The organism is Sinimarinibacterium thermocellulolyticum, assembly GCF_040327995.1.
Taxonomy (GTDB): Bacteria; Pseudomonadota; Gammaproteobacteria; order Nevskiales; family Nevskiaceae; genus Solimonas; species Solimonas thermocellulolyticum.
Genome location: NZ_JBEPIJ010000010.1, coordinates 1 through 55,595 on the forward strand (window position 1 = coordinate 1; position 55,595 = coordinate 55,595).

Sequence of the window (55,595 nt, forward strand, 5' to 3'; positions counted from 1 at the left end):
TCATCGTCGCGATCCGGCGTGCGCTGGTAGCGCGCCACCGTCCGCGACAGCCCAGCAGCCGCGCAGGCTCGTCGCTCGCTCAGGCCGTGCTCGGTCTGCAACGTCGCCGCGATTTCACGCCTCGCGGCAGGGCTTACAGCTTTTTTGCGATGACATCCTTGAGCGCGGTGTTCTCCAGCGCCAGGTCTGCATACATCTTCTTGAGCCGGCTGTTCTCTTGCTCGAGATCCTTCAGCCGCCGCACGTCGGACGCATCCATGCCACCGTACTTCTGCTTCCAGACGTAGTACGTCTGTTCCGAAATGCCCAGCTCGCGACATACATCGCGGACTTGTCGTCCGGCTTCGACTGCTTTGAGCGTCCGGACGATCTGGGTTTCAGTGAATTTGCTCCTGCGCATTGAAAGCCTCCTGGGGCGTGTAGTTTGCCCGGAGACCTCCAGTTATCCTTGGACCGAGTTTAGGGAGAGGCGACACTACGCCACGCTGAAGCTGCGCGGCGAACACGTGATGATCCGCAAGGAGAAGGGTCGGCCTGCCGGGCGAGATCACATCAACGGCATCGAGGGCTTCTGGAGCTATGCCAAGAACTGGCTCTACATGTACCGTGGCGTGCCCCGGCAATACTTCCACCTGTACCTGGCCGAAGTTTGCTACCGGTTCAATCACCGGCACGAAAACCTGCAACCCTTGCTGCACAAGCTTCTCAAGCAGATCTCAATCCAGGAGCTACGTCCAATTATGGTCCGGAAAGGTTAGGAATTACCTTCCGGCGTGAGTCCGACAACGCCTGATCGCGCCGTGCACCCGCGCTCAGCGCCCCTTGAAGTTGCCGGGCCTGCGCTCGCTCATCGCGCGCACGCCCTCGGCGAAGTCCTTGGTGTCCTTGAGCTTGAGCTGCTCGGCATGCTCGCGTTCGATTGCCGCGCGCACGGCCTCGACCAGGCCGGCGCGCAGGGTGGCGCGCGTCGCCACGAGCGCCAGTGGCGCGTTGACGGCGATCTCGGCGGCGAATGCCAACGCCGCCTCGGTCAGCCGCTCGGTCTCTACGACGCGGTCGACCAGCCCCCAGGCGACCACTTCGTCGGTGCGGTAGCGTTCGCCGCTGAGGAACATCTGCGATGCGCGCTGCGCGCCGATCAGTCGCGGCAGCGTGTACGTCAGGCCGAAGCCCGGATGAAAGCCGAGCCGCGTGAAGTTGGCCGAAAAGCGCGCCTGCGGCGCCGCCACGCGGAAATCCGCGGCCACGGCAAGACCGAGGCCCGCGCCGATCGCGGCGCCCTGCACCGCAGCGACGATCGGCTTGCGCGTCGCGTACAGGCGCAGCACCTGATCGTAGAACTCGCGCAGCGGATCGTCGGACTGCGCGCCGAAGCCGTTCGGCGAGACCAGATCGGCGCCGGCGCAGAATGCGCGGCCTTCGGCAGCGAGGACGACCGCTCGCACCTTCGGATCGGCATCGAGCGCCTCCAGCGCGTCGGCGATGCCGCGGATCAGCGCGATCGTCGCAAAGTTGTGCGGCGGATTCCCGAACACGAGCTGCGCGACGTGATCGCGCGTCTGAACCCCGAACCGTTCGCTCACCGGCCTGTTCCCATGTCTCATCCGACACCGATGCTACTCCGGATGCGCAAGCGTCTGGCGCGCCGCCCGCGCGTCGCGTAAAAGTGGACCGGGCCGGCCAGGTTCTTAGAGGGGGGACCACATTCATGGCGCGACTATCGCTGATCGATGACGCCTTTCTGCGCCTGGAAAGCCGCAGGCAGCCGCTGCACATCTGCATGCTGATGCTGTTCGAGCTGCCGGCCGATGCGCCGACCGATTTCGTCGCGCGCATCGCCGAGCGGCTGCGCCGGTCGACGCGCACGGCGCCGCCGTACAACCAGCGCCTGGCTCGGCGCCGCGGCCTGCACTACTGGGTCGAGGACGACGACTTCGATCTGGCACACCACTTCGTCCATACGGCGCTGCCGCAGCCCGGCCGTATCCGCGAGCTGCTGGCGCTGATCTCGCGCGTCCACTCCGGGCATCTGGATCGCGCCTATCCGCTGTGGCGCATCTATCTGATCGAAGGCGTCGAAGGCGGCCGCATGGCGCTCTACCTGAAGGTCCATCACGCCGTCGTCGACGGCGTCGCCGGCATGCGGCTGTTGATGCAGTCCATGTCCACCGATGCGGCCGAGTCCGCGAAGATGCCGGCGATCTGGGAAATTCCGACGCACAAGTCGACGAAGCATCCGCTGCCGGTGCCGGCGCCGGCCACGGGCGGGCTGCTGGCGCTGCGCGAAGTCGCGCGAAGGTATCCGCTCCACCTTGCCGGTGCTCCAGCGTGCGCGCGAGACCTTCGACGATCTGCGCCTGCGCGATCCCGATCTCGCCCTCGTCGGCCAGGCGCCGCCCTGCATGCTCAACAGCACGATCAGTGCCACCCGCCGCTTCGCCGCCCAGCAGTATTCGACGCCGCGTATGCGCGCCGTCGCCGGGGCCTGCGAGGCGACGCTCAACGATGTGGTGCTGGCGATGTGCGGCGGCGCGCTGCGCCGCTATCTGCAGGCGCTGGACGTCCTGCCGGAGAAGCCGCTGATCGCCGGGGTGCCGGTGTCGGTGCGCCGCGAGAACACTGGCCTGGGCAACGAGGTCGCCTTCACCATCACGCACCTGGCGACCCATCTCGACAGCCCGCTGCAACGCCTGCGCGCGATCAAGCGCTGCATGGACAAGAACAAGCAACGCATCCGCGACCTCAGCCCCGCGCAGGTACAGAGCTATGCGGCGCTGATGCTGATGCCGGGCGCGATCGCGGCGCTGCTGAGCCGCTTCAAGGATCGCACACTGGGCAACGTCGTCGTCTCGCATGTGCCCGGTCCGCGCGAGGACATGTACTGGCAGGGTGCGCGCCTTTGTGGGCTCTACCCGGCCTCGCTGCTGCTCGATGGTCTTGCCCTCAACATCACCGTGATCAGCCGCCACGACTTCGTCGACTTCGGCCTGATCGCCTGCCGCAGGACCGTACCGCACGTGCAGCGCTTGCTCGAATATCTGGAGGACGAACTGGTCGCGCTCGAACAGGCCACCGGCGTCGTGGCGCCCGCGCGATAACGAGCCGCGGCAGCCGCCGGCAGCGGCGAGAAAAAGGCTGCGACGCGCCGATCGCGTCGCTGACCGGGGATCAGTAGCCGCGCGCGAACAGCGCGTGCGCGGCGCGTTCCAGGTCCTCGCGGAAGTCCGGATGAGCGATCGCGATCATGCGGCGTGCACGCTCGGCCAGGGTCTGACCCTTGAGCTCGGCGGCACCGAACTCGGTGACGATCACGTCGACCTCGGTGCGCGCCGTCGTCACCGGCCCCGACAGCGTCGGCACGATCTTGCTGATGCTGCCGCCCTTGGCCGTCGCCGACAGCGCGATGATCGAGCGCCCGCCGGGGCTGCGCGCGCCGGCCCGCACGAAATCGACCTGGCCGCCGGTGCCGCCCAGATAGGCGCTGCCGCTCTGCTCGGCATTGACCTGGCCGGTGAGATCGACTTCGAGCGCCGAGTTGATCGTGACCAATTGATCGAGCTGCGCGAGCACCGCCGCATCGTGCGTGTATGAGGTGGCGCACATGCGCATGGCCTTGTTGCGGTGCGCCCAGCGGTAGAGCCGGTTCGTGCCGATCAGCGCACCGTTGATGCACACCCCGGTGTCGATGCGCTTGCGCGCATTGGTGACGACGCCGGCTTCGATCAAATCGACGAGCCCGTCGCCGAGCATGCCGGAGTGCACGCCCAGATCCTTGCGGTCGCCGAGCAGGCGCAGAATTGCATCGGGCACCGCGCCCACGCCGGTCTGGATCACGGCACCGTCCTCGATGTAGGCGGCACAGTGCTTGGCGATCGCCTGATCGGTGGCGCTGATCTTGGCCGCAGGGACCTCGACCAGCGGCCGCGACACCTCTAGCGCGACGTCGATCGCGTCCGCCGGCAGGCATTCGCCGAAGGTGAAAGGCACCTGGTCGTTGATCTCGGCGATGACCACACGCGCCTTCTTCACCGCCGCCTGAACGTAATCGCTGATCAAGCCGAAGCTGTGATTGCCTTTCTCGTCGGCCGGACTGAGCTGCACGAAGGCGACGTCGCAGCCGATCAGGCCCTGCTCGATGTAAGGCCCCACCTGGCTGACGTGGCACGGAATCACGTCGAGCTTGCCCGCTGCGGTGAGGGTGCGCAGCGTGCCGATCGCACCCATGCTCGACAGGCGGATCTTGCTCGCCGCCTCCACCGTGAGCAGACCGGAAAAACTCGTCGCCGCGAACGCGGACAGCTCGCCGATGTCGTCGGCCTGTTCGATCAGCGTCTCGATCAGCGTGGTCGGCTCGCCGCAGGCCTGGCCCCAAACGATGCGATCGCCGCGACGCAGGTAGCGGCCGAGATCGAGCTCGGCCGCGTTGGTGATCACGCTCACGTCTTGCCCGCCAGCTTGAGCAACTGCTGCGCCCGCGCCAGATACGGCCGGTCGAGCATGCCGCCCTTGTAGCCGATGGCGCCAACGCCGGGGTTCGCCGCGAACAACTCGACGATCTCCTGCGCCTGCGCGATCTCCTCGGCAGTCGGCAGGAAGGCCTCGTTGATGATGTCGACCTGCGCCGGGTGGATCGCCAGCATGCCGCGAAACCCGGCGCGCCGGCATTGGGTCGCGCGCTTGCGCAGACCGTCGAGGTCCTTGTAGTCGCCATGGATGGTGTCGATGGCGGGCACGCGCGCGGCGGCGGCGCCGACCAGACACAAGCTGCGCGCCAACTCGTAGGTGAAGCCGTAGCTGCCATCGGGGTTCTTGTTCTCGCTGGCGCCGAGTTCGTCGGCGAGATCCTCCGCACCCCAGGTCATCGCGACGAGCCGCGGCGCACCGACGTAGGAGCCCGTGTTGAGCATGCCCTCGGCGGTCTCCGTCACCAGCGGAAACACTTTGGTCGATCCGGGTTCGATCCCGTTCGCGACTTCCAGCGCGCACAGGTAGTGATCCAGCACCACGAGGTCGTGGCCGCCGCGCGTCTTCGGCACCATGATGCCGCCCGGCCTGCCCGGCATCACCGCGGCGAGATCGGCCAGCGCATGCGGCCCCTGCAGCGGATTGATGCGCACCCAAAGGCGCGCGCGCTGCGCAGGCTGCGCTTTTTGCAGCATCGCGCGGACCAACTCGCGCGCCCTGGCTTTCTCGCCTTCGGCGACCGCGTCCTCCAGGTCGAACAGCGCGATGTCCGCCGCACTGGCGGCGGCCTTTTCCATCTTCTTCTCGCTGTCGCCCGGCGCGAACAGCCAGGAACGGGCACTGAACGGCTCTTGTGCGTGGCTCATATCGGCACTCAATAGGATTTCGGCAATTCCAACACTTTTTCGGCGAGGAAGTTGAGGATCATGTGCGGGCTGACCGGTGCCGTGCGCGGAATCAGCACCTCGCGCAACAGGCGCTCGACGTGGTACTCCTGCGCGTAGCCCATGCCGCCGAGCGTCAGCATCGCCGTATGGCAGGCCTCGAAGGCGAACTCGGCGGCGAGATACTTGCCGGCATTGGCTTCGACGCCGCAGTCCTCATTCTTGTCGAACTTGGTCGCCGCCTTCATCACCATCAGGTTCGCGGCTTCGAGCTGCGCCCAGCACTTGGCGAGCGGATGCGCGATGCCCTGGTTCTGGCCGATCGGCCGGCCGAAGACGACGCGCTCGCGCGCATAGCGCGCCGCCCGCTGGATCGCCGCACGCCCGATGCCCACCGCTTCGGCGCCGAGTAGCACGCGCTCTGGATTCAACCCGTGCAGGATGATCTTGAAGCCCTGCCCTTCTTCGCCGATGCGGTGCTCGTCCGGAATGAACAGGTCGGTGATGAACAGCATGTTCGAGTCGACCGCGTGGCGACCCATCTTGTGGATCAACCGCACCTCGATCTTGCTGCGGTCGAGGTCGGTATAGAACAGCGTGAGACCGTCGGTCTTGCGCTTGACCTGATCCAGCGGCGTGGTGCGCGCCAGCAGTAGCATCTTGTTGGCGACCTGCGCGGTGGAGATCCAGATCTTCTCGCCGTTGACCCGGTAACCGCCCGGCACCTTCTCCGCACGCGTCTTCAGCTCGGTGGTGTTGAGCCCGGCGTTGGGCTCGGTCACGGCGAAACACACGCGGTCCTTGCCGGAGACCACGTTCGGAATGAATTGGCGCTTTTGTTCCTCGGTGCCGAACAGCACCACGGGCTGCATGCCGAACACCGGCAGATGGATGCTCGATGCCCCGGTCATGCCGGCGCCCGACTCCGCGACCGCCTGCATCATCACCGCCGCCTCGGTGATGCCCAGGCCCGATCCGCCGAACTCGCTGGGCATGGCGATGCCGATCCAGCCGGCATCCGCCATCGAGTCGAAGAAGTCCTGCGGAAAGCTGGCTTGCCGATCACGCTCCAGCCAGTACTCGGCGGAGAACTGCGCGCAGTGCCTGAGCACAGCGTCGCGGATGCGCTGCTGGTCGTCGGTCAGGCTGAAATCCATGGGCGGGCACCATTGTCGATGAAAGCCGATTGTTCTGATATTAGCTCATTGTGCTGGAATCCGTACGATTTCCGTGAAACAATCGAGCCCATCGAGACCAACTGGCAGGAGCAGCGGCATGGGCAGCCCGACGAAGCGCAACGGACCTCTGGCCGGCGTGCGCGTGATCGACCTGACGACGATGGTCATGGGGCCATACTGCACGCAGATCATTGCCGACATGGGCGCCGACGTGATCAAGATCGAACCGCCCGACGGCGATGGCACACGCTACATCTCGATCGGACCATCACCGACCATGGGCGGCGTGTTCGCCAACGTCAATCGCGGCAAGCGCAGCGTTGTGCTCGACCTACAGACCGATACCGGCCGCGAGGCGCTGCGCAGGCTGATCGAAGGCGCCGACGTGTTCATCCACACGATGCGCGCCAAGGCCATCGCCAAGCTCGGCTTTGCCTATGCCGACGTCGCCGCGATCAAGCCCGACATCGTCTACACCAATGCCTATGGCTACAGCCGCCGCGGCCCGGATCGCGACCTGCCCGCCTATGACGACACCATCCAGGCCGAGTGCGGCCTCACCGCCGTGCAGCAGATGCTGACCGGTGAGGCCAGCTACGTCGGCTCGATCATCGCCGACAAGGTCGCCGGACTGACCGCGCTGTATGCCACCGTCATGGCGCTGTTCCATCGAGAGCGCACCGGCGAAGGCCAGGAGGTGGAGGTCGGCATGTTCGAGACCATGGCCTCGTTCATGCTCGTCGAGCACGCCAACGGCGCGATGTTCAGCCCGCCACTGTCCAAGGCGCACTACCCGCGCGCAGTCGCGCGCAACCGCAGGCCGTATCGCACCAAGGACGGCCACATCTCGGCGTTGATCTACAACGACAAGATGTGGGCCAAGTTCGTCGACGCGGTCAAGCCATCCTGGGCCGGTCCGGAACTGGCGACGCTCCAGCAGCGCGCCAGGCAAATCGACCGCGTGTATGGCCTGCTGGCCGAGACCTTCCTCGAACGCACCACCGCCGAATGGCTGGAGCTGCTGCGGTCGCTCGGCATCCCCGCCGCGCCGCTGCGCACGCCGGATGAGTTGTTCGACAACGCCCATCTGAACGCGGTCGGCTTCTTCGAAACCGTGGATTCGGAGTACGGCCCGGTACGCTTCCCCGGCGTGCCGACCTGGTTCTCGCGCACGCCCGGCCGCGTCGCCGGCCCGGCGCCGGAACTCGGCATACACACGCGGCAGATACTCGATGAGGCGGGCATGGGCATGGGCGCAGCCGCTGCCGCACGCTGATCGCGAGGATCAGGCCGTCGCGGCGCTCTTGCGCAGCAGAGCGATGGCAATCGCGGTGTATACGAGTTCGAAGCCCAGACCACCGATCGTGTAGGACGAAAAGTCGCCGGCGAGCAACGCGCCGATCAACCGCGCGGCGAACAGGCCGCCGGTGACGAAGGCAAGCGCCAGCACCGCCGAACGTTGCCACGCAGGTCGGAACAGCGCCGCTGCCGCGAACAGGCCCAGCGCCGTCTGCACGCCGCCGTACATCGCGCGCAGCTCGATTGTGCCGGTCGGCGTCGTCGAGGTCACACCGGCGAGTTCGGCGAGCATCGTCGGGTCGATCAGGCAGTAAAGGCCATAGCCGGCCCAGGCCAGCGCCGAAATCAGTAGAAAGATTCGCATCGCATTCCCCCGTTGCTTGAGACGGTATGCTATTCGCCGACCGCCCGATAACCGAGTGTTGCGGACACCGCCGCAGCCTCCTCGCGCACCAGGCGCGCGAGCTCGTCGCGGGTCGACTGCAGTCGCGAGGTCGGCGCTGCCACGATCAGTGCGCCAAGCGCAGTGCCGCTCGCATCACGAACGACTGCGGCCGTGCCGCTGGCGCCGTCGGCGGCCTGGTCGATGGTCTGCGCGACACCGACGGCGCGCACCTGCTCGATGATCCGGGCGAGTAGGCGCTTGTCGGTTTCGGTGGACCGGGTCAGCGAGCGCGGACGCAGCCTGCGCAGATAGGCGCGCACCTGTGCCGGCGGCGCCGCGGCCAGCAGCGCGCGACCGCCGGCGGTGCAGTACAGCGGCCGGCGATCGCCCACCGACACCGCGAAGCGCACCGCGTTGCGGCTCTCGATCACGTCGACATAGGTCAGTTCGTCGGCGTCGATGTCGGCGACGGCGAACAGCACCGTCTCGCCGCTGCGATCGGCGAGCCGGCGCATGCCGGCGCGGATCAGATCCGAAGACTGCAGGCGTCGACGCGCTTGCAGCAGCGCGCTGCCGAGCCCGAACGCGCGCGGACCGAGCCGCCACGCGCCGTCGGTATGCGCGACGAAGTCCGCCTGCGCAAGACCGCGCAACAGTGCGGCGAGGCTGCTCTTGGGCGCCTTGAGGCTGCGGCTGAGCTGGGCGAGGCTCACCGGCTCGTTGCTCGCACACAGCGTTTCGAGAATGTGGATCACCCGCGTGACGGACTGCGGCGAATTCATCGCGGCTGGCTCCCCTGCTTGACCGAGTATGGACGGGCCTGCCGATTATGAAGGCATCAGGACCTTGCAAAGGCCTCGTCGAACAACTGCCGCATCGCCGACCACGAACGCGCATCGGCCCTCGCGTCATAGCGAAACCGCGGATCCTTGCGAGCATCGGCCCGCCGGTCGGTGAAGCTGTGCGCGGCGTTGCCGTAGCGCACCATCTGCCAGTCGACGCGATCGCGACGCAGCTCGTCGAACACCGTGTTCATCGTATCGGCATTCAGCAGCGGATCCTCATCGCCGTGACAGATCAGCACCCGGCAGCGGATGCGCCCGGCATCCTCGGCCAGCGCCGGCAGCAGGCCGGCGTGAAACGCCGTGATCGCCGAAAGCGGCGCGCCGCTACGCGCCAGCTCCAGCGCCGTGCTACCGCCGAAGCAGAAGCCGATCGCCCCGAGCCGTTCGCGGTCGACGTCGTCCTGCGCCCGAAGCACGTCGAGCGCTGCCTGCGCGCGCGAGCGCCACTCGGCGCGGTCGGCATACAGCGCCTTGATCGTGGGCGTAACCCCGGGCAAATCGTCGAACACGCGGCCGTCACCGAGCAGATCGGCGGCGAAGGCGACGTAACCGAGCTGCGCCAGGCATTCGGCACGCTCACGGGCATGCGCATTCAGACCGAAGGCTTCCGGAAACACCACCACACCCGGACGTGTACCGTTCCCACTCGAACCGCGATACAACTGGCCGACCAGGCGCGTCCGACCGTTCGTGTACTCGATGGTCTGCGCGTTCACGTCGCGCTCAGCGCGGCTGCATGCGGATCGCGCCGTCGAGGCGCACGGTCTCGCCGTTGAAGTATCCGTTGCGGATGATTTCCAGCGCGAGGCTCGCATACTCTTCGGCGCAGCCGAGCCGCGGCGGAAACGGCACCATGGCGCCGAGCGCGTCCTTCATCTGCTGCGGTGCGCGTGCCATCGCCGGCGTGTCGAAGATGCCGGGCTGGATGGTGTTCACGCGGATGCCCTCGCGCGCCAGATCGCGCGCGATGGTCAGCGTCATGCCGACGATCGCGGCCTTGGCCGCGGAGTACGCCGCCTGACCGATCTGCCCCTCGGTCGCTGCCGCCGAAGCCGTGTTGATCAGCACGCCGCGTTCGCCGTCGAGCGGATCGAGCGTCATCATGCCGGCGGCCGCGCGGGTGATGCAGCGGAAGGTGCCGACGGTGTTGAGCTTGAGCACCCACTCGAACTTGTCGGTCGGAAAGATGCTGATCTCGCCGGTGGTCTTGTCGCGCCGCACCGTTGGAATCGCGTTGCCCCCGCCAGCGCAACACACCAGCACGCGCTCTTGACCGTTGGCCGCGCGCGCCTTGGCGAAGGCCTGATCGACGCTGTCGTCGGACAGCACATCGCATGGGCAGAACACGCTGCCGGTTTCGCCGGCGGCCTTCTCGCCAGTCTCCGGATTGAGGTCGAAGATCGCGACCTTGACGCCTGCCGCGCGCAACGCCCGGACCGTGGCCAGACCGAGCCCGGATGCGCCGCCGGTAACCACGGCCGCGATGGAGGAATCGATGCGCATGCTGTCCTGCCTTGTCTGTGAGGGATGACGAAGATTGCTGCCGATGCCGCAGCGCCCATGCTTTGTAGCGCACCCTCCAACAGTATGCAACAATGTTGTTGATTATTCTGAGAGGAGAATGTGCGCATGACCCAGGTGATGAAGGGCGTCAGGGTGCTGGAGGTGGCGCAATTCACCTTCGTGCCGGCCGCCGGCGCGATCCTTGCCGACTGGGGCGCGGACGTGATCAAGATCGAGCATCCGCAGCGCGGCGACACCCAGCGCGGTTTCGTCAATCTCGGCGGCATCAAGGTCAACCCGAACCGCAGCCCGTTCATGGAACACCCGAACCGCGGCAAGCGCAGCGTCGGCGTCGACATCTCCAAACCCGAGGGCATGGCGGTGATCTACGAGTTGGCCAAGACCGCCGACGTGTTCCTGACCAACTATCTGCCGCACCAGCGGCAGAAGATGAAGTTCGACGTCGAGCACATCCGCGCGGTCAATCCGAAGATCATCTACGCGCGCGGCAGCGCCTACGGTGACAAAGGGCCCGAGCGCGATGTCGGCGGCTTCGACGGCACCGCGTTCTGGAACCGCAGCGGCATCGCCTGGGCGATGTCGCCGCCCGAACTCGGCGGACCGATCGCGCAGGGCATCCCGGCCTTCGGCGACTCGATCGGTGGCATGAACATCGCCGGCGGCATCGCGGCGGCGTTGTTCCACCGCGAGCGTACCGGCGAGGCGCTGGAAGTGGACGTCTCACTGCTGAGCACGGCGTGGTGGGCGGCCGGCACCTCGATCGACATGGGCATCGACACCGGCCAGATCATGCGCAACCGTATGCCCGGCTCCGGCGGCAATCCGGGCAATCCGCTGATGGGCAACTACACCACGTCCGACGGCGAGACCATCAACATGTGCACGCTCACGCCGGGGCCGCACATCAAGAGCTTCTTCGAGCACATCGGCAGGCCGGAATGCGCGAGCGACGAACGCTTCGCCACGGCCGAAGCCCTGATGAAGAACTGGCAGGCGGCGAGCGACATCATCCGTGAGGCTTTCGCCCAGCACGACTTCAAGTACTGGCGGCAGAGGCTGGCGAGCTACTCTGGCCAATGGGCGCCGGTGCAGAGCCTGCTCGACATCGCCCGCGACGAACAAGCACTGGCCAACGACATGCTGTTCGAGGTCGAGGCCAGCGATGGCGGTGCGCCGATCAAGCTGGTACGCGGCCCGGTGCAGTTCAATCACCAGCCGGTGAAGACCACGCGTGCGCCACAGGCCTCGGAGCACACCGAGATCGTACTGATGGAGATGGGCATGGACTGGGATCGCATCGAGCAGCTCAAGGCGAGTGGCGCGATCGCCTAGGGTCTTTGAGGTCTGCTGACGGCACTCCGGACCGGGGCGCGCTCCGACACCGATCCGAATCCATTGGACGTTCACGGGTTCTCGATGAACATCGCTCTACTCCTGCAGATGGCCGCCGAGGCTGAACCACACCGCATCGGCCTGGTCTGCGACGGCCGGCGCTGGTCCTACGGCGCCTTGTTGAGCGCGGCTCACGGCGCCGCGGCACACGTCGTCGAGACCGGCGCGACGCACCTCGCCCTGCTCGACGAGAGCAGTGAGGCGGCAGCGATCGCGCTGTTCGGTGCGGCGTTCGCCGGCGTGCCCTACGTGCCGCTGAACTACCGGCTCGCCGATGTCGATCTTCGCGCCCTGCTTCAGCGCGTGGCGCCCGCGTACGTCGTCGGCGACGTCGCACGCGTCGCGCGCATCGCGTCGGATCAGGGCCACGTCACGCTCGGCCGTGGCGAGTTTGTCGCCGCCGCCGAGGCCCGCGGCGAAGATGCACCCAAGGAGCCGCGCGAGGGCGAGGGCATCGCCGCGCAGATCTTCACCAGCGGCACCACCGCGGCGCCGAAGGCCGCATTGCTGCGTCACGCCAACCTACTCTCGTACATCCTCGGCACCGTCGAATTCGCCTCCGCCTCGCCGAACGAAGCCGCGCTGGTCTGTGTGCCGCCGTATCACATCGCCGGCATCGCCGCGCTGATGAGTTCGATCTACGCGATGCGCCGCATCGTGCTGCTGCCGGCCTTCGACCCGGACGCCTGGCTGGAGCTTGCGGCGAGCGAGCGCGTGACCAATGCCTTCGTCGTGCCGACCATGCTCGCTCGCATCATCGCGCGCATCGACGCCGGCCACCGTCCCGACCTGTCGGCGCTGCAGGCCATCGCCTACGGCGGCGGCCGCATGCCGTTGGAGCTGATCGAGCGCGCGCTCGAACTGTTCCCGCACACCGGCTTCACCAACGCCTATGGCCTCACCGAGACCAGCTCGACCATCGCACTGCTCGGCCCGGAGGATCATCGCGCGGCGCTGGCCTCGGGCGATCCGGCCGTGCGTGCACGTCTGGGCTCGGTCGGCAAACCGCTGCCGACGGTCGAGATCCAGATTCGCGACGAGAACGGCCGCGTGCTGCCGCCCGGCGAGCGCGGCGAGATCTATGTGCGTGGCGAACAGGTGTCCGGCGAGTACCGCGAGCGCAAGGCGCTCGACGCCGACGGCTGGTTCCCCACGCGCGACGCCGGCTGGCTCGATGCCGACGGCTATCTGTTCCTCGCCGGCCGCGCCGACGACGTCATCGTCCGCGGCGGCGAGAACATCTCGCCGGGCGAGATCGAGGACGTGCTGCTGGGCCATCCGGCGATCGCCGATGCCGCTGCGGTGGCGGTGCCTTCGCTCGAATGGGGCGAGGCGGTCGGCGTCGCCATCGTGCCGCGCACCCCGCAAGCGCCGCCGTCGGAAGATGAGCTGCGCACCTTGATCCGCAAGCGCCTGCGCTCATCGCGCGTGCCGGAGCGCATCCTTGTGGTCGAGGCGCTGCCGTACAACGAGATGGGCAAGCTGCTGCGGCGTGAGGTGAAGAAGTTGTTCTGATTCCCCGTTCGACAACGGATGCCTGCCGCATGCGCGAGTCCGCCACCGCCACACCCGCCGACGACATCATTCACGAGTCGAAGATCACGCCGATGCAATGGCTGATCATGGCGATCTGCTTCGTCGCCTACGTGCTCGACGGCTTCGACGTCGCCGTGATCTCGTTCGCGGCGCCGGCGATCAGCGCCGAGTGGAGCATTGCCGCCGATCAGCTCGGCATGGTGTTCAGCTCCGGCGTGCTGGGCATGACCCTGGGCGCGATGTTCCTGGCCTCGCTCGCGGATCTGTACGGCCGCCGCCTGATCGTCTGCCTGATGTTGCTGATGGCCGGCGCGGCGACACTCGGCGTCGCCTATGCGCAGACCGTACCGCAGCTGATCGTGCTGCGCTTCGTCGGCGGGCTCGGCCTGGGTGCACTGATGGCGGCCCTGGCGCCACTGGTCGGCGAGTACAGCCCGCGCCGCCATCGCACGCTGATCCTGGCGGCGATCTTCTCCGCCGGCCCGCTCGGCCCGGTGATCGGCGGTCTGATCGCCGCGCCGATGATCACCGAGCATGGCTGGCAGAGCATCTTCGTCTACGCCGGCGCTCTGACCATGGCGGTCGGCGTGCTGCAATACGCCGTCGTGCCCGAGTCGATGGCGTTCATCATCAAGCGCCGCCCCGAAGGCGCGCTCGAGCACATCAACCGCATCCTGCGCTACATCGGCCAGAGCCCGATCGAACGCCTGCCGCAGACGAGCACAGACGAGCGTCGTGAATCGGCTTCGGTGGTTTCGCTGCTGACCGCGACGCGCCGCGCGAAGACGCTACTGGTCTGGCTGACGTTTTTCCTCGCCTTCGCGACCGTCTACTTCTTCACGAGCTGGCTGCCGCAAATCCTGGTCAACGCCGGCTGGCCGCAGGACCAGGCGATCCGCGGCGCGGTGACGATGGCCTTCGGCTCCGTGGTCGGCACGACGCTGATCGGCGGGCTCGCCAAATACAAGCCGCTCAATCGCATCATCAGCGTGTCCTTCGTCATCGGCGGCGCCACCGCCGCGGCGCTGGGCACGATGCTGCTCGCGGCCGACGCCGTGCCGCCGGTGATCGTCTGGATCTCGCTGCTGCTGATCGGCATCACCGTGATGGGCGGCTTCACCAATCTGTACACGGTGGCGCTGACGATCTATCCGGCCCAGGTCCGCAGCACCGGTCTGGGCTGGGCCGCCGGTCTCGGGCGCGGCGGCGCGGTGCTCAGCCCGGCGGTCGCCGGGCTGCTGATCGCCGCGGGCGTGTCGATGCCGGCGCTGTCGCTGTACTTCGCATTGCCGATCTTCGTGGCCGCCGCCTGCGCGCTGTGGGTGTCGATGCGGGAGATGGCGTAGCGACGCCTGCCGTCCGGCGCTACTTCGCGGTACCGGCTCGCCGCGGGCGGTCGCCGCGCGTCGCGCGCAGATGCGCGTCGAGCTCCGGAAACTTCTCCGGGCGCATCGTGCCCTGCAGGCTCAAGCGCAGCATCTCGTTGGAGAAGCGCTCGACGAGCTGGCGCCGCTGCTTCGCGGTCCGACTGTCGGCGCGCACGAAGATCGGCCACAGCAGCGTGCCGATCAGCACGATGACCGCGTGCACGTCGACGTCGATGCCCGGTTGTGCCTGATCAGATGCGGCGAATCGTTCGAGCGAGGTCTTGAACTGGTTCCAGAATGGATCGCTCGCCGGCCGGCTGGACGCCAACAGCTCGAACAGCCAAACGCGGCCGAGAGCGGGATTCTCCATCGCAAACTCGGCCATGCGCTGCGCCACTCCCTGCGCGTCGCCGAGCGTGGCCACCGCGTTGCTCAACGGCGCGTCGCCGAACACCGCACGGCGCAGCTTTTCGCTGACCCACGCGGTCGTTGCCTCGAGCAACTGCTCGCGTGTCTGGAAGTGCTGGTAGGCGGTGCCGCGATTGACCTTGGCGAGCTGTGCGACCTGTGAGACGCTCAGCCCCTCCGGCCCATCCTTAGCGAGCAGGGTGCATGCCGCTTCGAGGATCGCAACGCGCGTGCGCTCCGGATCCTGACGCCGGCGCGTACGCCGCATCGTAAGGACTGCTGTTCCATCAGGCATCACGTGGCTCCAGTCACGGATCGCCGATACCTCACTTCATCGTCGGCATCGAGAACTCCGCCCTGGCGTCGGCGTCCTTGGGCCAGCGCTGGGTGATAGCCTTGAGGCGCGTGTAGAAGCGCACACCTTCGCGGCCGTAGATGTGGTGGTCGCCGAACAGGGAGCTGCGCCAGCCGCCGAAGCTATGAAAGGCCACCGGCACCGGCAGCGGCACGTTGACGCCGACCATGCCGACCTCGATCTGCGCGGTGAAGGTGCGCGCCGCCGCGCCGCTGCGCGTGAAGATCGCAGTGCCGTTCGCGTACGGATGCGCGTTGATCAACCGGATCGCCGTGTCCAGATCCGGCACCCGCAAGATGGACAGCACCGGGCCAAAGATCTCTTCCTGATAGATCTTCATCTGCGGCGTCACGCCGTCGAACAGCGAGCCGCCGAGGAAGAAGCCCGGCTTGTCGACGTAGCCGGGGCGGCCGTCGATCAGCAGCTTGGCGCCCTCGCCGACACCGTGCCGGATGTAGTCGCAGACCTTGTCGCGGTGTGCACGGGTGATCAGCGGCCCCATTTCGGTCGCGGCCTCGGTCGGCAGGCCGACCTTGAGCCCACGCACCTTGGGCGCGAGCTTGTCGATCAGCGCGTCGGCACAGGCGTCGCCGACCGCGACCGCGACCGAAATCGCCATGCAGCGCTCGCCGGCCGAGCCATAAGCGGCGCCAAGCAGGGCTTCGACGGCATCGTCGAGATCGGCATCCGGCATGATCACCATGTGATTCTTCGCGCCGCCGAGTGCCTGCACACGCTTGCCGCTTAGCGTGCCCTGCTGATACACGTGACGCGCGACCGGTGTCGAGCCGACGAAGCTGATCGCGGCGATGTCCGGGTGCGCGAGCAGGCCGTCGACGGCGACCTTGTCGCCGTGCAGCACATTGAACACGCCGTCGGGAAGCCCGGCCTGCTTGAGCAGCTTCGCCAGCAGCATCGAGGCGGAAGGATCGCGCTCCGACGGCTTGAGCACGAAGCTGTTGCCGCAGGCCAGCGCCACCGGGAACATCCACAGCGGCACCATCGCCGGGAAGTTAAACGGGGTGATGCCGGCGACGACGCCGAGCGGCTGGCGGACGCTCCAGGCATCGACGCCGGTGCCGACGTTTTCGTTGTACTCGCCTTTGATCAGGTCGGGAATGCCGCAGGCGAACTCGACGACTTCGAGCCCGCGCACGATCTCGCCGCGCGCATCGGCGAGGGTCTTGCCGTGTTCGCGCGAGATGGTCTGTGCCAGCTCCTCGCTGGCCGCTTCGAGCAACTGGCGATAGCGGAACAGCACGCGCGCGCGGCGCAGCGGCGGCGTGGCCGCCCAAGCCGGTGCCGCCGCCTTGGCCGAGGCCACGCAGCGATCGAGTTCCTCGACCGAGGCGAATGGCACCCGGGCCGTCACTTCGCCGGTGCTGGGGTTGAACACCTCGCCCCAACGGCCGGAGGTTCCAGCCACGGCGGCGCCACCGATCCAATGTGACAGGGTCTCGGCTGCGGCTTGTTTGTGGACGGTCACGGTCATGTCGCTTCCTTCATGCCGCCTTCGAGTGGTGCGCGAACATGCGCATCAGATCGCCCGACGTGACCACGCGCGGCTTCTCGCCGGGCGCGAGCGGCGCCGCGCCGCCGGAGGACTTCGGCGTCACGTCCACGCCCGCAGCCTTGGCCTTTGCGCGCAAGGCGCCGACGGTCAGCTCCTCGCGCTTGTAATGCTTGAACATGTCGTGATTGAAGAAGCGCAGCGCATTGGCGTGCGTGATCTTGTCGATCTGCGCGTCGGTCAGATGCTTGATGGTCTCGTACAGACGCTCCGGTACTTCCGGCCACAGGCTGTCGGAATGCGGGTAGTCGCACTCGTAGGCAACCAGGTCTTCGTTGAGCCAGTGCAGGTTCTGTAGACCGAAGGCATCGTCGATGAAGCAGCACATGAAGTGACGCTTGAACACCTCGCTGGGCTTGAGATCGCCGAAGTTGAAACGCGAGTGCGTCCAGAACTGATGCCGGCTGTGACTGAAGTCGGCACGCTCGAGAAAGTACGGAATCCAGCCAATGCCGCCTTCCGACAGTGCGATCTTGAGCGTCGGGTACCGGTGCAGCGCGGCGAGATTGAGCCAGTCGGCAGCGCCGGTCGAGATCGACATCGGCATCGTCGTGATCCAGGCCTCGATCGGCGTCTCCATCGACGCGTGCGGCGCCGGATTGCCGGCGCCGATGTGCAGACAGATGGTGATGTCCAGATCGGTCACCGTCTTCCACAGCGGTTCCCAGTAGGCGTTGTGGATGCTCGGCAAGCCCTGTACCGTCGGGTTCTCGTTGATCGAGACGGTATTGCAGCCGAGCTTCTTGATGCGCTTGAGCTCGGCCACCGTGGCGTCCATGTCCCAGGTCGGCAGCAGCGCGCAGGGAATGAAGCGGCCAGGATACGCCCCACACCATTCGAGGATGTGCCAGTCGTTGTAGGCACGCAGATGCACCAGCGACTTGGCCTTGTCCGGCGCCTTGTGGAAGCGCCCGCCGTCGAAGCCGGGGAAGCTGCCGAAGTTCAGCGACGCGGCGATGCCATTGACGTCCATGTCACCGATACGGGCGTGCACGTCGTAGGTGCCGGGGCGCAGCTGATCCAGCGAGGTCGGCTCCATGCCGTATTCCTCGAGTGGACGGCCGACCACGGCGTTGAGCCCGACCGAGGGCATCTTCATGCCTTGGTATTCCCAGTAGCTGGTGCCGTTTTCGAGCACCTTGAACGTCGGTGCGGTCGCGAGGTCGTCTCCGGAGAGATGTTTCTTGAACATGTCCGGCGGTTCGCTGATGTGATCGTCGACGCTGACGATCACCATGTCGTCCATCTTCATGTCGTGCTCCTCATGCAAGGCGCCGCACGGTCACCTGACCGTCACGGCTGCTGTTGATATCGAAAGGCCGGTCGAACAACTGCGCCCCACCGCGGCTGAAGTCGCGGACCTCGCCGACGCGGCGCGCGACATGCGCCCGCTCCGGCTGGAAGCTGTAACAGTTCGGCGGCATGCGCCGCGCGTCCGACTGCCGCTCCATGGGGATGCTGCGCCCGTGCGCGATGATCGCGCCCCAACGCAGCAGGCGCGCCGCCTCCTGCCGTACCGGATCGAGTCCATCGATCCATGCCTGCAGTTCGTCCAGGCGGCGTCCGGCGAGCTCGGCTGGCTCGACGATGCGATGCTCGCGATCGATCCAGCCGAGGAGCCGCACGCCGTCGCGGCGCAGCTCGGCCGTGCGCCGGCCGTCGATGGGATCGGAGACCAGGATGTCGTAGACCGGTGGCGCGGTGTCGAAGGCGTGCGCAGCGGCGAGCAGCGCGAGGTCGTACAGATGCGTGCAGTTCGAACGCTTGTCGCCGCGCCCCGCGAAATCCGAAAGGGCCGCGCCGGTGAACGTCAGGCGCAGCCGTTCGACCGCACCAGGGCAGGTGGTCCACGGCGCGCGCCGCATCAGCGGCTCCACCGCAGTGACGAGGCCTTGATCATGGCGCAGTGTCACCGCCATGCAGTGGAAGTCGTCCTCGAGTGCGCTTCGCACCCAATCGGCGCCGCGCTCGACGAGCAAGCGTCGTCGAAAGCCGGGAAGTCGGTCGACTGCGTCCATCGCTTCAGTCCCTGGCCAGCAGAAGGGCAGTCGCCAGCGGCCCGCCGCCCGAGGTCGCGATCGCGACCTTGGGATTGCCGGGGATCTGTCGCGCACCGCCCAGGCCGCGCAGCTGCACGACCGCCTCGTGCGCGAAGCCGAAGCCGTGCAGACGCCCGGCGCCGATCTGGCCACCGAAGGTGTTCATCGGCAGTTCGCCATTCAGGCCGATGCGGGTGCCGCCCTCGATGAAGCGCCCGCCCTCACCGATGCCGCAGAAGCCGAGCGCTTCGAGCCAGGCGATCGGATAGAACGCGAAACCGTCGTAGAGCTGCACGGTGTCGACGTCCGCCGGCGTGTAGTCGGTGTGCTTCCACAGCTCGGCTCCGGTCGGATAGCAGGCCATCCACTCGGCCTGATCCCAGCTATGGCGCTCGACGCTGCCGGCCATCGCGGCGATGCGCACCGGCGCGCAGCACACCTCGTCGAGCGCATCGCCGGCGGAGACGATCAGCACGGTCGACGCATCGGTATAGCGATCGCAGTCGTAAAGGCACAGCGGCGTCGAGATCATGCGCGCGGACAGGTACTGCTCCATCGTCAGTGGCTCGCGCACCAGCGCGCGCGGATTGAGCAGCGCATGCGTCCGATCGGTCAGCGCGACCTGTGCGAGCTGTTCGCGCGTCAGGCCGTACTTCTTGACGTGACGCATCGCGTACTGCGCGGTCCAGTTCGCCGCCGAGAGCGCCCCGAACGGCGCGGTCCACTGCGAAGCGCCGTCGACACGATCGCGGCGCAGCGGTGGATACTCGCCCGGCCGCGCCATCGCTGCGGCCTCGTAGACCGTACGGAAGCAGATCACGTGGCGCGCAAGCCCGGCCCGTACCGCGGTCGCCGCGGCGACGACGGCACCGAGCTGCGAGCTGATCTCGCCGCCACCGGCATACCAGCGCGCATGGATGCCGAGCGCATCGATCAGCTCATCGGCGCCCACGGGCGAGAAGCCGAGATACGCCGGCATGCGGCCCGGATAGGTCGAGACGCCGTCGATCTGGCCGACGGTGAGTCCGGCCTCGGCGAGCGCCTCGCGCACGGCGTCCAGCGTCAGCAACAGTGGATGCCGCGTCTGCCGGACCGCAACCTCCGACATGCCGATGCCGGTGATGTAAGCCTGCCCCTTCATCCCTGGATCTTCTCGAACAGCGGCAGCCAGACATCCTCGTGCTGCTCGAACTTCACCTGCACGCGATCGCCGATGTCGACGCTGTCGACCGGACAGCCGATGACATTGCTGGTCAGGATCACGCCCGGGGCGCCGTCGATGGCGATGCGGGCGATCACGTACGGCACCTCGAACGCCGGATGGAACTTCTGATGGTTGACCGTGTACGTGTCGACGACACCGGTACCCGCGACCACCTTCGCTTCCAGGCGCTCGGACAGGCAGTTGCGGCACACAGGACGTGGCGGATGCACGAAGGCGTGACAGTCCTGGCATTGCAGGAACCGCAAGCGGCCATCGGCACCGCTGGTCCAGAAGAAGCGGTTGTCCGCATCCAGGCGGGGCAACGGACGGCTCACGGCGACTCAGACATCCCAGATCAGGTGCAAGACGTCAACACCGACCACGTGGCCGCCATGGAACTTCGGTGGCCGCGCGGGGTCGAGCCGAAACGTCGGCAGGCGCGCCAGCATCTCCTCGTACAGAACCTGCAACTCGACACGCGCCAGATGCGAGCCGAGACAGCGGTGGGGCCCGGCGTTGAAGGCTATATGGACCTTGTTCTCGCGATTCAGATCGAACCGCTCCGGATCGGCAAACTCGCGGGCGTCGAGATCGGCAGCCGGCAGATACAGCATCGCCTTGTCACCCTTCTTCATCGGCGCCCCCATGAACTCCACGTCCTTGGCCAGGATGCGTGGCGGCACGGTGAAGGTGTAGCGCCGCAGCAGCTCCTCGGTGGCCTCGCCGACCAGCTCGGGATTCGCACGCAACTGTGCCTGCAGCTCGGGATTGCGCGCGAGATGGCGCACTCCGTGCCCCATGCCGTTCATGACGGTGTCGAGGCCGGCGATGAACAACAGCACGCCGTAGTTCTCCATGTCCTCGATGGTGGTCGGTTTGCCGTCGACTTCCACCTTCCACAGCATGGAGAGAATGTCATCCTGCGGGTTGTCACGACGCTCGAGCATGGTCGGCCGCATGCTCGCGGCGATCTTCATCATGCTTTGCATCATGCGGCGTGGATCGAGATTCGACGCCGCGAGGTGCTCGCGTACCAGCTCCCGGTACTCCTCCCAGCGCGAAAGCGGAAGACCGAGCATCTTCAGAAAGACTTGCACCGGCAAAGGTTCGGCGATCGCGGTCATGAACTCGCAGCGGCCGTCGGCCTTGACCTTGTCGATCAATTCACCCGCGAGCTGGCGGATGCTGTCCTTGAGCGCCGCAATGGCCTTGGGCGAGAAGACCCGGTTGAGCGGCATCCGGTACTTGGTGTGTTCCGGCGGGTCGAGGTTGATCGGCACCGCGATCGGGATGTGCGGCGAACCGGGCGGCAACATCGTCTTGAGCATCGCCAGCTTTTCGGGCGGGATGAACTCGCTGGAGAACGTTTCGGTATCGCGCGAGGCAGTGAAGTTGGCCTCGTGACTCATGAGCACCCAGTGACCGCCATTGCGCGGCGTCCAGAACACCGCGGGGGCAGTCCTGAGCAACTCCAGGATCCGCTCGTGAGGATCGGCAAGCAGGCCCGGATCGTTGAACATGTCGAAGTCACAGACCAGCGCATCGGGGATGTGGGCGGGCTTGGGCACTGCCGGGGTCAACGTCGCTTGGCTCATGTCGCTCCTCGCTCTGCGGTAAGGATCAGGCGTTGGCCATCAGGCTGCGCGGGTCGATCTGGCCGGTCGCGATACCGCCCATGAAGCCACCGTCGACGGGCAGCGCCACGCCGTTGACGTAACTCGCCGCCACACTGTTGAGGAACAGCAATGGACCGGCCTGTTCGTCGGGCGTCGAGCGGCGATTGATGGGTTGCATCGCCGCTTCGAGCACTGAGGCCTTGGTCGCGCGCTCGAAGTGACTCATCATCGGAGTCTGTGTCGGCCCGGGCATCGTGCAGTTGATGCGGATGCCTTTCTTGATCAACTGATTCGACATCAGCATCGTCCAGACGATGATGCATTCCTTGGAGAACGCGTAGCCCTCACGCACGGTGTCGGCGTTGTCTTCGCACCACTTCACCTGCGCCGCATAGTCGGACACCTGCAGCAACTGCATGATCGTCGGTATGCGGCGCGAGAACCCCATGCCACCGTTCGAGGAGATGCTGACGATCGCGCCGCCCTCGCCCATCAGCTTGACCACCTGCTCGGTGACGCGGCGCGTGCCGCAGTAGTTGACCTTCATCACGTCTAGCGGCGGCGCCGTCTGCGGCAATCCGGCACAGTTGAACAGCGCATCCACGTGTCCGCCGATCTTTGCCACCGCAGCGTCGATCGCCGCCGGCTCGCGCAGATCGACCTGGGTGAACGACGCCAGCTTCAAATTCGTTGGCTTGTAGTCGAGTCCGTGCACCTCGGCACCCTGTGCCAGCAATTGGCGTGCGGTGGCCTCGCCCATCCCGGAGAAGCAGCCGCTGACGATGACACGCTTGTTCTTGTATCCCAGAAAATCCATTCCGCACTCTCCTGCTGTTCCTGTCCGCTCAGCGGTCCGGCGCCGTGGCGGTTCCGTCCGCGGAGTCCTCCTCCACCACGATGATCCGCTCGGGACAAGCCCGAGCACCGCGCCGGGCAAGCTGCTCCTGACCGGGCGGCACCTCGATCTCGCTGACCGCGATGTAGCCATCGTCGTCGAGCGGAAACAGCTGTGGCGCCACCGCTGCGCAACGGGCATTGCCGACGCAGGACGCCTTGTCGATGCGGATTTTCATGGTCACTCCAGATACCGACGCAGCCACGGAAGGACCTCACCGCGGCGTCGCCGTCTTTATCGCACAATCGCCGTTAACATACAACACTGCTGTTTATTTGAAGTCGGCAGCGTCGCGCTTGACCGCCTCCTGTCACCACTCAACAATGCTGTTCATTACTGAACGTCGCCGGACTCCGCGCGACGACTCCCCTGCAACCAGGAGGCAGAACCGGATGGATGCGAACCGCTCGGCAAACCATGCTTTCGATTTCATCGTCATCGGTAGCGGCGCGGGCTCGCTGTGCGCGGCACTGGTGATGCGCACGGCCGGGAAGCGTGTCGTGATCCTGGAGAAGACCGGCCTGATCGGCGGCACCACCGCGCTGTCCGGAGGCGTGATGTGGATTCCGGCGAATCGCTTCATGCGCGAGCAAGGCATCGACGACAGTGCGGACCAGGCGATGCGCTATCTCGACGCCGTCGTCGGCGAGCAGCAGAACGCGCCGGCCGCGAGTCGCGCGCGCCGCCGGGCTTACGTCGAACAATCGCCGAAGATGCTGGACTTCCTCGTCGAGCAAGGCCTGCGCCTACGCCGTATCCCATCATGGCCGGACTATTACGATGCACCGGGCGCATCGATTCCCGGCCGCGCGGTGGTGTCGGATCTGTTCGACGTCAAACGACTCGGCGAGTGGCGTACGAAGCTGCGGCCGGGCTTCATCCCGCTGCCGGCCCGTCTGGAGGAGGCAATGCAGCTGCCGCTGATCAAGCGCAGCGGCGCGGCGAAGAAGATTCTGCTGCGCATCCTCGGCCGCGCGATCGCGGACAAGCTGACTGGTCGCGCGCGCCGCACTGCCGGCGAGGCGCTCCAGGGGCAATTGCTGCTCGCGGCGCTCAAGGCCGGCGTCGATATCCGTCTGGATGCCGCTGTCGTCGAGCTGCTCGTCGACAACGGACGCGTCAGCGGCGTGATCGCGCGGATCGACGGCACGCCGCAACGCATCGACGCCAGGCTCGGCGTGCTGATCAACGCAGGCGGTTTCGCCCGCAACCAGCGCATGCTCGACCGTTACATCCCCGGCACATCGGCGAGCTGGTCCAGCACCATCGAAGCCGACACCGGCGAGATGATCGAGGCCGGTGAGCGCATCGGCGCCGCGACGGCGCAGATGTCGGCGCGCATCGGCATGCAGATCGCGTGGCCACCGGGCAGCGAGCGGATGCAGGTCAAAGCCGCGATGCAGAACGACATCTGCAAACCGCACGCGATCGTCGTCGATCGCACCGGCGTACGCTTTGCGCGCGAATCGAGCTCGCACCCGGAGTTCAGCGAACGCATGCTTGCGCGCAAGGACACCGCGGTGCCGAGCTGGATGATCTGCGACAGCCAGTATCTGGAGACGTACATGCTGGCCGGCTCGATGCCGGGCAAAAAGAAGCCGCAAGCCTGGATGGATGCGAAGTTCCTGCGCCGCGGCGACACCATCGAGGCGCTGGCCGATGCCTGCGGGATCGACGGCGCACGCCTGCGCGCGACCATCGAGCGCTACAACCGCTTCGTCGACCAGGGTCGCGACGACGATTTCGGCCGCGGGGACTTTGCCTACGATCGCTGGGTAGGCGATCCGCTGCGCGCATCGCCAGACCGGCCGTCGAACACGCTCGGCAAGATCGAACGGGCGCCCTTCTACGCAGTCGCGCTCTACCCCGGAGACGTCGGCACCTATGGCGGCCTACTCACCGACGAGTACGCGCGCGTCCTACGCGCGGACGGCTCGGTGATCCCGGGACTCTACGCGACGGGAACCTCGTCCGCCTCGGTCATGGGCTACACCGAACCCGGCCCCGGCGGCAGCATCGGCCCTGCACTGACCTGGGCATATATTGCGGCGCACCATGCGCTCGCGCGGGAGTAACAAACATCACTGTTGATTATTTCTCGCAGAAGCGCGATATTCTTGACCAGAGGAGCAATGGCACTGACGCTCGCCTCGGTGCCCGCACCGTCCCAGGAATCGACACCCCATGAACGGGGCTGCAGACCATGCAAAGGACGCCAGCGATGAGCGATGGATATTTCTTCAGCCTGGATGGTCCGCTCGACACCATGCCGGTCGAGCGCCAGGTCCGTGCCGGCAATCTGACCGGCTTCGGCGACCTGGTCCGCAATCTTGGCGGCGACCCGCGACGCCTGCTCGAACGTCACGACATCGATCCGCGCGCGATGCGTGACCCCGACTGCTTCGTCGACAGCAGAGCCGTCGTCGAGTTGTTCGAGGACTGCAGCCATGTGTTCAAGGATTCGTTGTTCGGCCTGCGGCTGGCGCAGTTCCAGGATCCCGACGTGTTCGGCTCGGTGGCCACGCTGTGCCGCTCCGCATCCAGCCTACGCGAAGCGCTGCAGTGCTTCGTGACCTATATTCCCGTCGCCCACTGCCCGCTGGTGACGCTCCAATTGGAGGAAGGCCGCGAGATCGCGGAGCTGCGCTGGCAAGTGCATACCGACCTGGGCCAGACCGACCAGGCGCAGTACAAGGGCGCACTGATGAACCTCAAGCTGTTGCGCCAGCTGGGTGGGCCGGCCTTCCGACCGAGCTACGTCAACCTGACCGTCGACGTGCGCCAGAAGGACCTCGCCGAGGTCGAAAACCGGTTTGGCTGCCGTTTCCGCGGTCGCGCGCCCAGCAACGTCATCGCCTTCGCATCGGCGTCGCTGGATCACCCGCTGACCAGCGCCAACCGCCTGCTGTTTCGCCTGCTCGGTGGCTATCTGGAGCGCGTGCGCGCGGCATCACGGCGCAGTGTCGTCGAGCGTGTCGAAGACTACGTGCGTGGCGCGCTCTCGTCCGGTACCTGCTCGATCGAGCAGTGTGCCAAGAAGCTCGGCAGCTCCGTGCGCACGCTGCAGGCCTCGCTGAGCCAAAAGGGCCTGCGCTTTTCCGACATACTCGAGCGTCACCGCATCGAGCTCGCCAAGGCCTATCTGGAAAGGGGCGACATGTCGCTAGACGACGTCGCCGCGATGCTCGGCTATTCCGAGCAGTCCAGCTTCGGTCGCGCGTTCAAACGCTGGACCGGCCTGACGCCGCAGCGCTACCGACGGCAGATCGACCTGCGCGAAGCTGCGTAGCGGCTCGCGTCGTTTCGCACCGAGTACCGCGCAGGACGCGGTGCTTGGTCTGTCGATGATTGCGCATGTGCCTGCGCCTGCAATGGGCGACGGCGGCCGTTGCGCCGGCCGATTATGATCGCTGCACATTCCTCGAAGTGTGTTGCCCATGACCCGACTCAAGCGAGAGGCCTGCCTGATCGGCGGCGATTGGGTGACCGGTGAACGCTGGATCGAGGTCGACGACCCGGCCACCGGCGCCATCATCGGCCGAGTCCCGCGCCTCGGCCGCGACGAAACGCGGCGCGCCATCGACGCCGCCGCGGCGGCCATGGGCGCCTGGGCGGCACGCACGGCCAAGGAACGCAGCGTGATCCTGCGGCGCTACCACGAGCGCATCCTCGCCCACCAGGAAGAGCTCGCCGCGTTGTTGACACTCGAACAGGGCAAGCCACTGACCGAGGCACGTGCGGAAATCGCTTACGCCGCGAGCTTCATCGAATGGTTCGCCGAGGAAGCCAAGCGCGTCTACGGCGACACCATTCCCTCACACGCCCCGGACAAACGCATCATCGTGCTCAAGCAGCCGATCGGCGTGGTCGCCGCGATCACGCCGTGGAACTTTCCGGCGGCGATGATCACGCGCAAGATCGGCCCGGCGCTGGCCGCCGGATGCGCGGTGGTGGTCAAGCCGGCGTCGCAGACGCCGTTCACGGCACTTGCCCTCGGCCTGCTCGCGCAGGAAGCCGGACTGCCCGATGGCCTGCTCAACGTCGTCACCGGCAGCGCGAGCGAGATCGGCGCGGAACTGACGGCGAGCGACAAGGTGCGCAAGCTCTCGTTCACCGGCTCGACCGAGATCGGCGCCCAGCTCTACGCACAGAGTGCGGCGACAATCAAAAAGCTCAGTCTCGAACTCGGGGGCAATGCGCCGTTCATCGTCTTCGACGATGCCGACCTCGATGCCGCCGTCGCCGGCGCGATGCAATCCAAGTTCCGCAACGCGGGGCAAACCTGCGTTTGCGCCAATCGCATCTACGCGCAGGCGGGCATCCACGATGCTTTCGTCGAGCGCCTGACCGCCGCGACGAAGGCGCTCAAGGTCGGCGCCGGCAGCGAGGCCGGCACCGAGATCGGTCCTTTGATCGACGAACACGCACTGGCCAAGGTCCGCGAGCACATCGACGACGCCACGGCCAAGGGGGCGCGCATCCTCACCGGCGGCAAGGTGCATGCGCGCGGCGGGCGCTTCTTCGAGCCGACGGTGATCGCCGGGGCCAGCGCCGCGATGCGGGTCGCGCACGAGGAGACCTTCGGCCCCGTGGCGCCCGTGTTTCGCTTCGACACCGAAGACGATGTCGTCGCCCAGGCCAACGCGACGCCCTTTGGCCTCGCGGCGTACTTCTACGCCCGCGACATCGGCCGCATCTGGCGCGTCGCCGAGCGCATCGAGGCCGGCATCGTCGGCGTGAACACCGGCCTGATCTCGACCGAGATCGCGCCGTTCGGAGGCGTCAAGGCGTCCGGCCTCGGTCGCGAAGGCTCCAAGTACGGCATCGACGACTATCTGGAGATCAAGTACCTGTGCCTGGGATTGTGAGACGCACCGGGGGCCGAGGCTGATGGACTTCCAGTGGGATGCCGAGCAGCGCGCCTTCCGCGATACCGTACGCCGTTTCCTCGCCGAAAACCTACCGGCAAACTGGGAATCACTCGCGCACGGCCCCGGTTCCGCATCGCAGAGCGCATTCTCCAAAACTTTCTGCCGTGCCCTGGCCAAGGCCGGCCTGCTGGTGCCGCACTGGCCCAGGCGCTGGGGCGGTCGCGACGCCGACGCCTGGACGTCCTTCATCCTCGCCGAGGAGATGTGGATGGCCGGCGAACCGCGCGGCGGCCAGTACATGAACGTCAACTGGATCGGACCCACGTTGATGCGCTATGGCACAGAGGCGCAGCAGAATCGCTACATCCCGCCGATCGCACGCGGCGAAACGATCTGGTGTCAGGGCTTCTCCGAACCTGAGGCTGGCTCCGATCTCGCCTCACTGCGCACGCGCGCCGAACGCGACGGCAACGGTTATCGCATCAACGGCCAGAAGATCTGGACTTCGTATGCGAGCCACGCCGATACCTGCTTTCTGCTCGCGCGCACCGGCATCGGCAAGGCCGGCATGTCGGTGTTCCTCGTGCCGATGGAAACCCGGGGCATTACCGTGCGCCAGATTCCGAGCGTCATCGGCGAGGGCGACATCCACGAGGTGTTCTTCGACGACGTATTCGTCCCCGCCGATGCCCTGCTCGGCGCCGAAGGACAGGCCTGGGAGATCGCCCGCCACGCATTGTCGCTGGAGCGGGTCGGCATCCCACGCTTCGCGCTGGCCGCGCGCATACTGCGCCGCGCGGTCGCCGCGCTCAAGAGCGCCGGCCGCTACGCTCACGGCGCCATCGAACAATCCGCACGCGCACTCGCCGCCTGCGAGGCGGCGCGCCTCTACAGCTACCAGATCGTCGATCAGCGCCGGCACGGCACCCCCACCGGTCCCGAGGCCAGCGCGGCGCGCTATGCGACGGTGATGGCCGAGCGCCTGGTCGGCGAATTCGTCGTCGAGCACTGTCCCGAGGCGCTGGCCGGCGGCGATCCGCTGCTGCTCGCCCACCATCAGCGCGCCATCGTCGCCGGCATCGCCTCCGGCGCCGCCGAGATCCAGCTCAACCTGATCGCCACCGAGCTACTGCGGTTGCCGCGGGAGCCGCGCTGATGGACTTCACCCTCACCTCCGACCAGTCCGCCCTGCTCGGTGCACTCGACCGCCTGGTTGCGCCTTTCGAATCCAAGCCGATCGACTTTCACGGCTTCGCCCTCGTCGGCAGCGATTTCGAACGCGCGCTGATCGAGGGCGAGTACTTCGACCTTGCGCGTATCCCGGAGCTGGGCGCGCTGACCGCGGCCATGGTGGTCGAGCGCCTGGCCTGGCTGCCGTACACCGCCGAGATCGCGCTGTCGATGCTACTGCGCCCGCATCTACCCGGCGACTGGCCGCGACCGCTGGGGATCGTCGAGAACGGCCGGCCGGGGCGCTTCGTCGCCTCTGCGCGCACGCTGGTCCTGATCGACGGCGACGACATCCGTCTCGCCCGTGTGACCGCGGACGAGGTCGAACCCGTGGACTCGCTGTTCGCCTATCCGATGGGGCGCCTCAAACGGCGGCCGCCGGCGACGATGCTATCGTCGCAAGACGCGGCGAACGCGCGCAAATGGATCCGCATCGCGCTTGCGAACGAAGCCACCGGCCTGATGCAGGCCGCGCTCGCCTCGGCAGTGGAGCACCTGTCGGTGCGCAAGCAATTCGGTCGCCCACTCGGCGCCTTCCAGGCACTGCGCCACCGTATGGCCGAATGCGCGGTACTGGCTGGCGGCGTACGCTGGCTGGCGCTCAAGGCCGCCGCGACGGCCGACGATGGCGATGCCGCCTTGGCCGCGCTGCACGCGCAGGACAGCGCCACGCGCATCGTCTACGACCTGCACCAGATGCTCGGCGCGATGGGCATGACCCTCGAACATCCGCTGCACCTTTGGACCTACCGGCTCAAGGCGCTGCTGTCCGAACTCGGCGGCCGCGGTGGCCAGTCCGTGGCCGTGGCCGAACACGGCTTCGCCGATGTCTGATCCTCGACCCACACCGCCCGACGCAGGAGCGCGCATGTCCAGAATCTTCGTCATCACCGGCGCCGGGATCGGCCTTGGTCGCGCACTCGCACGCCGCTTCGTCAACGACGGCGACCGAGTCGTCCTGCTCGGCCGTACCGCCGCCAAGCTCGAGGCCGTGGCCGCCGAACTCGGCGAGCGTGCCAGCGCCATCGCCTGCGACGTCGCCGTGCCGGACTCGGTGAGGCAGGCCTTCGCTGCCATCCAGAGCCGGCACGCCCACATTGACGTGCTGATCAACAACGCCGCCGTGTTCGAACCGTTCCTCGTCGCCGAGGCCAGCGACGCGCAGATCGTCAACACGATCATGACCAACCTCACCGGAGCCATCCTCTGCGCCCGTGCGGCGATTCCGCTGATGCGCCGCGGCAGCCACATCGTCAACGTCAGTAGCGAGTCGGTCGGCATGCGCTTCCCGCATCTGGTGGTCTACCAGAGCAGCAAGGCCGGGCTGGAACGCTTCTCCGAAGGCCTGCACCACGAACTCGAACCCGCCGGCATCCGCGTCACCTCGGTGCGCGCGGGCCAGATGTACGAAGAAGGCAAGACCTGGGATGTACCCGCGCAAGCGCGCCTGGCCTTCGGCCAGGCCGCGATGGCCGCCGGCATCAACCTGCGCGAGCGGCCGCTGTCACAGTTTGGTTCGGTCGCCGACGCCTTGCGCAGACTGATCGACCTGCCGCCGGATCTGCACGTGCCACACATCCAGCTCGCCGCGCGGCACCCCTGACCTTGACATGCGCCCGGCGATCGGCGTCATGCGCGATCCACGGGAAACGTCAGCACCTGATCGAGGCGGCTCGCACCGAGCTTGAGCATCAGCAGTCGGTCGAGGCCCAGCGCCACCCCGGAGCAGGCGGGCAGCCCCGCGCGCAGCGCATCGATCAGATGCGCATCGAACGGCGGCACCACGCGGCCGCGCGCCGCGCGCCACGCCTGGTCGCCAATGAAGCGCCGCCGCTGCTCGTCGGCGTCGGTCAGTTCGTGAAAGCCGTTGGCCAGCTCGACGCCGCGCCAGAACAGCTCGAAACGCTCGGCGACCGGCGGCTCGCCCGCGCGTACGCGCGCGAGCGCCGCCTGCGACGCCGGAAACTCGTAGATGAACAGCGGCCGATCCGCGCCCAGTGCGGGGCCGACGACGCAAGACATCCACAGATCCAGCCAGAAATCCTCGTCGGCGATCTCGGCATCGCTCAAACCCGATGGCTCGTCGACCCCGCGCTCGCGCAGACGCGCACGCAGCATGGCCGCGTCGGCACGCAGCGGATCGAAGCCAGCGTGCCGCTCGAAGGCCTCGCGATAACTGCAGCGCTCGCACGTGTCCGCGATACCGCAATGCGCGAGCAAGTCCGCGAGCTCGTCCATCAGCGCGTGATGATCGAAACCGGGCCGGTACCACTCGAGCATCGAAAACTCGGGATTGTGATACCGCCCTTGTTCGCCGGCGCGAAACACCTTGGCGATCTGCCAGATCGGACCGCTGCCGGCCGCGAGCAGACGCTTCATCGCGAACTCGGGTGAGGTCTGCAGCCAGCGTCCATCGGTGGTCGCGATACTGTCGATGTGGCGGTCGACGGTCGCATGGCGCGACAGGATCGGCGTGTCGACCTCGAGTACGCCGCGCGCCGAAAAAAATGCGCGGACGCAGCCGTAGAGCTCCGCCCGCGCTTGCAGTGCTTCGATCGAGGCGGACGGACGCCAGTTTGGCGTGTCACGTCTCACCGCTCACGGGACCCTACTTGCCGACGCGATTGAGGTATTCGCCGGTACGCGTGTCGATCTTGATCTTTTCGCCCTCGTTGACAAACAGCGGCACCTTGACCACGGCGCCGGTCTCGAGCTTGGCCGGCTTGGTGCCGCCCGTCGCGGTATCGCCACGTACGCCCGGATCGGTTTCGACGATGGTCAGCTCCACCGAGTTCGGCGCCGCCACGTACAGCGGCACGCCGTTCCACAAGGTGACACGACAGATCTCCTCGCCCTTGATCCACTGTGCCGCATCGGCCATGGGCGCGGCTCCGGCCTGGATCTGTTCGAAGGTCTTGGGGTCCATGAAGGTCCAGAACTCGCCATCGTTGTAGAGATACTGCATCTCCACGTCCTCGACATCGGCGACTTCCAGGGTGTCGCCCGACTTGAGCGTGCGTTCGAGCACGCGCCCGGTCTTGAGGTTGCGGATCTTCAAGGTGTTGGTGGCCTGGCCCTTGCCCGGCTTGCGGTATTCGTTCTCGATGATCGAATACGGTTCGCCATCGATCAGGACCTTGGTCCCGGCCTTCATTTCATTGGTGCTGACGGTTGCCATGTCGACTCTTCAGGGATGAGGGGACGGTCGTCGCGGGGTCGACCCCGCAACGCCCTGGATGACTCTAAAATCATGTGATGATACCGTCGCCACCGGCCACAGGCCAGCATGCGCCGCGCTGGCAGCACGCCCTGCGCGAAGCCTTCACACGCCCTGCCGATCTGCTGGCGTATCTCGAACTCGACCCCTCGCTGCCCGCGCTCGCCCCGGCGCTCGAGCGCGAGTTCCCACTGCGCGTGCCGCGCGGCTATGCCGCACGCATGCGCAAGGCGGATGCGCGCGACCCGCTACTGCTGCAGGTGTGGCCACGGCCGGACGAAGGCATCGAGGTGCCCGGCTTCGCGCTCGATGCCGTCGGCGACCTGCAGCGCCTGCGCGATGGCGGCGTGATCCACAAGTACGAGGGCCGCGTGCTGGTGATGGCGACCGGGGCCTGTGCGGTGCATTGCCGATTCTGCTTCCGCCGTCACTTCCCGTATGGCGAGCACCTGGCCGCGCGCGACCACTGGCGAGCGGCCCTGCGAACCATCGCCGCCGACGCCAGCATCCGCGAGGTCATCCTCTCCGGCGGCGACCCGCTGTCGCTGACGGACGACAAGCTAGCCGAGCTGGCCGATGCGCTCGATGCGATCCCGCATCTGCGCCGCCTGCGCATCCACACGCGCCAGCCGATCGTGCTTCCGGAGCGCATCGACGAGCGTCTGCTCGCCTGGCTCGGCCGCGGCCGCCTGCAGAAAATCGTGGTGCTGCACGCCAACCATCCGAACGAACTCGACGCCGCGGTGGCGAGCGCCATGCTGGCACTGCGCCGGCTCGGCATCACCCTGCTCAACCAGACGGTGCTGCTGCGCAACGTCAACGACGATGCCGACACCCTGGTGCGCTTGAGCGAACGGCTGTCCGAATACGGCATCCTCCCGTACTATCTGCACTTGTTGGATCGGGTGCGAGGCACGGCCCATTTCGAGGTAGCCGAGACGGCGGCGCGCGAGCTCATGCGGGCGATGCACGCCAGACTGCCCGGCTATCTGGTGCCGCGGCTGGTGCGCGAGGAGCCAGGAAGGACATCGAAGACGCCTATCGCATGATAGCCACAGCTCAGACGGTCAAACAGGACGTTGCCGCGAGCAACAACACCCCGCGGGTCATGCTGGTCGTCGCTCAGTTGGAGAGCGTCGGCAAGCGCATCGAAAGCTACTTGCGCAACGCCGGCCATCCGGTGCGCTGCGCCTGGGTCACCGATCTGGAGGACGTCGAGGACGCGCTGCGCAGCGGCGCACCCGACGTGCTGATCTGCACCGACGCACTCAGCGCCGCACCGGTCAAAGACGTGATCGACCTCAAGCACCGGCTGATGCCGGATCTGCCGGTGCTCGTGCTCAGCCCGCAGATCACGGCCGAGGACTCGGTTGCGGCGCTCGCCGCCGGCGCCAGCGACCTGATCTCCACGGAAGACCTCCGCCATATGCGCCACCTCGAACTGGTGGTGCTGCGCGAAATCGCCAAACACAGCCAGCTACGTGAACTGCGCAGCACACGCCAGCGCCTGGCGGATTTCGAATCGCGCCATCAGCAGTTGATTGCAGGAACCAACGACGCGATCGCCCACATCCAGGAAGGCATCATCGCCGGAGTCAATCCGGCGTTCGCAAAACTACTCGGCTACGGATCGGCCGACGAACTCGCCGCGCTGCCGCTGATGGATCTGGTCGCCGAGGACCATCAGCCCAAGGTCAAGGAACACCTCAAGCTGTTGCTGCGCGGCAAGAACGAGGGCCGCACGCTGGACTGTGCACTGCTACACCGTGACGGCCGACGCGTATCGATCAGCGCGCGCCTGACGCTGGGCAAGGTCGACGGCGAGCAACTGATCGAGATGCTGATCCGCGCAGAGCGCGAGGTCCCGGCCGCGGGCGCACAGGCGCAAAACGCACCCGCGGCCGACCGACTGGCGTTCTTCGAGGCACTGTCTGCCGCCATCGCCGCGGCCGGCACCGGCAAGCCCAATGAGCAGCGCGCCGTGCTGCTGTTCGTGATCGACGATTTCGCCGGTACCGAGCAACGTCTGGGCCTGCACGATGCCGCCGAGGCCGTCGAGCAGTGTCAGCGCTGGTTGCGCGAACGCCTGCAGCCCACCGATCAGCTGTTCCGCTTCTCCACGCACGAGATCGCCTGCCTGCTGCAGCGCCACTCCTCGGCCGAGATCGTCGAGCTGGGCGAGGCCCTCGTACGCGATGTGGCGCGGCAGATCTTCAACACCGCAGGCCACGAGGCGCACCTGTCGCTCACCGTCGCCGCCTACCCGTTCGGCAGCAGCGAGCAGGCCGCGACGCTGACCTCAGAGCTGGTGCAGGAAGCGAGAAAGATCTCGGCCAAGGGCGGCAACCAGTTCGTCAACCTCGGCCCCAACGCGAGAAGCTCGCAGCAGGAACGCGAGGACGCGCGTAAAGCGGCCATGGTCAAGCAGGCCCTCGAAGACAACCGTCTGAAGCTGGCCTATCAGTCGATCGCCAGCCTCGAGGGCGACAGCCGCCAGCACTTCGACGTCTTGGTGCGCGTGATCGACGAGAACGGTCGTGAACTGCATGCCTCCGAGTTCATCGGCGCCGCCGAAAAACACCATCTACTCGCCGCGATCGACCGCTGGGTCACCAGCCGCGCCTTGAAGATGCAGGCCAAGCGCGACGGTGCCGAAGATGGATCCAGCCTGTTCGTGAAACTCTCGCAGGACACGCTCAAGGACGCAGAGAACTTCCTCGGCTGGCTCGCCGAGCGACTCAAGAGCCGAGCGCTCAAGCCGGGCGAGATCGTCTTCGAAATGCAGGAGGCGATCGTTCAGAACCACATTCGCAAGGCGCGCCTGCTCACCAAGTCGCTGATCGATCTCGGCGCTCAGATCGCGATCGAGCATTTCGGCATCGGCTCGAACTCCGCGCAGATGATCGAGCACATCCCCATGCAGTTCTTGAAGTTCCACCCGTCGTTCACCACCCACTTCAACGACAAGGAAACGCATCGCAAGATGCTGAATCTGATGGAGCTGGCCAAGCACAGGCAGATCAAGGTGATCGTCTCGCACGTGGAGGACGCCAACGTCATGGCGCGGTTGTGGCAGATGGGTGTCAACTTCATCCAGGGCTACCACGTGCAGGAACCGGAAGTCGTACTGCTATCGGCCGACGTGCGGACTTGAAAGCGCCCGTCGAGCACCGCAACGCGCGCCAGGCGCGCCGATGACCGACGATTGCAAGTCAGACGCGCACGAGCTTCGTGAACGCCAATCGGGATCGCCTCGGCGCGATTCGCGTGCGGCCATCCGCAGCCGGCCGCAGCACTCGAAATACTCGTAAGCGTTCAGCGACGGTACGGGTGAAGTTCGCGCCAGCGCCACGGCGGCAGTGGATCGGGTTCCCTCCACAGACCCCGTCGCGCCCGCCGTGCAGACTCCTGGCGGCTGCGGCAGGCCGCGGCCGAGCGTGCACCGCACCAGGCCCAGCCCTGCGCCACCAACGACAACGAGACCTCGTTGCCATCGATCGAGATATCTCCGATGCGGCGCCCATAACGGTCGGACGCCGTCACCGCCACGGCCAAGGGCCGGCCGTCGATCAACGCCGCGAGCGCAGCCCGTGCCTCGCGTCCGCCCGGCTGGCGGTACTCGGGCGCGTCGATCCCCGCCAGGCGCAGCGTCAACGGCTTGCCGTCGCAGCGTAGCGTCAGCGTATCGCCATCGTGCACGCGCACGACCTCTGCGCGCCGGCACGCCTGCGCCCAGGTGCCCGTGGGCAGCACGCAGCACAGGGCGCCAACGAGCAAAAGCCCCGCGGTGCGGGGCTTGCTGGCGGCGCCGGACACCGCGTCAGGCCGCGGTGCTCTTGGCGCCGCGTTTGGCGTCGGCGTTCTCGTAGACGATGAACGGCTTGGCCTCGCCACGCACGACGGCATCATCGACGACCACCTTGCTGACGTTCTGCATCGACGGCAGTTCATACATCACGTCGAGCAGGATGTTCTCCATGATCGTGCGCAGGCCGCGCGCGCCGGTCTTGCGCTCCTTGGCTTTTCTCGCGATCGCTTGCAGCGCCTCCTCGCGAAACTCGAGCTGCACGCCCTCCATGTTGAATAGCTTGGCGTACTGCTTGACCAGCGCGTTTTTCGGTTCCTTGAGAATCGCCATCAGCGCGGGTTCGTCGAGCTCCTCGAGCACCGCGACCACCGGCAGGCGGCCGATGAACTCCGGAATCATGCCAAAGCGGATCAGATCGTCCGGTTCGACGCGCGATAGCAGTTCCGACGTGCGCCGACCATCCTGTTCCGACTTGACCTCGGCGGAAAACCCGATACCGGTGCGCTCCGTACGTTGCTGGATCACCTTGTCCAGACCCGCAAAGGCGCCGCCGCAGATGAACAGGATGCTGCTGGTGTTGACCTGCAGGAACTCCTGCTGCGGATGCTTACGCCCACCCTGCGGCGGCACACTGGCGATGGTCCCTTCGATGAGCTTGAGCAGCGCCTGCTGCACGCCCTCGCCGGACACGTCGCGGGTGATGCTCGGGTTCTCGGACTTGCGCGAGATTTTGTCGATCTCGTCGATATAGACGATGCCGCGCTGCGCTTTCTCGACGTCGTAGTCGCACTTCTGCAACAGCCGCGCGATGATGTTCTCGACGTCCTCGCCGACGTAGCCGGCCTCGGTCAGGGTGGTCGCATCGGCGATCGCAAACGGCACGTCGAGCAGGCGCGCGAGCGTCTCGGCCAGCAGCGTCTTGCCCGAGCCGGTCGGGCCGATCAGCAGGATGTTGGACTTCGCGATCTCGACCCCATCGGTCGAGCCCTTCAGCGACAGGCGCTTGTAGTGGTTGTAGACCGCGACCGAGAGGATCTTCTTGGCCTGGTCCTGGCCGATCACGTACTCGTCGAGGACCGCGCGGATTTCCTGCGGCTTGGGCAGACCCTTGGCCTGCGGCTTGGCATGAACTTCTTCGCGGATGATGTCGTTGCAAAGATCGACGCATTCGTCGCAGATGTACACGGACGGACCGGCGATCAACTTGCGTACTTCGTGCTCGCTCTTTCCGCAGAAAGAGCAGTACAGCACCCGGCCGTTGTGTGATCCGCTGCGCGTCTCGTTGGTCATCGTTTTACCTTGTTTACCTCAGCCGGACACCGGCATTTGCTGTATATCACAGTGTCATTTGGCGACAAAACCCGCACCCCGGCAATGCTCGGCCGCACCGCTTAGCCGACCTTGCCACCGCGTCGGGTCACGATCTGGTCGATCAGGCCGTAGGCCTTGGCCTGCTCGGCACTCATGAAGAAGTCGCGTTCGACGTCGCGAGCGATGCGTTCGACCGGTTGGCCGGTGTGCTCGGCCATGATCGTGTTGAGCTGCTCGCGCAGGTAGAGGATCTCTCGCGCCTGGATCTCGATGTCGGCGGCCTGTCCCTGCGCACCGCCGGACGGCTGGTGGATCATCATGCGCGCGTTCGGCAGGGCGAAACGCTTGCCCTTGGCGCCGGCGCACAGCAGAAACGCGCCCATGCTCGCCGCCTGGCCGATGCACATGGTGCTGACGTCGGGCTTGATGAAGCGCATCGTGTCGTAGATCGAAAGGCCCGCCGTGATCACCCCGCCGGGCGAGTTGATGTACAGGTGGATGTCCTTGTCCGGGTTCTCGGATTCCAGGAACAGCAACTGCGCGACGACCAGGTTCGCCATGAAGTCGTCGATCGGACCGACGACGAAGATCACGCGCTCCTTGAGCAGTCGCGAATAGATGTCGAAGGCGCGCTCGCCGCGGGCGGTCTGCTCGATCACCATCGGAACCAGGTGCTGGGCGCGCGGTGACTGGACACGATAGGGCTGGTCGTTCATCGTCGGCTCGGTCAGGGCGTGGGGGGCCTCATGCAAGACCCGTGCGCTTTCCGTCACTTAGGACTGCGTGGCGGTCTTGGGGTTCAACAGTTCGTCCAGCGTCATCGGCCGCTCGCGGGGCTGGACGCCGGCGAGCAGCGCGTCCACCACCTGCTCTTCGATCACCATCGCGCTCAGACCCTGCATCAAATCCTGGCGCGAGCGGTAATAGGCCTTGACCTGTTCCGGCTGCTCGTAGTCTGCGGCGATGGCGTCGAGCGCGGCGTCGAGCCGCTTGGGATCGAGCTCGATCTGCTTGGCCTTGATCACCTCACCGATCAACAGCGCTAGACTCACCCGGCGACGCGCGGAAGACTCGAACATGCCGTCCGGCATGAGTTGCTTGAGTTTCTCGTCGTCGCTGGGCGGCAGGTTCATACGCGCGGCAGCTTCTTGACGCAGGCGCGCGACCTCCTGCTGCACCAGCGCATCCGGCACCTCGATGGGGTTGCGCTGCAACAACTGGTCGAAAACCTGCGCCTTGAGACGATTCTGCACGCCCTTGTCGCGCTCTTTTTCGAGCGCCGCCTTGCACTTGGCGCGCAGACCCGCTTCGCCGGCACCGTCCTCGACGTTGTGTGCCTTGAGAAACGCGTCATCGATGGCCGGCAGCGTCGCCGCCTCGACCTTCTTGAGCGTGACCTCGAACTGGGCGGTTTTGCCGCGCAGATTCTCCGCGCGGTAGTCCGCGGGGAAGGTCACGTCGACGCTGAAGGTCTCACCCGCGCGGTGGCCGACGATGCCGTTTTCGAGCTCGGGCAGGAACTGGCTGGCGCCGATCTCGAACTGCACGTCCTTGCCCTCGCCGCCGGCGAAAGGCTCGCCGTCGCACTTACCGAGGAAATCAACGCTGACGCGATCGCCCGCTGCGGCGGCGCGCTCGACCACCTCGAAGGTCCGCCGCGCCTTGCGCAGATTCTCGATCAAGCGGTCGACATCGGCCTCGCTCACCTCGATCACGGGCCGCTCGACCGCGAGCGCATCCAGCCCCTGCAGCGTGATCTCCGGATACACCTCGAAATCGGCGACGTATTCCAGCGGCTCACCGGCTTTCTCGGCAGTGATGTCGATCTTCGGCTGGCCGGCCGGATGGACGCCGGCCTGGTTCAGCGCCTCCGGATAGGTCTGCTGAACGATGTCGGAGATCGCGTCGATGCGTGCCGCGTCACCGAACTGCTGCTCGATGACCTTGCGCGGCGCCTTGCCCGGGCGGAATCCCGGCAGCTTGGCGCGGCTGGCGTAGCGCCTGAGTCGATCGTCGACCGCCTTGGCCACTCGCTCGGCGGGCACACGCACACGCATCTTCCGGCGCAGTCCGCCCGGCGATTCGACATTGACTTCCATATTGCTAGAGAGACTCGTGAGGCTGATGGATGAGGCTGTGGAGCAGCGGCGATCGCGCGCGGACGCTGGTGCGAAAGGAGAGACTCGAACTCTCACGCCGCAAGGCGCTGGAACCTAAATCCAGTGCGTCTACCAATTCCGCCACTTTCGCGCGCGAGCCGCGCAGTATAGCAGCGCCTCCTCTAGTCGCGTCGGTGAGGTCGCCACGGCGCATTCGGGCTTGACTCACAAATGCGAATCATTATTATTACGAAACCCATCCACACCCGGAGTCCTCGCCATGACCGTCGTCGTCCGCCTGCCCGCCCAGACCCCTGCCACGCGCTCGCCGCGCAACCCTGCCGTCCTGCGCATCAACAGCGACGAGCTGCTGCGCGGCAGCCGCGAAATCGTCATCGAGCACCGCGGAGAGCAATACCGTCTGCTGCGCACCCGCAACGATCGCCTGATCCTCAACAAGTAAGCCGCCGCAGCCGGCGCTGCGCGCCGGCACCCAGACGACCGCTCGGTGCGCGATCCCGGCGGTGGTGCCTTCGGCGCCACCGCCGGCTTTTCGTTGGCAGGTCGGTGAGAGGCGCACGCTTTGTTAACCTGCGCGTCCGTCCCCAGCGCCGGCCCGCCGCCCGTGAGCCTCGACGTCCACCTCAATCGCAGCTTCGCCCGCCGCTCCGCCGGCCTGCTGGTCGGCCTGGCACTGGCCTGCGTCGTCGCCCTCGGCCTCGGCGCGGTACCGATCGCGCCCATGAAGCTGCTCGGTCTGGTCGGGCTGGGCGATGGCGCCGTGCTCGCCGAGTACGAGCGCACCGTGCTCTGGCAGATCCGCCTGCCGCGTATCACACTGGCGCTGATCATCGGTGCCGGGCTGGCCGTGTCCGGCGCTGCCATGCAGGGGCTGCTGCGCAATCCTCTGGCCGAACCCGGTCTGGTCGGCGTGTCCTCGGGCGCGGCGCTGGCCGCAGCCGCCTACATGGTCGCCGGCGCCGGCTTGGTGCCGATCGCACTGGGCTTGCCGCTCGCCAGCTTCGCCGGCGCCGCGCTCGCCGCCTGGGCGGTGCTGCGCCTCGCGGCTGTCGGCGGCCGCACCCAGGTGGCGATGATGCTGCTCGCCGGGCTGGCGCTCAATGCCATCGCCGGCGCCGGCATCGGTCTTTTGTCCTATCTCGCCGACGATTTCGCGCTGCGCGCGGTCACGCTGTGGATGTTCGGCTCGCTGGCGCGCGCCGGCGGCGCCGAGCTGGCGATCGGCGCGCCGCTGCTGCTGGCGGCGACGTCGTGGATCACGCTGCGCGCGCGCGCCTTGAACGCGCTGCTGCTGGGCGAAGCCGAGGCACGCCATCTGGGCGTCGATGTCGAGTCGCTCAAGCGCCAGCTCACGCTGGCGATCGTGCTCGCGGCCGGCACAGCCGTGGCGCTCGCCGGCATCATCGGCTTCGTCGGTTTGATCGTTCCGCACCTCGTGCGCCTGTGGGTCGGCCCCGACCATCGGCGGCTGCTGCCCTTGTGTGCGCTGCTCGGCGCGCTGCTGCTGCTGGTCGCCGACACGCTGGCGCGCACACTGTTCGTGCCCGCCGAGCTGCCGATCGGCATTCTCACCGCACTGGTCGGCGGGCCGTTCTTTCTCGCCCTGCTGTTGCGCTACCGCGGTGGCGCGGAGCTGTCCTGATGCTGCGCGCCATCGAGCTGACGCAGCGCATCGGTGACGCGACCGTGCTGCGCGACGTGTCGCTCGCCGTCGCACCCGGCACCGTGCACGCGATTCTCGGCCCAAACGGCGCCGGTAAATCGACCTTGCTCGGCCTGCTCGCTGGCGATCGGCGTCCGCAATCCGGCAGCGTGCAGTTCAACGGCCGCGCACTCGCCGACTGGCCGCTGACCCAGCTCGCCCGGCTGCGCGCGGTGCTGCCACAGCGCCATGAGCTGTCGTTCGCGTTTGCGGTCGAGGACGTCGTCGCCCTCGGACGCCTGCCGGTACGCCGCGGCGGCGGTGCGCACGAGCGCGCGATCGTCGACGCCGTGCTGCGCGCGACCGCGACCGACTACCTGCGTGGCCGTCCGTACACCGCGCTCTCCGGCGGCGAGCGCGCGCGTGTGCAGCTCGCGCGCGTGCTCGCGCAGATCTGGGAACCAACGGCGGAGGGCATGCGCCTGCTGCTGCTCGATGAGCCGACCGCGAATCTCGATCTCGCGCACCAGCACCACTGCCTGCGCGTCGCGCGCGCATTTGCCGCCCAAGGCGCCGCCGTGATCACGGTGCTGCACGATCCGAATCTGGTGCTCGCCTACGCCGACCGCGTCACCCTGCTGTGCTGTGGCGAGGTGGTCGCCGAGGGTGTGCCCGCCGAGGCGCTGACCGCCGCGCGACTGCAGCGCGTCTACGGCGTGCCGGTGGCGCGGCACGACGGCGCCGGCGCGCCGTGGGTGCGCGTCGCCAGCGAGCAGCTCGGCGCGCTGGCAAGCCTCGCTCCACCTGCGGATGTGTGAGTGATTGCAGCGGTGCTCGACATCCCGATCTTTCCGCTGGGCACGGTACTGTTCCCCGGCAGCCTGCTGCCGCTGCGCATCTTCGAGCAGCGTTACGTCGACATGACCAAGGCCTGCCTCGGCAACGACAGTGTGTTCGGCGTCTGCCTGATTCTCGACGGCCGCGAGGCCGGCGAACCGGCGGTGCCGCACGCGGTCGGCTGTACCGCACGCATCGTCGACTGGGACGTACCGGCACCGGGTCTGTTCACGTTGCGCACACGCGGCGAGCGGGTGTTCCGAATCCATGAGCGCGAGGTGCAGCGCGACGGCCTGATCCGCGCGCGGGTGACGCTGCGACCACCGCCGCCTCCGGCGCCGGTGGACGACGCGTACGCCGGTCTGACGCAGTTGTACGAGCGCATCGTCGAGCACTTGGGCGCGCAAGTGTTCCCGCAGCCGGCGCAGCCGCACGACGGCACCTGGCTGTCGTACCGGCTCGCCGACCTGCTCGACCTGCCGCTGGCGGGCAAGCAGCGCCTGCTCGAAACCGAAGACCCGCGCGCCGTCCAGGCGCTGCTGTGGAACCTGCTGCGCGCGCAGGCCACGCCCGGCGGCGCGGCCTGAAACCGCGGCCGCTCAAGCCGGCGCGCGTCCGCGCAGGCGCCTGATGCCGCCGGCGACGAGACCGGCCAGGGCGTTGAGCGCCAGATCGTCGCCGAGCACGCCGGCGGTCTTCTTCGTCGCCAGCTTGGTCATCACCGCGACGTCGCCGAGCATCGTCGCGATGTCGTCGATCAGCGTCAGCAGGCTGCTCGCGGCCATGGACCGAAGACGTCGAGCGGGATCAGCCGAGGATCTCGAAGCGCAGCCCGGCGTGCGCCTGCAGACGATCGATCAGGCGCTCGCCGAAGATCGTCGCCGGGGTCCAGAAGCCGCCGGCTTTTTGCTCGCGCGGCACGTCCAGCGCCAAGCAGGCGGCTGCCTCGCCGAGCATCTTCGCGGTGGAGCCATAGCCCGGATCGCGGTCGCCGGTGACCTTGGCGCGCAGGCTGCGGCCATCGGCGGTCGTACCATGCAGGCGGAGGTCGAAGAAGCCGCGCGCTTGCGCCTCGGCGCTCGGCCCCTCGCCGGGCTTGGGCACGACGTAGCGTTCCAGCAGCCAGCGCGTCGGCGGCACGATGGCGGCGGCGAGGAAACCGCCGAGTCCCAGCGCGATGCCGGTGGCCGCGAGCCGTCCGCGTAGACCGCGCCCGGTCGTGATCGCCTCGTCATAGACGAAGTCGCGGCCATAGGCGTAGCCGGCGAGCTGGTTCGAGCGATGCACGACTCTCGTATTGATCGCCGCCATCACGAACGGCCCGGCCCAGGCATCGAACTCCGCGTCGTAGGCGGCTAGGCGCACCTCGGGCTGACGCGGGCGCCCCGATTCATCGCCGACGCACAGCGCAAACGGATTGCCGAGCTGCTGGCGCAGCGCAGGATCGCGCTTGACCTCGGCGAGCACGTTCATCAGGCTCGCGACGGTGCCGCCGGACACGCCCCCGCGCATCGCCTTGATGCGCATCTTCACCCGCGCGCACGGCGCGCCGAACCGCTGCCGTGCCGCCTGCTGCAGGAAGTACACGCCGAGGTCCGACGGGATCGAATCGAAACCGCAACAGTGGACGATGCGCGCCCCCGTGGCCTTGGCCTGCGCCTCGTGGGTGAGGATCATGCGCCGGATCCACTGCACCTCGCCGGTCAGATCGCAGTAGTCGGTGCCGCTGGCCACGCAGGCTGCGACCAGCGGCGAACCGTACAGGGCATACGGCCCGACCGTCGAGACGACCACGCCGGTCTGCTCGCACATCTGCCGAAGCTGCGCCTCGTCGCCGGCATCCGCGATGAGCACCGGCAGCGTCGTGGCATCGGCGCCCAAGGCCGACTTGAGCGCCTCGAGCTTGGACGCCGAGCGTCCGGCGATGGCCCAACGGACCTCCCCGCCCGCGCCATGACGCGCCAGCAAATAACGCGTGAGAATCTCGCCGACGAAGCTGGTCGCTCCGAAGACGACGATGTGAAACTTGCGATCGGTCATGCGCGGCTCCCTGAACATTGGCGCGGCATCTTGGCAAAAAAGGCGCAACTGAGGAACTCGACGGCCGGCGCCGCGTCCAAGCTCACCCGGTCTGTCCATCCACCGCGAAGCGGCCGTGTAGAATCCCGCGATGACCCTGCCTTGCAAGCTCTCGCCCTGGCGCTTCTGCGTGGCGCCGATGATGGACTGGACCGACCGGCACTGCCGCTTCTTCCTGCGCCAGATCTCACGCCATGCGCGTCTGTACACCGAGATGGTGTGCACGCCGGCACTGATCCACGGGCCGCGCAAGCGCCTGCTCCAGTTCGACGACGCCGAGCATCCGGTGGCCTTGCAGCTCGGCGGCTCCGATCCGGACGAGCTCGCCTTCTGCAGCGAGCTCGGCGAGCGTCAGGGCTACGACGAGATCAACCTCAACTGCGGCTGCCCGTCGGACCGCGTGCAGGAGGGCCGCTTCGGCGCCTGCCTGATGCGCGAGCCGGAGCTGGTCGCCGACTGCGTGCGTGCGATGCGCGGCGCGACCTCGCTGCCGGTGACGGTCAAGCACCGTATTGGTGTCGACGACTCCGAGGACTACCCGTTCATGCGCCGGTTCGTCGAGACCGTCGCCGAGGCCGGCTGCGAGGTGTTCATCGTCCACGCGCGCAAGGCCTGGCTCAAGGGCCTGTCGCCGAAGGAAAACCGCGAGATTCCGCCGCTGACCTATGAGCTGGTGCAGCGCCTCAAGCAGGACTATCCGCAGCTCACCGTCGTCATCAACGGCGGCATCAAGACGCTCGATGCCTGCGAGCAGCACCTCGAAACGGTCGACGGCGTGATGCTCGGCCGCGAGGTCTACGAGCATCCGTATCTGCTCGCCGACGTGGATCAGCGCCTGTTCGGCGATGCGCATCCGGTGCCGACGCGCCATCAGGTGATCGCGCAGTTACGCCCCTACGTGGAGCGTGAACTCGCCGCTGGCACCGCGCTCAAACACATCACCCGCCACATCCTCGGCCTGTATCGCGGGCAGCCCGGCGGCCGCGCCTTCCGCCGCACGCTGTCCGAAGGCATGCATGTCGGGGAAGGCTGGGAACTGATCGAGGACGCGCTCGCGGACGTCGACGCGGCCCTACCCCAAGTCTTCGCTGCATGAGAGACGCCGAGACGATGAAGACCACTTTCGCAAGCCTGCTGGGCTCACTGATCCTAGGAACCACGATGACCGCCATCGCCGCTGAACCCGTCCGTGTGCTCATGGAGACCTCCATGGGCGACATCACGCTCGAACTCGACGCCGAGAAAGCGCCGAAGAGCACCGCCAACTTCGTGCAGTACGTCAAGGATCGGCACTACGACGGCCTGGTGTTCCATCGCGTGATCGAGGGCTTCATGATCCAGGGCGGCGGCTACGACACCCACTACGCGCAGCGCAAGACGCGCGCACCCATCGAGAACGAGGCCGACAACGGCCTGAAGAATCTGCGTGGCACGATCGCGATGGCCCGCACCAGCGACCCGCATTCGGCGAGCGCGCAGTTCTTCATCAATCACCGCGACAACGCCTTCCTCGACTATCCGGGGCAGGACGGCTGGGGCTATGCCGTGTTCGGCAAGGTCGTCGACGGCATGGACGTGGTCGACAAGATCGCCGCGACGCCGACCGGCGCCATCCGACCGTTCGGCCGCGACGTGCCGCTCGAACCGGTCGTGATCGAGAGGGTGACGCTGATCGACGCCGCAGCGCCCGCCAGCGGGAACTAGTCGTCCTGGCGAGGCCGCGCGCATGACCGCGCTGCTGCTGTCCGACCTGCACCTGCCGGCCGAGCCCTCGCCCTTGCGCGAGGGCTTTTTGCGTTTCCTCGCCGGTCCGGCGCGCGCCGCGCAGCAGATCTACATCCTCGGCGATCTGTTCGAGTACTGGATCGGCGACGATGTCGGCGTGCAGGTCTACGCCGAGGAAGTCGCCGCGCTGCGCGCACTCAGCGATACCGGCGTGCACGTCGCCTTCATGCACGGCAATCGCGACTTTCTCGTCGGCGCGGACTTCGCCCGGGCCAGCGGAACGACCTTGCTGGCCGACCCGAGCGTCGTCGTGCTGGGCGGCGAGCGCGTGCTGCTCTCGCACGGCGACCAGTGGTGCGCCGGCGATCTGGCCTACCAGCGCTGGCGCCGCTTCTCGCGCAACCGCCTCGCGCAGTCACTGTTCCTTGGGCTGCCGCCGGCGCTGCGCAGGCGCATCGCCGGCGACCTGCGCCGCCATAGCGGCGACGGCAAACGGCGCAAGCCGGTGCAGATCATGGATGTGGATCCGGCGGCGATCGTCGAAGCGTTCCGTCGCAGCGGCTGCCGCCGCATCATCCACGGCCACACCCATCGCCCGGCGACGCACCGCATGCGCATCGACGGCCTGGATGCCGAGCGCATCGTGCTCGCGGACTGGACGCCGCAGCGCATGGAATGGTTGCAGCTCGACGACGGCAGCCGGCGCCTGCGCCTATGAGGCGCTCAGGCGCTCAGCGCCAGCCGCGGCCGTGCGCTCATGCCAAAGCCGTGGCCGTGTTCGAGCAGGTATTCGAGCCACTTGTTCAGCAACAGGTTGCGCCGCCACTGCTCGGACAGATAAGCGTGTGCCGCCGGATCGGCCTCGTCCTCGGCGCGCCACGGCGGCCGGTGACTGCACCGCAAGGCCTCGGCGACGCCGGCGTCGCGGTACAGGCGCACCCACAGATCGGGCTGCCGGCGCACGCCGGTTTCGTCAGTGAACTCGTAGGTCAGGTGCAGCGTCAGCGTGTAGCGGTCGCGATCGACGATCCAAAGGTGCAGCGGACAGTCGCTCTTGCTGCGTGAGACGGCGTGACCGTAGGCCACGTCGAACTCCGGCAGCAGTTGCTGGATCAAGCGGTAGTTGCGCTCGTAGAGCTCGATCAGGTGCGCGAGACGGCGCGGCTTGCCGCAGCAGGGGCACAGTTCGGTGGTGGCTTGCATGCGCCGCACTATATCAAGCTGAGTCCCTGCGACCCGACGGTCGTCGGCGGCACGGGCCGTTAAGATAGGACCGGGCCCGACAACGACGAGAGGGACGATGGCCACGCGCGAGATCCCCACCAAGCCCTATCTGGACCAAAAACCCGGCACCGCCGGTCTGCGCAAGAAGGTCGAGGTGTTCCAGCAGCCGCACTATCTGGAAAACTTCCTGCAGTCGATCTTCGACTGCGCACCCGAACTCAAGGGGGCGACGTTGGTCATCGGCGGCGACGGCCGCTACCACAATCGCGACGCGATCCGAACCGCGGTCGCGATGGCCGGCGCCAACGGCATCGCGCGCGTGGTCATCGGCCAAGGCGGCCTGCTGTCGACGCCGGCCGCCTCGCACCTGATCCGCAAGCTCGGCGCCGCCGGCGGCCTGCTGTTGACCGCCAGCCACAACCCGGCCGGGCCCGACGGCGACTTCGGCATCAAGTTCAACATCGCCGGCGGCGGCCAGGCCGGCGAAGGGTTGACCGAGCGCATCCACGCGCACAGCAAGCGCATCACCCATTACCGCATCGACGATGCGATCGATTTCGACCTCGACCGCCGCGGCACCACGCAAATCGGCGGCATGCGCATCGACGTGATCGATGGCGTCGACGACTACGCCGAGTTGATGCAGTCGCTGTTCGACTTCGACCGTATGCGCGACTGGATCCGGCAGGGCCATGGCCTGCGCTTCGATGCGATGCACGCGGTCACCGGCCCCTACGCGCGCCGCATCCTCGTCGAGCAGCTCGGCGCGCCGGCGGCGGCGGTACTCAACACCACGCCGCTCGAGGACTTCGGTGGCGGTCACCCCGATCCGAACCTGGTCCACGGCAGGCACCTCGTCGAGCTCGCCTTCGGCGCGAACGCGCCGGAACTCGTCGCCGCGAGCGACGGCGACGGCGATCGCAACATGATTCTCGGGCGCGGCATCTTCGTCTCGCCGGGCGACTCGCTGGCTATGCTCGCCGCGCACCTGCCGCAGCTTCCGGGCTATCGCACGGGGATCGCCGGGATTGCGCGCTCGATGCCGACCTCGCGCGCCGCCGATCAGGTCGCGCGTGCGCTCAAGGTGCCCGCCTTCGAGACGCCGACCGGCTGGAAGTTCTTCTGCAACCTGCTCGACGCCGGCGAGGTGACGATCTGCGGCGAGGAAAGCTTCGGCACCAGCTCCAGCCACGTCCGCGAAAAAGACGGGCTGTGGGCAGTGCTCGCTTGGCTCAACGTGCTCGCGGTCACCGGCAAGCCGGTCGCCGAGATCGCGCGCGCACACTGGCAGCGCCACGGACGCCACTACTTTCAGCGTCACGACTACGAGAACCTCCCCGGCCCCGCCGCCGAGGCGGTGATGCAGGCCTTTGCCGGGGAACTGGCGCACTTGCCCGGCCGCAGCATCGGTGACTGGCCGGTGACGCTCGCCGACGAGTTCAGCTACCAGGACCGGCACGACGGCAGCATCGCCAGCGGCCAGGGCCTGCGCATCGTCTGCGGCGAGCACGCGCGCATCGTGATGCGCCTGTCCGGCACCGGCACCCAGGGCGCGACCTTGCGCCTGTACCTCGAGCGCTACGAGCACGACAGCAGCGCGCTGGCCTGGAATCCGGCCGATGCGCTGGCGCCGCTGGCCGCCGCCGCCGATCGTCTCGGCCGCATCGGCGAACTGACCGGCCGGCGCGCGCCGACGCTGGTGACCTGAAGCAAAACCACAGCGCGGCGCGGGCGCGTTGCCGGCGCCAAGGCGCTTGCGCAAGATGAGCACCTGCCCGCCCCTGCGGATTCCGATGACACGCCCGCGCATGACCGAGAACTGGCTCAACGATCGCGGCCTGCGGGTCAAGGCGATCTTGGTCCTGGGCAGTCTGTTCGGACTGTTCGCGATCACCGCCGCGCTGTTCCTGCTCAACCAGCGCGAAGTCCATGAGGCACGGCGCCTGAGCGAGCATACCGTCGAGGTCTTGCACGCGGCCAACGGACTGATCCTCGCCGCGGTGTCGCAGCAGAGCGCGCTGCGCGGCTATGGCCTGACCAGCGATGCGCGTTTTCTCGCGCCCTACCAGAGCGCACGGACCGACTTCGAGCACCACGCCGGGACGCTCAAGCAGCTCACCGCCGACAATCCCGAGCAGCAGGCGCGGCTGCTCGACATCACCCGGCTGATGGCGGCATGGCAGCTCGAGTTCGCCACACCGCTGCTCGATTACGCCGAAAGCGGCAGGCAGCTGGACCGGGTCGTCGAGCTGATCAAGCTTAGCCGCGGCAGGGAGCTGATGGACACGCTGCGTGCGCGCGGCCTCGAGTTCATCGCCGTCGAAGAAAGCCTGCTGCAGATGCGCAGCGCACGGCTCGCCGATGCGCTCGACAACGTGCGCCGCCTCGCGATCGGCCTTTTGCTCGCGGCGGCCCTTTCGACCGCGATTTTCATGGTCGCGATCCAGCGCACGCTGGTCACGCCGATGAACCGGCTCACCGCACTGATTGGCCGGCTCACCGGCGGCGATCTCGACCTCGAGGTGCCGTACACCGAACGCAAGGACGAGGTCGGCGCGATCGCCGGCGCGCTCGAACGCTTTCGCTGCACCGCACTGCAGATCCAGCAGCGCTAATGGATCAAGACGCACTCGGCCGCAATCGGCAAGAAGCTTGCCAAGGCCACCCGGTTCGAGACCTTCGGTAGCGAATTGCTGGACTACCTCTGCCCGCTGCTCGGCGCCGGCTACGGCGCGCTCTACCGCAGCGGCGGGCAGGACGGCCAGCTCATCGTGATCGGCAGCTACGGGTGCGAAGGCCGGCATGTGGACCAGGCTGCAGCGCCCGGGGCGCTGGTGGCGCAATGCGCGCGCAGCGGCCAGCCCATCGCGCTCGACGCACTGCCCGCGGACTACTACCGCATCGCCTCGGGCCTTGGCGATGCGCCGCCGACCACCGCCCTGCTATGGCCGCTGCCGGGCATCGATGGGGTTGCCGGCGTGCTGGAGCTGGCGTCGTTCCGCCGCCTGAACGAGGTCGAGCAGGAGCTGATGACGCAGGTCACGCAGCTCGTCGGCCTCGCCCTCGACAATCTCGCCAACGCCGCGCGCACGCGCGAGCTGCTCGAAGAGACGCAGGCGCAGGCCGAGGAACTGCAAGCCTCGGAAGAGGCCTTGCGCGTGCAACAAGAGGAGCTGCGCGCCATCAACGAGGCCTTGGAAGCAAAAAACCGGGCGCTCGACGAACAGGGCAACCGTCTGCGCGCGTCCGAAGAGGAGCTGCGCATCCAGGCCGAGGAGCTACGCACGACCAACGAATCGCTGAGCGAGAAGAGCCGCGCGCTCAATGAGTTCAACGAGCGCCTGCTGCAGTTCCAGTCCGAGATCGAAAACAAGAACCGCGAGCTCGAAGCGGCCAGCCGCTACAAGTCCGAATTCCTCGCCAACATGTCACACGAGCTGCGTACGCCGCTCAACAGCCTGCTGATTCTGGCCAAGGATCTGGCCGACAACCGCGAGGCTAACCTCAGCGCCGAGCAGGTCGAGTCGGCGCGCATCATCTTCGAAAGCGGCCACAACCTGCTGCGCCTGATCAACGACATCCTCGACCTGTCGAAGATCGAAGCCGGGCGCATGGACGTGCAGTGGGAGGATGTCGATCTGGCCAACGTCACCGCGGCGATCGAGCGCCAGTTCCGTCCACTGGCACGGGAACGCGGACTGGACCTCTGCGTCGAGATCGAGCCGGCCGCGCCACCCACGCTGTACTCGGACGGCGCCAAGCTACAACAGATCCTCACCAACCTGGTCGGCAACGCGCTCAAGTTCACACACGCCGGCAGCGTGACCCTGCGCGTCGAGCGCGCCGAGGCCGATCTGCTCCCGGCCGCTGCCGAGCCCGCCGACTGGGTCGCCATACACGTCGTCGACACCGGTATCGGCATCGAAGCCGACAAGCTCGCGCGCCTGTTCCAGGCCTTCGAGCAGGGCGACGGCACCACCAGCCGGCGCTATGGCGGCACCGGCCTCGGGCTGTCGATCTCGCGCGGCCTGGCGCGCATCCTGCGCGGCGACATCCGCGTGCGCAGCACGCCGGGGCAAGGTTCGAGCTTCATTCTGGTGCTGCCGCGCGACGCGAGCACCATCGCCATAGATCGAGCCGCAGCGCCGGCAGCCCATGCGACCGCGACCGCCACGGCGGCAGCCGCTCCGCAAACCGAGGCGGTCACGCAGGATCCACACCCCCCCGCCGCGCCCGTGGCCGCGCGCGCACGCGCGGCAATGCCGCCGGACGATCGCGAGCGGCTCGCGCCGGAGGACGTGCGCATCCTCATCATCGAGGACGATCCGGCCTTCGCACGCATCCTCGCCGACATGGTCCGGCGCAAGAACTATCGTGCGCTGATCGCCGGCGACGGCGAGTCCGGGCTCGAACTCGCCGCGCAGTACCGGCCCAACGGCATCCTGCTCGACGTCAATCTGCCGGGCATGGACGGCTGGGCGGTGATGGAGCGGCTCAAGGCCCAGCCGCTCACCGCGCAGATCCCCGTGCACTTCATCACCGCGGCCGACGAGGCCGATCGCGGTCTGGCCTTGGGCGCCGTCGGCTTCGTGACCAAGCCGGCGACGCGCGAGGCGATCGAGGCTGCGCTCGGCCGGGTGCTCAAAGCGGCGGCGCCGCGCCGCCCGCAGCGAATTCTCGTCATCGACGACGACGACGGCGCACGGCTTGCCGTCTGCCGGCTGCTGCGCCAACCCGGCGTCGAGGTCACCGAGGCGCGCTCGGTGGCTGATGCGCTGCAGGCGCTGCGCGAGCAGCCACACGACTGCGTCGTACTCGACCTGATGCTGCCCGACGCCAGCGGCTTCGACTTTCTCGACCGCGCCGCGGAACTGCGTGCGCTGCCGCCGGTCGTGGTCCATTCGGCACGCGAGCTCACGCGCGAGGAAAGCCTGCGCCTGCGCGAGTACACCGACAGCATCGTCATCAAGGGCGCGCAATCACCGTCGCGGCTGCTCGACGAGGTCTCTCTGTTCCTGCATGCGGTGCAAAGACCTGCGGCGATCGCAACGCCAGCAACGCCGCAACCGGCCGATCTCGCGGGTCGCCGCGTGCTCCTGGTCGACGACGACATGCGCAACGTGTTCGCGCTGTCGCGCACGCTCAAGGCACAGGGCATCACCGTGATCGCCGCGCAGGACGGCCGCAAGGCGCTGGCGCAGCTCGAACAGCATCCCGACGTCGACTGGGTGCTGATGGACGTCATGATGCCCGAGATGGACGGCTATGAGGCCACGCGCCTTATTCGCAGCCAGCAGCGCTGGGCGCAGTTGCCGATCATCGCGCTGACCGCCAAGGCGATGAAGGGCGACCGCGAGAAATGCCTCGAAGCCGGCGCCTCGGACTATCTCTCCAAGCCCATCGACGTCGACAAACTGCTGTCGATGATGCGCGCCTGGGCACGGCCGCGCTGAAGACGATGACCATGCCGGCCGCGCCGCGCGATCTGGAGGACATCGAGCTCGACCTGCTGCTCGAAGCGCTGCACCAGCGCTTCGGCTACGACTTCGGCGGCTACGCCCGCGCCTCGCTGCGGCGGCGCGTGCAGAACCTCTTGATCCACACCGGCGTCGCCAACATCAGCCAGCTCACCGAGCGCGTCCTGCACGGCGGCGTGCCGATCACCGAGGTCGTCGACCAGCTCTCGGTGCCGGTCTCGGAGTTCTTCCGCGATCCGCCGAGTTTCGCGACGATGTTGCGTTTGGTGTTTCCGCTGCTCGCCAGCTATCCGCACATCAACGTCTGGCAGGCCGGCTGTGCCCGCGGCGAAGAAGTGTACTCGCTGGCGATCCTGCTCGAAGAAGCCGGCCTGTACGAGCGCACGCGCATCTGGGCGACGGACATCAGCGAAAAGTCGCTGGCGCTTGCGCGTGAAGGCATCTATCCGGCGCGTGAACTGCCCCAGTACGCCGACAGCTACCGGCTGGCCGGAGGCCGGCACAGCTTTTCCGACTACTTCCACGCCCGTTACGGCCACATCAAGCTCGACGATGCCCTCAAACGCAACGTCACCTTCGCACCGCACAATCTCGCCGCCGACGGCGTGTTCTGTGAGACGCAGTTGATCCTGTGCCGCAACGTGCTGATCTACTTCCAGCCGCCGCTGCAACAACGGGCACTGGCCTTGTTCGCCGACAGCCTGGTCCGCGGCGGCTTCCTGTGCTTGGGCGAGAAGGAGTCGATGTCACGCCACGAGATCCGCGAGCGCTTCACGCTGCTGGACCGCCGCGCCGCGCTGTATCGTCGCAACCCGAGCGCGCATGGCTGAGCTGCCGCACGTGATCGCCATCGGCGCGTCCGCGGGCGGCGTCACCGCGCTGCGCCGGCTGCTCGGCGCGCTGCGGCCGCCTTTTGCGGCCGCGGTCGTCGTCGTCCTGCACATCCGCGAGTCGACGGTCGACGCGCTGGTCGGCGTGCTCGCGCGCGACTGCCGGCTACCGGTGGTCGAAGCGCTGGCCGGCGAACGCATCGAGGCCGGCCGCGTCCATCTAGCACCCGGCAACTATCATCTGCTGATCGAGCGCGACGGCTGCTTCGCGCTTTCGGTCGATGACCGGGTGCATCATGCGCGCCCCTCGGTGGACGTGCTGTTCGCCAGCGCCGCCGACGCCTGTGGCGCGCGTCTCACCGGCGTCGTGCTCACCGGCAGCAACGACGACGGCGCGCAGGGCTTGGCGGCGATCCGCGCGCGTGGCGGGACCGCGCTGGTGCAAGCGCCTCACGAGGCCGAGGCGCCGCAGATGCCCGCGGCGGCGCTGCGCATCGCCGGTGCCGACGCGACACTGCCGCTCGACGACATCGCCCTTCGACTCAATCAGGCATTCCACGCATGACCCCGACCGATCCCGTCAGCCTTCCCAAGGTGCTCGTCGTCGACGATACGTCCGCCAACCGGGTCGCGATGCGGCGGCTGCTGGCGCGCATGGACTGCGAGCTGATCGAGGCCAGTTCCGGCAACGAAGCGCTGTCGGCCTGTCTGGATCATGACTTCGCGCTGATCCTGCTCGACGTGCAGATGCCGGAGATGGACGGCTTCGAGGTCGCGACGCTGCTGCAGGACGATGAGCGCACCCAGGCCACGCCGGTGATCTTCGTCACCGCCGCGTACAAGGACGATCTGCACCGCATGCACGGCTATACCGTCGGCGCGGTCGACTACATCGCCAAGCCGATCGACGAATTCATCCTGCTGTCCAAGGTCAAGGTGTTCCTCGAACTGTTCCGCGTGCGTCAGGCGCTCGCCATCGCCGAAGCCAAGGCCCGGCATCTGGCGATGCACGACACGCTCACCGGCCTGCCCAACCGCCTGCTGTTCACCGACCGCCTCGACAGCGCGCTGCAGCGCGCGCAGCGCACCGGAAAGTCGATGGCACTGATCTATCTCGACGTCGACCGCTTCAAGCCAGTCAACGACCGCTACGGACATGCCGCCGGCGACGCGCTGCTGCGGGCGATCGCCGAGCGCCTGCGCGCAGAGATGCGCGCGGTCGACACCGTCGCCCGACTCGGCGGCGACGAGTTCGGCATCGTCGTCGAAAGCGTCACCTCGAACGAGGAGTTCGATGCGCTGTGTCAGCGCATCGCGCGGCAGCTCGAGCGCCCGTTCGCGCTCGACCTCCCCGGCCACGAGGCGCCGGTCGAGGTCCACGTCGGCGCCAGTCTGGGTGTGGCGCGCTATCCGCAGGATGCTGCGAGCATGAACGACTTGTTACGTCAGGCAGACGCGCGCATGTACGCGCGCAAGGGGCCGCGGGCGCGCTGAATGGATTCACAAGCGTTGTCCAGGCCTTCCGCGGCGAAACGGTGCGCCACCTAGAACGCCCTGCCCGGCGTTTACCCAACTCGTCGTGACGTCCAGTCACGACGCGCCGATGCAAACGCTCCTTGGCCAGGCGTTCGCGGCCTCGGCGAATGTCCACTGGACTTTCGCTAGCCCAAGCCCGCGAACCCGGGAGGCAACTGCATCCCCGCCGTGACGGCGCCGAGCTTGGCCTTGGTCGCTTCCTCGACCTTTTGCGCCGCATCGTTGATCGCCGCGGCGATCAGGTCCTCGACGAACTCCTTGTCTTCCTTGAGCGCGTCGGGGTTGATCTCGACCTTGCGGCACTGGTATCTGCCGGTGAGCGTGAGCTTGACCATGCCGGCGCCGGCCTCGCCCGTGACCTCCATGCGCGCGATCTCCTCTTGCACGCGCCGCATGTTGTCCTGCATCTGCTGGGCCTGCCGCATGATCTGGCCGAGTGCACCTTTCATGGCCGTTCTCCGAAGGTCTTGAAGTCGATCAACTGTCGAGCACGCGCACCGATCCGGGCCGGATGCGGGCGCCGAACTGTTCCTGGAAGGCGCGCACGACGGGGTCTGCCTGCATCGTCGTCTCGGCGGCGCGCTGACGCTCGATCTCGCGCTGTTGCGCGAGCTGCGCCGGCGTCGGTAGCGTCTCATCCGTGGCCTGTTCGATCTCGACGCGCAGCGCGCGGCCGGCCTGCTGCGACAGCGCCGCCTCGAGCGCCGCGCGGCGTTCCTCGACCAGC

General features: G+C 67.3%; 54 protein-coding genes, 1 tRNA gene and 3 pseudogenes (1 of these 58 running past the window's edge). 28 read left to right on the forward strand and 30 right to left on the reverse strand.

The genetic code is table 11. From position 1 onward, the window contains the following. Positions 1-400, reverse strand: a pseudogene (locus ABSH63_RS09750) (transposase); the annotation flags it as partial. Here ABSH63_RS09750 and ABSH63_RS09755 point away from each other — a divergent pair. Then, positions 381-758, forward strand: coding sequence for a transposase (locus ABSH63_RS09755; protein WP_352889388.1), 378 nt, complete (start codon positions 381-383; stop codon positions 756-758). The pseudogene ABSH63_RS09750 and the gene ABSH63_RS09755 overlap by 20 nt on opposite strands. A 54-nt stretch (positions 759-812) precedes the next feature. Here the strand turns inward: ABSH63_RS09755 and ABSH63_RS09760 are convergent, their stop codons facing one another. Then, on the reverse strand, positions 813-1,604 hold the full coding sequence (locus ABSH63_RS09760; RefSeq protein ID WP_434223266.1) for an enoyl-CoA hydratase/isomerase family protein: 792 nt from the start codon (positions 1,602-1,604) through the stop codon (positions 813-815). A gap of 104 nt (positions 1,605-1,708) precedes the next feature. Between ABSH63_RS09760 and ABSH63_RS09765 the strand changes: the two are divergent. Both ABSH63_RS09765 and ABSH63_RS09770 read left to right on the forward strand, forming a co-directional pair. Continuing rightward, positions 1,709-2,453: pseudogene (locus ABSH63_RS09765) on the forward strand (wax ester/triacylglycerol synthase domain-containing protein); the annotation flags it as partial. Positions 2,454-2,519: 66 nt separating this feature from the next. Next, positions 2,520-3,098, forward strand: a complete 579-nt coding sequence (locus ABSH63_RS09770) for a WS/DGAT domain-containing protein (protein ID WP_352889559.1) — start codon at positions 2,520-2,522, stop codon at positions 3,096-3,098. 70 nt (positions 3,099-3,168) lie between these two features. On the opposite strand, the gene ABSH63_RS09775 is transcribed toward ABSH63_RS09770, so the two are convergent. From ABSH63_RS09775 to ABSH63_RS09785, 3 genes are read right to left on the reverse strand one after another with little or no spacing between them, the layout of a single operon-like run. Next, positions 3,169-4,440 carry an acetyl-CoA hydrolase/transferase family protein gene (locus ABSH63_RS09775; protein ID WP_352889392.1) on the reverse strand — a complete coding sequence of 424 codons (1,272 nt, stop codon included), beginning with the start codon at positions 4,438-4,440 and terminating at the stop codon, positions 3,169-3,171. Further along, on the reverse strand, positions 4,437-5,330 hold the full coding sequence (locus ABSH63_RS09780; protein WP_352889394.1) for an HpcH/HpaI aldolase/citrate lyase family protein: 894 nt from the start codon (positions 5,328-5,330) through the stop codon (positions 4,437-4,439). The genes ABSH63_RS09775 and ABSH63_RS09780 overlap by 4 nt, the downstream gene beginning before the upstream one ends. A gap of 8 nt (positions 5,331-5,338) precedes the next feature. Beyond that, entirely contained in the window at positions 5,339-6,505 is a 1,167-nt protein-coding gene (locus ABSH63_RS09785) for an acyl-CoA dehydrogenase family protein (RefSeq protein ID WP_352889396.1), read from the reverse strand. Between the two features lie 118 nt (positions 6,506-6,623). On the opposite strand from ABSH63_RS09785, the gene ABSH63_RS09790 reads away from it, so the two are divergent. Beyond that, positions 6,624-7,802 carry a CaiB/BaiF CoA transferase family protein gene (locus tag ABSH63_RS09790; RefSeq protein ID WP_352889398.1) on the forward strand — a complete coding sequence of 393 codons (1,179 nt, stop codon included), beginning with the start codon at positions 6,624-6,626 and terminating at the stop codon, positions 7,800-7,802. 9 nt (positions 7,803-7,811) lie between these two features. Here ABSH63_RS09790 and ABSH63_RS09795 read toward each other — a convergent pair whose 3' ends face one another. From ABSH63_RS09795 to ABSH63_RS09810, 4 genes are read right to left on the reverse strand one after another with little or no spacing between them, the layout of a single operon-like run. Further along, positions 7,812-8,189 (reverse strand): DUF4345 family protein, encoded by a 378-nt coding sequence (locus ABSH63_RS09795; RefSeq protein ID WP_352889400.1) that lies wholly within the window; start codon positions 8,187-8,189, stop codon positions 7,812-7,814. Positions 8,190-8,218: 29 nt separating this feature from the next. Further along, entirely contained in the window at positions 8,219-8,992 is a 774-nt protein-coding gene (locus tag ABSH63_RS09800) for an IclR family transcriptional regulator (RefSeq protein WP_352889402.1), read from the reverse strand. 56 nt (positions 8,993-9,048) lie between these two features. Then, positions 9,049-9,771 carry a dienelactone hydrolase family protein gene (locus ABSH63_RS09805; protein ID WP_352889404.1) on the reverse strand — a complete coding sequence of 241 codons (723 nt, stop codon included), beginning with the start codon at positions 9,769-9,771 and terminating at the stop codon, positions 9,049-9,051. 7 nt (positions 9,772-9,778) lie between these two features. After that, positions 9,779-10,558 carry an SDR family NAD(P)-dependent oxidoreductase gene (locus ABSH63_RS09810; RefSeq protein WP_352889406.1) on the reverse strand — a complete coding sequence of 260 codons (780 nt, stop codon included), beginning with the start codon at positions 10,556-10,558 and terminating at the stop codon, positions 9,779-9,781. A gap of 126 nt (positions 10,559-10,684) precedes the next feature. Here ABSH63_RS09810 and ABSH63_RS09815 point away from each other — a divergent pair, with 126 nt between their 5' ends. The 3 genes from ABSH63_RS09815 to ABSH63_RS09825 all read left to right on the forward strand — a co-directional run bounded on the left by ABSH63_RS09815 (position 10,685) and on the right by ABSH63_RS09825 (position 14,853). Then, entirely contained in the window at positions 10,685-11,911 is a 1,227-nt protein-coding gene (locus ABSH63_RS09815; protein WP_352889408.1) for a CaiB/BaiF CoA transferase family protein, read from the forward strand. A gap of 84 nt (positions 11,912-11,995) precedes the next feature. Further along, the gene (locus tag ABSH63_RS09820) at positions 11,996-13,486 is read left to right on the forward strand and encodes a class I adenylate-forming enzyme family protein (RefSeq protein WP_352889410.1); all 1,491 of its coding nucleotides are present in this window, start codon (positions 11,996-11,998) and stop codon (positions 13,484-13,486) included. A 29-nt stretch (positions 13,487-13,515) separates the two neighbouring features. Beyond that, positions 13,516-14,853 (forward strand): MFS transporter, encoded by a 1,338-nt coding sequence (locus ABSH63_RS09825; RefSeq protein ID WP_352889412.1) that lies wholly within the window; start codon positions 13,516-13,518, stop codon positions 14,851-14,853. Between the two features lie 19 nt (positions 14,854-14,872). Here ABSH63_RS09825 and ABSH63_RS09830 read toward each other — a convergent pair whose 3' ends face one another. From ABSH63_RS09830 to ABSH63_RS09870, 9 genes are read right to left on the reverse strand one after another with little or no spacing between them, the layout of a single operon-like run. Beyond that, positions 14,873-15,550: a TetR/AcrR family transcriptional regulator gene (locus ABSH63_RS09830; RefSeq protein WP_352889414.1), complete on the reverse strand. Its 678-nt coding sequence runs from the start codon at positions 15,548-15,550 to the stop codon at positions 14,873-14,875. A 58-nt stretch (positions 15,551-15,608) separates the two neighbouring features. Then, positions 15,609-17,129: a CoA-acylating methylmalonate-semialdehyde dehydrogenase gene (locus ABSH63_RS09835; protein ID WP_352889416.1), complete on the reverse strand. Its 1,521-nt coding sequence runs from the start codon at positions 17,127-17,129 to the stop codon at positions 15,609-15,611. 10 nt (positions 17,130-17,139) lie between these two features. Continuing rightward, positions 17,140-18,459, reverse strand: a complete 1,320-nt coding sequence (locus tag ABSH63_RS09840) for an amidohydrolase family protein (RefSeq protein WP_352889418.1) — start codon at positions 18,457-18,459, stop codon at positions 17,140-17,142. A gap of 10 nt (positions 18,460-18,469) precedes the next feature. Next, positions 18,470-19,225 (reverse strand): hypothetical protein, encoded by a 756-nt coding sequence (locus ABSH63_RS09845; protein ID WP_352889420.1) that lies wholly within the window; start codon positions 19,223-19,225, stop codon positions 18,470-18,472. A 4-nt stretch (positions 19,226-19,229) separates the two neighbouring features. Then, entirely contained in the window at positions 19,230-20,387 is a 1,158-nt protein-coding gene (locus ABSH63_RS09850; protein ID WP_352889421.1) for a thiolase family protein, read from the reverse strand. After that, positions 20,384-20,785, reverse strand: coding sequence for a Zn-ribbon domain-containing OB-fold protein (locus ABSH63_RS09855; protein ID WP_352889423.1), 402 nt, complete (start codon positions 20,783-20,785; stop codon positions 20,384-20,386). The genes ABSH63_RS09850 and ABSH63_RS09855 overlap by 4 nt, the downstream gene beginning before the upstream one ends. Positions 20,786-20,791: 6 nt before the next feature. Next, positions 20,792-22,045, reverse strand: a complete 1,254-nt coding sequence (locus ABSH63_RS09860) for a cytochrome P450 (protein WP_352889425.1) — start codon at positions 22,043-22,045, stop codon at positions 20,792-20,794. A gap of 25 nt (positions 22,046-22,070) precedes the next feature. Continuing rightward, positions 22,071-22,883, reverse strand: a complete 813-nt coding sequence (locus ABSH63_RS09865) for a coniferyl-alcohol dehydrogenase (protein WP_352889427.1) — start codon at positions 22,881-22,883, stop codon at positions 22,071-22,073. Positions 22,884-22,911: 28 nt separating this feature from the next. Next, positions 22,912-23,139: a ferredoxin gene (locus tag ABSH63_RS09870; protein WP_352889429.1), complete on the reverse strand. Its 228-nt coding sequence runs from the start codon at positions 23,137-23,139 to the stop codon at positions 22,912-22,914. A gap of 214 nt (positions 23,140-23,353) precedes the next feature. On the opposite strand from ABSH63_RS09870, the gene ABSH63_RS09875 reads away from it, so the two are divergent. The 6 genes from ABSH63_RS09875 (at position 23,354) to ABSH63_RS09900 (ending at position 30,665) form a co-directional block, all read left to right on the forward strand. Then, positions 23,354-25,036: an FAD-binding protein gene (locus ABSH63_RS09875; RefSeq protein ID WP_352889431.1), complete on the forward strand. Its 1,683-nt coding sequence runs from the start codon at positions 23,354-23,356 to the stop codon at positions 25,034-25,036. 146 nt (positions 25,037-25,182) lie between these two features. Further along, positions 25,183-26,250 (forward strand): AraC family transcriptional regulator, encoded by a 1,068-nt coding sequence (locus ABSH63_RS09880; protein ID WP_352889432.1) that lies wholly within the window; start codon positions 25,183-25,185, stop codon positions 26,248-26,250. A 148-nt stretch (positions 26,251-26,398) separates the two neighbouring features. Beyond that, positions 26,399-27,829, forward strand: coding sequence for an NAD-dependent succinate-semialdehyde dehydrogenase (locus ABSH63_RS09885; RefSeq protein ID WP_352889433.1), 1,431 nt, complete (start codon positions 26,399-26,401; stop codon positions 27,827-27,829). 22 nt (positions 27,830-27,851) lie between these two features. Beyond that, positions 27,852-28,988: an acyl-CoA dehydrogenase family protein gene (locus ABSH63_RS09890; protein ID WP_352889434.1), complete on the forward strand. Its 1,137-nt coding sequence runs from the start codon at positions 27,852-27,854 to the stop codon at positions 28,986-28,988. Then, positions 28,988-29,896 (forward strand): acyl-CoA dehydrogenase family protein, encoded by a 909-nt coding sequence (locus ABSH63_RS09895; protein WP_352889436.1) that lies wholly within the window; start codon positions 28,988-28,990, stop codon positions 29,894-29,896. The genes ABSH63_RS09890 and ABSH63_RS09895 overlap by 1 nt, the downstream gene beginning before the upstream one ends. A 34-nt stretch (positions 29,897-29,930) precedes the next feature. Further along, positions 29,931-30,665, forward strand: a complete 735-nt coding sequence (locus ABSH63_RS09900) for an SDR family oxidoreductase (RefSeq protein ID WP_352889437.1) — start codon at positions 29,931-29,933, stop codon at positions 30,663-30,665. Between the two features lie 26 nt (positions 30,666-30,691). Here the strand turns inward: ABSH63_RS09900 and epmA are convergent, their stop codons facing one another. Both epmA and efp read right to left on the reverse strand, forming a co-directional pair. Continuing rightward, positions 30,692-31,657: an EF-P lysine aminoacylase EpmA gene (gene epmA, locus ABSH63_RS09905; RefSeq protein WP_352889438.1), complete on the reverse strand. Its 966-nt coding sequence runs from the start codon at positions 31,655-31,657 to the stop codon at positions 30,692-30,694. 13 nt (positions 31,658-31,670) lie between these two features. Continuing rightward, on the reverse strand, positions 31,671-32,240 hold the full coding sequence (efp, locus tag ABSH63_RS09910) for an elongation factor P (protein WP_352889440.1): 570 nt from the start codon (positions 32,238-32,240) through the stop codon (positions 31,671-31,673). Positions 32,241-32,317: 77 nt separating this feature from the next. Between efp and epmB the strand changes: the two genes are divergently transcribed. Both epmB and ABSH63_RS09920 read left to right on the forward strand, forming a co-directional pair. After that, on the forward strand, positions 32,318-33,328 hold the full coding sequence (gene epmB / locus ABSH63_RS09915; protein ID WP_352889442.1) for an EF-P beta-lysylation protein EpmB: 1,011 nt from the start codon (positions 32,318-32,320) through the stop codon (positions 33,326-33,328). Beyond that, positions 33,325-35,433 carry an EAL domain-containing response regulator gene (locus tag ABSH63_RS09920; protein ID WP_352889444.1) on the forward strand — a complete coding sequence of 703 codons (2,109 nt, stop codon included), beginning with the start codon at positions 33,325-33,327 and terminating at the stop codon, positions 35,431-35,433. Before epmB ends, ABSH63_RS09920 begins: the two co-directional genes overlap by 4 nt. A gap of 161 nt (positions 35,434-35,594) precedes the next feature. Here ABSH63_RS09920 and ABSH63_RS09925 read toward each other — a convergent pair whose 3' ends face one another. The 5 genes from ABSH63_RS09925 to ABSH63_RS09945 all read right to left on the reverse strand — a co-directional run bounded on the left by ABSH63_RS09925 (position 35,595) and on the right by ABSH63_RS09945 (position 39,648). Then, positions 35,595-36,095 (reverse strand): thermonuclease family protein, encoded by a 501-nt coding sequence (locus ABSH63_RS09925; RefSeq protein ID WP_352889445.1) that lies wholly within the window; start codon positions 36,093-36,095, stop codon positions 35,595-35,597. Positions 36,096-36,099: 4 nt separating this feature from the next. After that, positions 36,100-37,377, reverse strand: a complete 1,278-nt coding sequence (gene clpX / locus ABSH63_RS09930) for an ATP-dependent Clp protease ATP-binding subunit ClpX (RefSeq protein WP_352889446.1) — start codon at positions 37,375-37,377, stop codon at positions 36,100-36,102. Positions 37,378-37,478: 101 nt separating this feature from the next. Continuing rightward, complete coding sequence (clpP, locus tag ABSH63_RS09935; RefSeq protein ID WP_352889448.1) at positions 37,479-38,114, reverse strand: ATP-dependent Clp endopeptidase proteolytic subunit ClpP; 636 nt, start codon at positions 38,112-38,114, stop codon at positions 37,479-37,481. A 57-nt stretch (positions 38,115-38,171) separates the two neighbouring features. Further along, entirely contained in the window at positions 38,172-39,497 is a 1,326-nt protein-coding gene (gene tig / locus ABSH63_RS09940; protein WP_352889449.1) for a trigger factor, read from the reverse strand. Between the two features lie 66 nt (positions 39,498-39,563). Beyond that, positions 39,564-39,648 (reverse strand) — tRNA-Leu (locus tag ABSH63_RS09945). A gap of 129 nt (positions 39,649-39,777) precedes the next feature. Here ABSH63_RS09945 and hemP point away from each other — a divergent pair. The 4 genes from hemP (at position 39,778) to ABSH63_RS09965 (ending at position 42,584) form a co-directional block, all read left to right on the forward strand. Then, entirely contained in the window at positions 39,778-39,960 is a 183-nt protein-coding gene (hemP, locus tag ABSH63_RS09950) for a hemin uptake protein HemP (protein WP_352889450.1), read from the forward strand. 162 nt (positions 39,961-40,122) lie between these two features. After that, positions 40,123-41,160, forward strand: coding sequence for a FecCD family ABC transporter permease (locus tag ABSH63_RS09955; RefSeq protein WP_352889451.1), 1,038 nt, complete (start codon positions 40,123-40,125; stop codon positions 41,158-41,160). Then, the gene (locus ABSH63_RS09960) at positions 41,160-41,978 is read left to right on the forward strand and encodes a heme ABC transporter ATP-binding protein (protein ID WP_352889452.1); all 819 of its coding nucleotides are present in this window, start codon (positions 41,160-41,162) and stop codon (positions 41,976-41,978) included. Before ABSH63_RS09955 ends, ABSH63_RS09960 begins: the two co-directional genes overlap by 1 nt. After that, complete coding sequence (locus ABSH63_RS09965; protein WP_352889454.1) at positions 41,979-42,584, forward strand: LON peptidase substrate-binding domain-containing protein; 606 nt, start codon at positions 41,979-41,981, stop codon at positions 42,582-42,584. It abuts the gene before it with no gap. A 69-nt stretch (positions 42,585-42,653) separates the two neighbouring features. Here ABSH63_RS09965 and ABSH63_RS09970 read toward each other — a convergent pair. Then, positions 42,654-42,782, reverse strand: a pseudogene (locus tag ABSH63_RS09970) (DUF808 family protein); the annotation flags it as partial. Positions 42,783-42,804: 22 nt separating this feature from the next. Then, entirely contained in the window at positions 42,805-44,037 is a 1,233-nt protein-coding gene (locus tag ABSH63_RS09975) for a saccharopine dehydrogenase family protein (RefSeq protein WP_352889456.1), read from the reverse strand. A gap of 130 nt (positions 44,038-44,167) precedes the next feature. Between ABSH63_RS09975 and dusA the strand changes: the two genes are divergently transcribed. The 3 genes from dusA to ABSH63_RS09990 all read left to right on the forward strand — a co-directional run bounded on the left by dusA (position 44,168) and on the right by ABSH63_RS09990 (position 46,519). Continuing rightward, positions 44,168-45,172 carry a tRNA dihydrouridine(20/20a) synthase DusA gene (gene dusA / locus ABSH63_RS09980; RefSeq protein WP_352889458.1) on the forward strand — a complete coding sequence of 335 codons (1,005 nt, stop codon included), beginning with the start codon at positions 44,168-44,170 and terminating at the stop codon, positions 45,170-45,172. 65 nt (positions 45,173-45,237) lie between these two features. Beyond that, positions 45,238-45,780 (forward strand): peptidylprolyl isomerase, encoded by a 543-nt coding sequence (locus ABSH63_RS09985; protein ID WP_352889459.1) that lies wholly within the window; start codon positions 45,238-45,240, stop codon positions 45,778-45,780. 22 nt (positions 45,781-45,802) lie between these two features. Beyond that, complete coding sequence (locus ABSH63_RS09990; RefSeq protein ID WP_352889460.1) at positions 45,803-46,519, forward strand: UDP-2,3-diacylglucosamine diphosphatase; 717 nt, start codon at positions 45,803-45,805, stop codon at positions 46,517-46,519. Positions 46,520-46,524: 5 nt separating this feature from the next. Here the strand turns inward: ABSH63_RS09990 and ABSH63_RS09995 are convergent, their stop codons facing one another. Continuing rightward, positions 46,525-47,004 (reverse strand): DUF1249 domain-containing protein, encoded by a 480-nt coding sequence (locus ABSH63_RS09995; RefSeq protein ID WP_352889461.1) that lies wholly within the window; start codon positions 47,002-47,004, stop codon positions 46,525-46,527. Between the two features lie 97 nt (positions 47,005-47,101). Between ABSH63_RS09995 and ABSH63_RS10000 the strand changes: the two genes are divergently transcribed. The 6 genes from ABSH63_RS10000 (at position 47,102) to ABSH63_RS10025 (ending at position 54,826) form a co-directional block, all read left to right on the forward strand. Beyond that, positions 47,102-48,733, forward strand: coding sequence for an alpha-D-glucose phosphate-specific phosphoglucomutase (locus tag ABSH63_RS10000; RefSeq protein WP_352889462.1), 1,632 nt, complete (start codon positions 47,102-47,104; stop codon positions 48,731-48,733). 100 nt (positions 48,734-48,833) lie between these two features. Then, complete coding sequence (locus ABSH63_RS10005) at positions 48,834-49,640, forward strand: CHASE3 domain-containing protein (protein ID WP_352889463.1); 807 nt, start codon at positions 48,834-48,836, stop codon at positions 49,638-49,640. Between the two features lie 24 nt (positions 49,641-49,664). Further along, the gene (locus ABSH63_RS10010; RefSeq protein ID WP_352889561.1) at positions 49,665-52,478 is read left to right on the forward strand and encodes a response regulator; all 2,814 of its coding nucleotides are present in this window, start codon (positions 49,665-49,667) and stop codon (positions 52,476-52,478) included. A 5-nt stretch (positions 52,479-52,483) separates the two neighbouring features. Further along, on the forward strand, positions 52,484-53,332 hold the full coding sequence (locus ABSH63_RS10015; protein WP_352889464.1) for a CheR family methyltransferase: 849 nt from the start codon (positions 52,484-52,486) through the stop codon (positions 53,330-53,332). Next, the gene (locus ABSH63_RS10020; RefSeq protein WP_352889466.1) at positions 53,325-53,897 is read left to right on the forward strand and encodes a chemotaxis protein CheB; all 573 of its coding nucleotides are present in this window, start codon (positions 53,325-53,327) and stop codon (positions 53,895-53,897) included. Before ABSH63_RS10015 ends, ABSH63_RS10020 begins: the two co-directional genes overlap by 8 nt. Beyond that, positions 53,894-54,826 (forward strand): diguanylate cyclase domain-containing protein, encoded by a 933-nt coding sequence (locus ABSH63_RS10025; protein ID WP_352889468.1) that lies wholly within the window; start codon positions 53,894-53,896, stop codon positions 54,824-54,826. The genes ABSH63_RS10020 and ABSH63_RS10025 overlap by 4 nt, the downstream gene beginning before the upstream one ends. A 167-nt stretch (positions 54,827-54,993) precedes the next feature. On the opposite strand, the gene ABSH63_RS10030 is transcribed toward ABSH63_RS10025, so the two are convergent. Next, positions 54,994-55,317, reverse strand: a complete 324-nt coding sequence (locus tag ABSH63_RS10030) for a YbaB/EbfC family nucleoid-associated protein (RefSeq protein ID WP_352889469.1) — start codon at positions 55,315-55,317, stop codon at positions 54,994-54,996. 28 nt (positions 55,318-55,345) lie between these two features. After that, positions 55,346-55,595: the final stretch of a DNA polymerase III subunit gamma/tau gene (gene dnaX, locus ABSH63_RS10035; RefSeq protein ID WP_352889470.1), read on the reverse strand. Its footprint extends 1,319 nt past the window's final position; the window shows 250 of its 1,569 coding nt (coding positions 1,320-1,569); its start codon lies beyond the right edge, outside the window; its stop codon occupies positions 55,346-55,348.

Coding starts and splice junctions, on each gene's coding strand:
- ABSH63_RS10025 (WP_352889468.1), top strand. CDS start 53,894: ATGACCCCGACCGATCCCGTCAGCCTTCCCAAGGTGCTCGTCGTCGAC.
- ABSH63_RS09825 (WP_352889412.1), top strand. CDS start 13,516: ATGCGCGAGTCCGCCACCGCCACACCCGCCGACGACATCATTCACGAG.
- ABSH63_RS09795 (WP_352889400.1), bottom strand. CDS start 8,189: ATGCGAATCTTTCTACTGATTTCGGCGCTGGCCTGGGCCGGCTATGGC.
- ABSH63_RS09885 (WP_352889433.1), top strand. CDS start 26,399: ATGACCCGACTCAAGCGAGAGGCCTGCCTGATCGGCGGCGATTGGGTG.
- ABSH63_RS09790 (WP_352889398.1), top strand. CDS start 6,624: ATGGGCAGCCCGACGAAGCGCAACGGACCTCTGGCCGGCGTGCGCGTG.
- ABSH63_RS09760 (WP_434223266.1), bottom strand. CDS start 1,604: ATGAGACATGGGAACAGGCCGGTGAGCGAACGGTTCGGGGTTCAGACG.
- ABSH63_RS09785 (WP_352889396.1), bottom strand. CDS start 6,505: ATGGATTTCAGCCTGACCGACGACCAGCAGCGCATCCGCGACGCTGTG.
- ABSH63_RS09770 (WP_352889559.1), top strand. CDS start 2,520: ATGTGCGGCGGCGCGCTGCGCCGCTATCTGCAGGCGCTGGACGTCCTG.
- clpX (WP_352889446.1), bottom strand. CDS start 37,377: ATGACCAACGAGACGCGCAGCGGATCACACAACGGCCGGGTGCTGTAC.
- epmB (WP_352889442.1), top strand. CDS start 32,318: ATGATACCGTCGCCACCGGCCACAGGCCAGCATGCGCCGCGCTGGCAG.
- ABSH63_RS10015 (WP_352889464.1), top strand. CDS start 52,484: ATGACCATGCCGGCCGCGCCGCGCGATCTGGAGGACATCGAGCTCGAC.
- ABSH63_RS09975 (WP_352889456.1), bottom strand. CDS start 44,037: ATGACCGATCGCAAGTTTCACATCGTCGTCTTCGGAGCGACCAGCTTC.
- ABSH63_RS09810 (WP_352889406.1), bottom strand. CDS start 10,558: ATGCGCATCGATTCCTCCATCGCGGCCGTGGTTACCGGCGGCGCATCC.
- ABSH63_RS09895 (WP_352889436.1), top strand. CDS start 28,988: ATGGACTTCACCCTCACCTCCGACCAGTCCGCCCTGCTCGGTGCACTC.
- ABSH63_RS09900 (WP_352889437.1), top strand. CDS start 29,931: ATGTCCAGAATCTTCGTCATCACCGGCGCCGGGATCGGCCTTGGTCGC.
- ABSH63_RS09845 (WP_352889420.1), bottom strand. CDS start 19,225: ATGGACGCAGTCGACCGACTTCCCGGCTTTCGACGACGCTTGCTCGTC.
- ABSH63_RS10030 (WP_352889469.1), bottom strand. CDS start 55,317: ATGAAAGGTGCACTCGGCCAGATCATGCGGCAGGCCCAGCAGATGCAG.
- ABSH63_RS09920 (WP_352889444.1), top strand. CDS start 33,325: ATGATAGCCACAGCTCAGACGGTCAAACAGGACGTTGCCGCGAGCAAC.
- hemP (WP_352889450.1), top strand. CDS start 39,778: ATGACCGTCGTCGTCCGCCTGCCCGCCCAGACCCCTGCCACGCGCTCG.
- ABSH63_RS10000 (WP_352889462.1), top strand. CDS start 47,102: ATGGCCACGCGCGAGATCCCCACCAAGCCCTATCTGGACCAAAAACCC.
- ABSH63_RS09875 (WP_352889431.1), top strand. CDS start 23,354: ATGGATGCGAACCGCTCGGCAAACCATGCTTTCGATTTCATCGTCATC.
- ABSH63_RS09865 (WP_352889427.1), bottom strand. CDS start 22,883: ATGGATTTTCTGGGATACAAGAACAAGCGTGTCATCGTCAGCGGCTGC.
- ABSH63_RS09860 (WP_352889425.1), bottom strand. CDS start 22,045: ATGAGCCAAGCGACGTTGACCCCGGCAGTGCCCAAGCCCGCCCACATC.
- ABSH63_RS09815 (WP_352889408.1), top strand. CDS start 10,685: ATGACCCAGGTGATGAAGGGCGTCAGGGTGCTGGAGGTGGCGCAATTC.
- ABSH63_RS09800 (WP_352889402.1), bottom strand. CDS start 8,992: ATGAATTCGCCGCAGTCCGTCACGCGGGTGATCCACATTCTCGAAACG.
- ABSH63_RS09830 (WP_352889414.1), bottom strand. CDS start 15,550: ATGCGGCGTACGCGCCGGCGTCAGGATCCGGAGCGCACGCGCGTTGCG.
- ABSH63_RS09840 (WP_352889418.1), bottom strand. CDS start 18,459: ATGAAGATGGACGACATGGTGATCGTCAGCGTCGACGATCACATCAGC.
- ABSH63_RS10005 (WP_352889463.1), top strand. CDS start 48,834: ATGACCGAGAACTGGCTCAACGATCGCGGCCTGCGGGTCAAGGCGATC.
- ABSH63_RS09835 (WP_352889416.1), bottom strand. CDS start 17,129: ATGACCGTGACCGTCCACAAACAAGCCGCAGCCGAGACCCTGTCACAT.
- ABSH63_RS09780 (WP_352889394.1), bottom strand. CDS start 5,330: ATGAGCCACGCACAAGAGCCGTTCAGTGCCCGTTCCTGGCTGTTCGCG.
- ABSH63_RS09870 (WP_352889429.1), bottom strand. CDS start 23,139: ATGAAAATCCGCATCGACAAGGCGTCCTGCGTCGGCAATGCCCGTTGC.
- dusA (WP_352889458.1), top strand. CDS start 44,168: ATGACCCTGCCTTGCAAGCTCTCGCCCTGGCGCTTCTGCGTGGCGCCG.
- tig (WP_352889449.1), bottom strand. CDS start 39,497: ATGGAAGTCAATGTCGAATCGCCGGGCGGACTGCGCCGGAAGATGCGT.
- ABSH63_RS09850 (WP_352889421.1), bottom strand. CDS start 20,387: ATGAAGGGGCAGGCTTACATCACCGGCATCGGCATGTCGGAGGTTGCG.
- ABSH63_RS09985 (WP_352889459.1), top strand. CDS start 45,238: ATGACCGCCATCGCCGCTGAACCCGTCCGTGTGCTCATGGAGACCTCC.
- ABSH63_RS09820 (WP_352889410.1), top strand. CDS start 11,996: ATGAACATCGCTCTACTCCTGCAGATGGCCGCCGAGGCTGAACCACAC.
- ABSH63_RS09880 (WP_352889432.1), top strand. CDS start 25,183: ATGAGCGATGGATATTTCTTCAGCCTGGATGGTCCGCTCGACACCATG.
- efp (WP_352889440.1), bottom strand. CDS start 32,240: ATGGCAACCGTCAGCACCAATGAAATGAAGGCCGGGACCAAGGTCCTG.
- ABSH63_RS09990 (WP_352889460.1), top strand. CDS start 45,803: ATGACCGCGCTGCTGCTGTCCGACCTGCACCTGCCGGCCGAGCCCTCG.
- clpP (WP_352889448.1), bottom strand. CDS start 38,114: ATGAACGACCAGCCCTATCGTGTCCAGTCACCGCGCGCCCAGCACCTG.
- ABSH63_RS09995 (WP_352889461.1), bottom strand. CDS start 47,004: ATGCAAGCCACCACCGAACTGTGCCCCTGCTGCGGCAAGCCGCGCCGT.
- ABSH63_RS09960 (WP_352889452.1), top strand. CDS start 41,160: ATGCTGCGCGCCATCGAGCTGACGCAGCGCATCGGTGACGCGACCGTG.
- ABSH63_RS10020 (WP_352889466.1), top strand. CDS start 53,325: ATGGCTGAGCTGCCGCACGTGATCGCCATCGGCGCGTCCGCGGGCGGC.
- ABSH63_RS09890 (WP_352889434.1), top strand. CDS start 27,852: ATGGACTTCCAGTGGGATGCCGAGCAGCGCGCCTTCCGCGATACCGTA.